The sequence below is a fragment of the Variovorax sp. 01N429 genome (assembly GCF_056399425.1).
Map to the genome: position 1 here is coordinate 56,194 of NZ_JBFTRG010000020.1, position 56,923 is coordinate 113,116.

At 64.2% G+C, this 56,923-nt stretch carries 50 protein-coding genes (1 of these 50 cut by a window edge); 20 read left to right on the top strand and 30 right to left on the bottom strand.

What is annotated here, in order from left to right:
• The 4 genes from gspE to AC1DSF_RS26030 all read left to right on the top strand — a co-directional run.
• On the top strand, positions 1-104 hold the 3' end of the coding sequence (gene gspE, locus AC1DSF_RS26015; protein ID WP_478125342.1) for a type II secretion system ATPase GspE. It extends 1,312 nt beyond the left edge of the window; only the last 104 of its 1,416 coding nucleotides appear in the window; the start codon falls outside the window, past its left edge; its stop codon occupies positions 102-104.
• A 125-nt stretch (positions 105-229) separates the two neighbouring features.
• Positions 230-1,465: a type II secretion system inner membrane protein GspF gene (gene gspF, locus AC1DSF_RS26020; RefSeq protein WP_478125341.1), complete on the top strand. Its 1,236-nt coding sequence runs from the start codon at positions 230-232 to the stop codon at positions 1,463-1,465.
• A 3-nt stretch (positions 1,466-1,468) separates the two neighbouring features.
• Complete coding sequence (locus AC1DSF_RS26025; RefSeq protein ID WP_478125340.1) at positions 1,469-2,368, top strand: 5'-nucleotidase; 900 nt, start codon at positions 1,469-1,471, stop codon at positions 2,366-2,368.
• 31 nt (positions 2,369-2,399) lie between these two features.
• Complete coding sequence (locus tag AC1DSF_RS26030; protein ID WP_478183692.1) at positions 2,400-3,818, top strand: 8-oxoguanine deaminase; 1,419 nt, start codon at positions 2,400-2,402, stop codon at positions 3,816-3,818.
• A gap of 11 nt (positions 3,819-3,829) precedes the next feature.
• On the opposite strand, the gene AC1DSF_RS26035 is transcribed toward AC1DSF_RS26030, so the two are convergent.
• The 4 genes from AC1DSF_RS26035 to AC1DSF_RS26050 form a co-directional block, all read right to left on the bottom strand.
• The gene (locus tag AC1DSF_RS26035) at positions 3,830-4,957 is read right to left on the bottom strand and encodes a TIGR03364 family FAD-dependent oxidoreductase (RefSeq protein ID WP_478145252.1); all 1,128 of its coding nucleotides are present in this window, start codon (positions 4,955-4,957) and stop codon (positions 3,830-3,832) included.
• Positions 4,954-6,561, bottom strand: coding sequence for a putative 2-aminoethylphosphonate ABC transporter permease subunit (locus AC1DSF_RS26040; protein WP_478183704.1), 1,608 nt, complete (start codon positions 6,559-6,561; stop codon positions 4,954-4,956). The genes AC1DSF_RS26035 and AC1DSF_RS26040 overlap by 4 nt, the downstream gene beginning before the upstream one ends.
• Positions 6,562-6,653: 92 nt before the next feature.
• The gene (locus AC1DSF_RS26045; protein WP_478183693.1) at positions 6,654-7,718 is read right to left on the bottom strand and encodes an ABC transporter ATP-binding protein; all 1,065 of its coding nucleotides are present in this window, start codon (positions 7,716-7,718) and stop codon (positions 6,654-6,656) included.
• Positions 7,715-8,749 (bottom strand): putative 2-aminoethylphosphonate ABC transporter substrate-binding protein, encoded by a 1,035-nt coding sequence (locus AC1DSF_RS26050; protein WP_478183694.1) that lies wholly within the window; start codon positions 8,747-8,749, stop codon positions 7,715-7,717. Before AC1DSF_RS26050 ends, AC1DSF_RS26045 begins: the two co-directional genes overlap by 4 nt.
• A 239-nt stretch (positions 8,750-8,988) precedes the next feature.
• Between AC1DSF_RS26050 and AC1DSF_RS26055 the strand changes: the two genes are divergently transcribed.
• On the top strand, positions 8,989-10,761 hold the full coding sequence (locus AC1DSF_RS26055) for an ABC transporter ATP-binding protein/permease (protein WP_478145396.1): 1,773 nt from the start codon (positions 8,989-8,991) through the stop codon (positions 10,759-10,761).
• Here the strand turns inward: AC1DSF_RS26055 and queC are convergent.
• Genes queC through AC1DSF_RS26070 form a run of 3 tightly spaced genes read right to left on the bottom strand, consistent with a single transcriptional unit; the run spans position 10,740 to position 14,192 of the window.
• A complete protein-coding gene (queC, locus tag AC1DSF_RS26060) occupies positions 10,740-11,441 on the bottom strand; it encodes a 7-cyano-7-deazaguanine synthase QueC (RefSeq protein WP_478125334.1) in 702 nt (233 codons plus the stop codon). The two genes, AC1DSF_RS26055 and queC, sit on opposite strands and share 22 nt — an antisense overlap.
• A gap of 10 nt (positions 11,442-11,451) precedes the next feature.
• On the bottom strand, positions 11,452-11,919 hold the full coding sequence (locus AC1DSF_RS26065; protein WP_478125333.1) for a cyanophycin metabolism-associated DUF1854 family protein: 468 nt from the start codon (positions 11,917-11,919) through the stop codon (positions 11,452-11,454).
• The gene (locus AC1DSF_RS26070; RefSeq protein WP_478183695.1) at positions 11,916-14,192 is read right to left on the bottom strand and encodes a cyanophycin metabolism-associated ABC transporter; all 2,277 of its coding nucleotides are present in this window, start codon (positions 14,190-14,192) and stop codon (positions 11,916-11,918) included. Before AC1DSF_RS26070 ends, AC1DSF_RS26065 begins: the two co-directional genes overlap by 4 nt.
• A 127-nt stretch (positions 14,193-14,319) precedes the next feature.
• On the opposite strand from AC1DSF_RS26070, the gene AC1DSF_RS26075 reads away from it, so the two are divergent.
• The 5 genes from AC1DSF_RS26075 to AC1DSF_RS26095 all read left to right on the top strand — a co-directional run bounded on the left by AC1DSF_RS26075 (position 14,320) and on the right by AC1DSF_RS26095 (position 21,648).
• The gene (locus AC1DSF_RS26075; RefSeq protein ID WP_478183696.1) at positions 14,320-16,560 is read left to right on the top strand and encodes a cyanophycin synthetase; all 2,241 of its coding nucleotides are present in this window, start codon (positions 14,320-14,322) and stop codon (positions 16,558-16,560) included.
• Between the two features lie 96 nt (positions 16,561-16,656).
• Positions 16,657-19,224 carry a cyanophycin synthetase gene (gene cphA, locus AC1DSF_RS26080; protein ID WP_478183697.1) on the top strand — a complete coding sequence of 856 codons (2,568 nt, stop codon included), beginning with the start codon at positions 16,657-16,659 and terminating at the stop codon, positions 19,222-19,224.
• Positions 19,225-19,352: 128 nt separating this feature from the next.
• On the top strand, positions 19,353-19,730 hold the full coding sequence (locus tag AC1DSF_RS26085) for a hypothetical protein (RefSeq protein ID WP_478125329.1): 378 nt from the start codon (positions 19,353-19,355) through the stop codon (positions 19,728-19,730).
• Positions 19,731-19,842: 112 nt separating this feature from the next.
• Positions 19,843-20,094, top strand: a complete 252-nt coding sequence (locus AC1DSF_RS26090) for a hypothetical protein (protein WP_478125328.1) — start codon at positions 19,843-19,845, stop codon at positions 20,092-20,094.
• A 30-nt stretch (positions 20,095-20,124) separates the two neighbouring features.
• Complete coding sequence (locus AC1DSF_RS26095; protein ID WP_478125327.1) at positions 20,125-21,648, top strand: CYTH and CHAD domain-containing protein; 1,524 nt, start codon at positions 20,125-20,127, stop codon at positions 21,646-21,648.
• 10 nt (positions 21,649-21,658) lie between these two features.
• Here AC1DSF_RS26095 and AC1DSF_RS26100 read toward each other — a convergent pair whose 3' ends face one another.
• The 9 genes from AC1DSF_RS26100 to AC1DSF_RS26140 form a co-directional block, all read right to left on the bottom strand.
• Entirely contained in the window at positions 21,659-23,395 is a 1,737-nt protein-coding gene (locus AC1DSF_RS26100; protein ID WP_478183698.1) for an IlvD/Edd family dehydratase, read from the bottom strand.
• 32 nt (positions 23,396-23,427) lie between these two features.
• Positions 23,428-24,462: a galactofuranose ABC transporter, permease protein YjfF gene (yjfF, locus tag AC1DSF_RS26105; protein ID WP_478145243.1), complete on the bottom strand. Its 1,035-nt coding sequence runs from the start codon at positions 24,460-24,462 to the stop codon at positions 23,428-23,430.
• Positions 24,459-25,520: an ABC transporter permease gene (locus tag AC1DSF_RS26110; RefSeq protein WP_478183705.1), complete on the bottom strand. Its 1,062-nt coding sequence runs from the start codon at positions 25,518-25,520 to the stop codon at positions 24,459-24,461. Before AC1DSF_RS26110 ends, yjfF begins: the two co-directional genes overlap by 4 nt.
• Before the next feature lie 130 nt (positions 25,521-25,650).
• Positions 25,651-27,177 (bottom strand): sugar ABC transporter ATP-binding protein, encoded by a 1,527-nt coding sequence (locus AC1DSF_RS26115; RefSeq protein ID WP_478183699.1) that lies wholly within the window; start codon positions 27,175-27,177, stop codon positions 25,651-25,653.
• The gene (gene mmsB / locus AC1DSF_RS26120; RefSeq protein ID WP_478183700.1) at positions 27,174-28,397 is read right to left on the bottom strand and encodes a multiple monosaccharide ABC transporter permease; all 1,224 of its coding nucleotides are present in this window, start codon (positions 28,395-28,397) and stop codon (positions 27,174-27,176) included. The genes AC1DSF_RS26115 and mmsB overlap by 4 nt, the downstream gene beginning before the upstream one ends.
• Positions 28,387-29,910, bottom strand: coding sequence for a multiple monosaccharide ABC transporter ATP-binding protein (mmsA, locus tag AC1DSF_RS26125; protein ID WP_478183706.1), 1,524 nt, complete (start codon positions 29,908-29,910; stop codon positions 28,387-28,389). Before mmsA ends, mmsB begins: the two co-directional genes overlap by 11 nt.
• A gap of 73 nt (positions 29,911-29,983) precedes the next feature.
• Positions 29,984-31,057, bottom strand: a complete 1,074-nt coding sequence (chvE, locus tag AC1DSF_RS26130) for a multiple monosaccharide ABC transporter substrate-binding protein (protein WP_478125321.1) — start codon at positions 31,055-31,057, stop codon at positions 29,984-29,986.
• Between the two features lie 174 nt (positions 31,058-31,231).
• Positions 31,232-32,197: an ABC transporter substrate-binding protein gene (locus AC1DSF_RS26135; protein ID WP_478125320.1), complete on the bottom strand. Its 966-nt coding sequence runs from the start codon at positions 32,195-32,197 to the stop codon at positions 31,232-31,234.
• Positions 32,198-32,248: 51 nt separating this feature from the next.
• Entirely contained in the window at positions 32,249-33,700 is a 1,452-nt protein-coding gene (locus tag AC1DSF_RS26140) for an aldehyde dehydrogenase family protein (protein ID WP_478125319.1), read from the bottom strand.
• Between the two features lie 88 nt (positions 33,701-33,788).
• Here AC1DSF_RS26140 and AC1DSF_RS26145 point away from each other — a divergent pair, with 88 nt between their 5' ends.
• Positions 33,789-34,748, top strand: a complete 960-nt coding sequence (locus AC1DSF_RS26145) for a LysR family transcriptional regulator (protein WP_478125318.1) — start codon at positions 33,789-33,791, stop codon at positions 34,746-34,748.
• Positions 34,749-34,766: 18 nt separating this feature from the next.
• Here AC1DSF_RS26145 and AC1DSF_RS26150 read toward each other — a convergent pair whose 3' ends face one another.
• On the bottom strand, positions 34,767-35,531 hold the full coding sequence (locus AC1DSF_RS26150) for an SDR family oxidoreductase (RefSeq protein WP_478125317.1): 765 nt from the start codon (positions 35,529-35,531) through the stop codon (positions 34,767-34,769).
• A gap of 190 nt (positions 35,532-35,721) precedes the next feature.
• Here AC1DSF_RS26150 and AC1DSF_RS26155 point away from each other — a divergent pair, with 190 nt between their 5' ends.
• The 4 genes from AC1DSF_RS26155 (at position 35,722) to AC1DSF_RS26170 (ending at position 41,637) form a co-directional block, all read left to right on the top strand.
• Positions 35,722-38,508, top strand: a complete 2,787-nt coding sequence (locus tag AC1DSF_RS26155) for an ATP-binding protein (protein ID WP_478125316.1) — start codon at positions 35,722-35,724, stop codon at positions 38,506-38,508.
• Positions 38,509-38,685: 177 nt separating this feature from the next.
• Positions 38,686-39,423, top strand: coding sequence for a response regulator transcription factor (locus AC1DSF_RS26160; RefSeq protein ID WP_478125315.1), 738 nt, complete (start codon positions 38,686-38,688; stop codon positions 39,421-39,423).
• 45 nt (positions 39,424-39,468) lie between these two features.
• Complete coding sequence (locus AC1DSF_RS26165) at positions 39,469-40,827, top strand: alpha/beta fold hydrolase (RefSeq protein ID WP_478125314.1); 1,359 nt, start codon at positions 39,469-39,471, stop codon at positions 40,825-40,827.
• An 18-nt stretch (positions 40,828-40,845) separates the two neighbouring features.
• The gene (locus AC1DSF_RS26170; protein ID WP_478125313.1) at positions 40,846-41,637 is read left to right on the top strand and encodes an SDR family NAD(P)-dependent oxidoreductase; all 792 of its coding nucleotides are present in this window, start codon (positions 40,846-40,848) and stop codon (positions 41,635-41,637) included.
• Between the two features lie 3 nt (positions 41,638-41,640).
• Here AC1DSF_RS26170 and AC1DSF_RS26175 read toward each other — a convergent pair whose 3' ends face one another.
• A complete protein-coding gene (locus AC1DSF_RS26175) occupies positions 41,641-42,072 on the bottom strand; it encodes a glycine zipper 2TM domain-containing protein (RefSeq protein ID WP_478125312.1) in 432 nt (143 codons plus the stop codon).
• 98 nt (positions 42,073-42,170) lie between these two features.
• Positions 42,171-43,046 (bottom strand): RNA polymerase sigma-70 factor, encoded by an 876-nt coding sequence (locus AC1DSF_RS26180; protein ID WP_478125311.1) that lies wholly within the window; start codon positions 43,044-43,046, stop codon positions 42,171-42,173.
• A gap of 128 nt (positions 43,047-43,174) precedes the next feature.
• Between AC1DSF_RS26180 and AC1DSF_RS26185 the strand changes: the two genes are divergently transcribed.
• A complete protein-coding gene (locus tag AC1DSF_RS26185; RefSeq protein WP_478125310.1) occupies positions 43,175-44,068 on the top strand; it encodes an SDR family oxidoreductase in 894 nt (297 codons plus the stop codon).
• The gene (locus tag AC1DSF_RS26190; RefSeq protein ID WP_478125309.1) at positions 44,065-44,457 is read left to right on the top strand and encodes a nuclear transport factor 2 family protein; all 393 of its coding nucleotides are present in this window, start codon (positions 44,065-44,067) and stop codon (positions 44,455-44,457) included. Before AC1DSF_RS26185 ends, AC1DSF_RS26190 begins: the two co-directional genes overlap by 4 nt.
• A 17-nt stretch (positions 44,458-44,474) precedes the next feature.
• Here the strand turns inward: AC1DSF_RS26190 and AC1DSF_RS26195 are convergent, their stop codons facing one another.
• Positions 44,475-45,425 (bottom strand): LysR family transcriptional regulator, encoded by a 951-nt coding sequence (locus AC1DSF_RS26195; RefSeq protein ID WP_478125308.1) that lies wholly within the window; start codon positions 45,423-45,425, stop codon positions 44,475-44,477.
• 54 nt (positions 45,426-45,479) lie between these two features.
• On the opposite strand from AC1DSF_RS26195, the gene AC1DSF_RS26200 reads away from it, so the two are divergent.
• Positions 45,480-45,917 carry a GlcG/HbpS family heme-binding protein gene (locus AC1DSF_RS26200; protein WP_478125307.1) on the top strand — a complete coding sequence of 146 codons (438 nt, stop codon included), beginning with the start codon at positions 45,480-45,482 and terminating at the stop codon, positions 45,915-45,917.
• A 46-nt stretch (positions 45,918-45,963) separates the two neighbouring features.
• Here the strand turns inward: AC1DSF_RS26200 and AC1DSF_RS26205 are convergent, their stop codons facing one another.
• The 6 genes from AC1DSF_RS26205 to AC1DSF_RS26230 are packed head-to-tail and all read right to left on the bottom strand — an operon-like array spanning position 45,964 to position 52,059.
• A complete protein-coding gene (locus tag AC1DSF_RS26205) occupies positions 45,964-47,040 on the bottom strand; it encodes a tartrate dehydrogenase (RefSeq protein WP_478125306.1) in 1,077 nt (358 codons plus the stop codon).
• 24 nt (positions 47,041-47,064) lie between these two features.
• Positions 47,065-48,027 (bottom strand): PDR/VanB family oxidoreductase, encoded by a 963-nt coding sequence (locus AC1DSF_RS26210; protein WP_478125305.1) that lies wholly within the window; start codon positions 48,025-48,027, stop codon positions 47,065-47,067.
• Positions 48,024-48,872, bottom strand: coding sequence for a fumarylacetoacetate hydrolase family protein (locus tag AC1DSF_RS26215; RefSeq protein WP_478183701.1), 849 nt, complete (start codon positions 48,870-48,872; stop codon positions 48,024-48,026). The genes AC1DSF_RS26210 and AC1DSF_RS26215 overlap by 4 nt, the downstream gene beginning before the upstream one ends.
• 28 nt (positions 48,873-48,900) lie before the next feature.
• Positions 48,901-49,884, bottom strand: a complete 984-nt coding sequence (locus AC1DSF_RS26220) for a Bug family tripartite tricarboxylate transporter substrate binding protein (RefSeq protein ID WP_478125303.1) — start codon at positions 49,882-49,884, stop codon at positions 48,901-48,903.
• A gap of 24 nt (positions 49,885-49,908) precedes the next feature.
• Positions 49,909-51,243: a Rieske 2Fe-2S domain-containing protein gene (locus AC1DSF_RS26225; RefSeq protein WP_478183702.1), complete on the bottom strand. Its 1,335-nt coding sequence runs from the start codon at positions 51,241-51,243 to the stop codon at positions 49,909-49,911.
• Positions 51,244-51,252: 9 nt separating this feature from the next.
• Positions 51,253-52,059, bottom strand: a complete 807-nt coding sequence (locus AC1DSF_RS26230; RefSeq protein WP_478183703.1) for a hydroxypyruvate isomerase family protein — start codon at positions 52,057-52,059, stop codon at positions 51,253-51,255.
• Between the two features lie 87 nt (positions 52,060-52,146).
• Here AC1DSF_RS26230 and AC1DSF_RS26235 point away from each other — a divergent pair, with 87 nt between their 5' ends.
• Positions 52,147-53,052 (top strand): LysR substrate-binding domain-containing protein, encoded by a 906-nt coding sequence (locus AC1DSF_RS26235; protein ID WP_478125300.1) that lies wholly within the window; start codon positions 52,147-52,149, stop codon positions 53,050-53,052.
• Between the two features lie 85 nt (positions 53,053-53,137).
• Here AC1DSF_RS26235 and AC1DSF_RS26240 read toward each other — a convergent pair whose 3' ends face one another.
• The gene (locus AC1DSF_RS26240; protein ID WP_478125299.1) at positions 53,138-53,524 is read right to left on the bottom strand and encodes a carboxymuconolactone decarboxylase family protein; all 387 of its coding nucleotides are present in this window, start codon (positions 53,522-53,524) and stop codon (positions 53,138-53,140) included.
• 162 nt (positions 53,525-53,686) lie between these two features.
• Between AC1DSF_RS26240 and AC1DSF_RS26245 the strand changes: the two genes are divergently transcribed.
• Positions 53,687-54,556, top strand: coding sequence for a LysR family transcriptional regulator (locus AC1DSF_RS26245; RefSeq protein WP_478125298.1), 870 nt, complete (start codon positions 53,687-53,689; stop codon positions 54,554-54,556).
• Between the two features lie 54 nt (positions 54,557-54,610).
• On the opposite strand, the gene AC1DSF_RS26250 is transcribed toward AC1DSF_RS26245, so the two are convergent.
• The 3 genes from AC1DSF_RS26250 to AC1DSF_RS26260 form a co-directional block, all read right to left on the bottom strand.
• Complete coding sequence (locus tag AC1DSF_RS26250; protein WP_478145222.1) at positions 54,611-55,048, bottom strand: VOC family protein; 438 nt, start codon at positions 55,046-55,048, stop codon at positions 54,611-54,613.
• 63 nt (positions 55,049-55,111) lie between these two features.
• Positions 55,112-55,699: a hypothetical protein gene (locus AC1DSF_RS26255; protein ID WP_478125296.1), complete on the bottom strand. Its 588-nt coding sequence runs from the start codon at positions 55,697-55,699 to the stop codon at positions 55,112-55,114.
• 81 nt (positions 55,700-55,780) lie between these two features.
• The gene (locus AC1DSF_RS26260) at positions 55,781-56,131 is read right to left on the bottom strand and encodes a hypothetical protein (RefSeq protein WP_478125295.1); all 351 of its coding nucleotides are present in this window, start codon (positions 56,129-56,131) and stop codon (positions 55,781-55,783) included.
• Positions 56,132-56,923: the final 792 nt, after the last annotated feature.

Sequence of the window (56,923 nt, forward strand, 5' to 3'; positions counted from 1 at the left end):
CAGCCGAACGCGGCGGCCTGCGCTCCATGCGCGAAGACGGCGAACGCCTGGTGAAGACCGGCGTCACGTCGCGCGCAGAATTGCTCCGCGTCACTCGCGAATAGCTCGGCAAGCCGTTTGGGGCGTGCGTTCTGGCGATCTGCCGTTCTGATGTTCTGAAAGCCGCACGGCGAATCGGATTGCCGAGCGTTGACAATGCGGTCCATGCTGCACTCCATGCCTGCACTCCATGCCTGCCTATTCGTTTGAAGCCATAGACCAACAGGGGCAACCCCGCAAGGGCGTGCTCGAAGCCGATACCGCTCGCAGTGCGCGCGGCATGTTGCGAGCCCAGGCGCTGATTCCGCTGACGGTGACGTCGGTCGGCAGTGTCGAAAGCGGTGGAGCGCCCGCTTCGGGCGGTTGGCGCCGGATGTTCGGCGGCGGCCGCATCTTCAATTCCACGACGCTCGCCGTCTGGACGCGCCAGATCGCCGGCCTGGTGTCCTCCGGGCTGCCGCTCGAAAGAGCGCTCACGGCGCTGACCGACGAAGCCGAATCCGAAGCGCAGCGCAACCTCGTGGCGTCGCTGCGCGCGGAAGTCAACGCGGGCTCCCCCTTCGGCCGCGCGCTGGCGCAACATCCACGCGAGTTCTCGCCCATCTACACCGCGGTGATCGGCGCTGGCGAGCAAAGCGGCAATCTCGGCCTGGTGCTGGAGCGGCTGGCCGACGACCTCGAACAGCGACAGGCGCTGCAACAGAAGCTGGTCGGTGCCGCGCTCTACCCGGCTATCGTGACCCTGGTCGCGATCGTGATCGTGATCTTCCTCGTGAGCTATGTGGTGCCGCAGGTCGCCAACGTGTTCGCCGGCACCAAGCGCGCGTTGCCGATCCTCACCGTCGCCATGCTGGCGCTGAGTGACTTCGTACGCAACTACGGCTGGGTGATGCTGGGGATCGTTGTCGTCGGGGTCATCGTCAGCCGGATGGCGCTGGCGCGGTCGGCGTTCCGCGAAAGATTCGATGCCGCCTGGCTCAACCTGCCGCTGGTGGGCAAGCTTTCGCGCGGCTACAACGCTGCACGCTTTGCCAGCACCTTGGCGATGCTCGCCACGGCCGGCGTTCCCATCCTGCGTGCGCTCCAGGCCGCGTCCGAAACACTGGGCAACCGCGCCATGCGAGCCGATGCGCTCGATGCGCTGGTGCTGGTGCGTGAAGGCGCACCGCTGGCCTCCGCACTGGCGCAGAAGAAGCGATTTCCAGGCATCGTCTCGATGTTCGCGCGGCTGGGCGAGCAGACCGGCACGCTGCCGCTGATGCTTCAACGCGCCGCGAATCAACTCGGTGCCGAGGTCCAGCGGCGCGCGATGCATCTCGCCACCATTCTCGAACCGCTGCTGATCGTGGCAATGGGCGGCGTCGTCATGCTGATCGTGCTGGCGGTGCTGATGCCGATCATCCAGCTCAATCAATTCGTGAAGTAGCGTATGGCTGTCTCCCTCGAAGACAAGCTGGTCGTTGCGATCTCGTCGCGCGCGCTCTTCAATCTCGAAGAAGAAAACCGCATCTTCGAATCGGGCGACGACGCCGGCTACATGAAGCTTCAGCTCGAAAGACTGGACGTGCCGGCGAAACCCGGCATCGCCTATTCGCTCGTGCGCAAACTGCTGCGCTTCAACGACGACGGCAAACAGCGCGTCGAAGTCGTGATCCTGTCGCGCAACGACCCGGTCTCCGGCATGCGCGTGTTCCGATCAGGCGTGGCCAACGGCATCACGCTGCAGCGGGGTGTTTTCACGCAAGGCCGTCCGCCTTTCGGCTATCTGCGGCCCTTGCGGGCGCACCTGTTTCTCTCGGTCAACGCCGAAGACGTGCGCGAGGCGCTCGGCGCGGGCTTTCCGGCCGCACGGGTGCTGGTCGAATCGGTCCACGCGAGCGATGCCTATCCGAACGAAGTCCGCATTGCATTCGACGGCGACGCGGTGCTCTTCAGCGACGAAGCCGAACGCGTTTTCCAGGCCCAAGGGCTGGACGCCTTTCAGCAGCACGAATCCAGCAAAGCCGAACTTCCGCTGCCAGAAGGGCCTTTCAAGCCTTTGCTCGCAGCGCTGCACCGGCTGCAGCGTGCGAGCAATCCGGCCATGCGGATTCGCACCGCGCTCGTCACAGCGCGCAGTGCGCCGGCACATGAGCGCGCCATTCGCACGCTGATGAACTGGAACATCAAAGTCGACGAGGCCATGTTCCTGGGCGGGCTCGCCAAGGGCGAATTCCTGCGCGAGTTCGAACCCGATTTTTTCTTCGACGATCAGACAGGCCACGTCGATGCGGCGGCGCGGCACGTGCCCGCCGGCCATGTCTCCAGCGGCATCAGCAACGAGCGCTGAGAACGCGACTCATCAGAGGGAACCGATCGACATGTCCTCTCCGCCGACAACTCATCGCCCGCTGATCATCCGCCACGCCGACGTGCTGGTCACCATGGACGCTGCTCGCCGCGAGATCGCCGACGGGGCGGTCGTCGCAGAAGGGCCGGCGGTCGCATGGGCCGGACCGACTTCCGAACTGCCGGCGACCTACGCCGAGGCGTTGCGCAGTGGCGAGGCCGATGCAATCGACATGCAAGGCCACGTGGTGATGCCGGGATTGGTCAATACGCACCATCACATGTACCAGAGCCTCACGCGCTCGGTGCCCGAAGCGCAGGACGCGGAGCTCTTTGGATGGCTCAGCAATCTGTACCTGCTGTGGGCGCGCATCACACCCGAGATGATCCGCGTGTCGACACAGACTGCAATGGCCGAACTCATGCTGTCGGGCTGCACGACGACCAGCGACCATCTGTATCTCTTTCCGAACGGCTCGCGGCTGGACGATTCCATCGAGGCGGCCGATGCGATGGGCATGCGCTTTCATGCGTCGCGCGGGAGCATGAGCGTGGGCCAGAGCCTCGGCGGCCTGCCGCCGGACGAAGTCGTCGAGGCCGAAGACGCCATCCTGCGCGACAGCGAACGGCTCATCGACCGCTGGCACGACGCTTCGCGCCACGCGATGCGTCGCATCGTGCTGGCACCTTGCTCGCCCTTTTCTGTTTCGCGCGATCTGATGCGGCTTTCCGCCGAACTGGCGCGTGAACGGGGCGTGTCGCTGCATACGCACCTCGCGGAGAACGACAACGACATCGCCTATTCGCGCGAGAAGTTCGGCATGACGCCCGCCGAATATGCCGAAGACCTCGGCTGGGTCGGCCGCGACGTCTGGCACGCGCACTGCGTGAAGCTGGACGAGGCCGGCATCGCGCTCTTCGGCCGCACCGGAACCGGCGTGGCGCATTGCCCTTGCTCGAACATGCGCCTGGCCTCGGGCATCGCTCCCATCGGTGCAATGCGCCGTGCAGGCGTTCCGGTGGGCCTGGGCGTGGACGGCAGCGCGTCAAACGATGGCGCTCACATGCTGGGCGAAGCGCGGCAGGCGCTGCTGCTTCAGCGCGTCGGCTACGGACCGGCGGCAATGACCGCACGCCAAGCGCTGGAGATCGCCACGCTCGGCGGCGCGCGCGTGCTGGGCCGCGACGACATCGGCGCGCTGGCGCCAGGCATGTCCGCGGACATCGTGGCCTTCGATTTGCGTGGTGTCGGGCATGCAGGCGCCGGGCACGACCCGGTGGCCGCACTCGTCTTCTGTCAGCCGGCCCACGCGGCGTTGAGCGTCGTCAACGGGCGCGTGCGGATTCGCGAAGGTCGAATGGTCGACGTCGAGCTTGCCCCGCTGCTGGCGAGGCACCGCGAACTTGCCCGCACGCTGTATGAGCGCGCAAGGCACCCGCACACTGCCTGAACAGTGTCTTTTCACCATGCATCGAAGACATCGCGCGCGATGCCGAAGCCGGTGCTCGCACCCGTGCCGCTGGTGACCAGCACCACGCGCGTGGCATCGTCCGGTGTGTCGATCACGCAGGGCAATTCGGGCGACGAGGGATAGACGCCGGTCCAGCGCTCCGTGATTTGCGCCTGCTCCAGATCGAGCGTGGAGCGCAGATGTCGCAGGATCAACCGGTCCACCTCTTCCATCGCGAAAGGTTCTGGCGCGGCGCTGTAGTGATGCGAGTCACCGACCACCAGCGAGCCATCTGCGCTCTGCACGACGATCAGGTGAATGCCGTGCGCCAGCGAATCCGCTTCCTCTTGCTCCAGGCGCGTGCGCAACGCTGCCGCCTCAGGAAGGGTGCTGTAGCCCTCGTAGCGGACGAGGCTCAGATCCATCATCACCGAGCCCGGCAGGCGGAAACCGGCTTCCGGCCGGACGCGCAGCATCTGCAACCGACAGAGGCTCAGTGCATGGGGGGCGATGCGGTCCGCAAAGAGACCGTGCAATTCCGCGTTGGTGCAGACGACGACGCGCTCCGCGTGCAAACTGCCTAGTGACGTGCGCACGCGCGGTGTTTCGACTTCGAGCACGGCTTCGGAAAAGCGGAACTCCACGCCGTGTACTTCGGCCAGCCAGCGCGTCAGCAGGCCGATGGCCGTGCGTGACTCCACCCGCAGTTCATGCGGACTGAACAGCACGGCGCGCGCTTCTTCCAGGCGCAGCGCCGGCGCCTTGGCCTGGGCCTCGGCAACCTCCAGCAGTTGGCACGCCTCGCCCATCGGCGTGCGCAAGAACGCTTCGAGCACCGCATGAGCCTCCGGTCGATAGGCGGCCAGCCACAGGTGCCGATGAACAATGTCGATGCCGGCTTGCGGCGCGACGGCCGCCCACACGTTGCGCGAGTGCATCGCGCGGCGCCAGGTGTCGCCAGGAGCCTGTCCCGTGACAGTCACGAAGCCGAAGTTGCGGATCGATGCGCCGACGCATGCGGCGTCGCGCTCCACTACGCAGACCTTCAGGCCGCTCGTGGCAGCGGTATATGCATGCGCAAGGCCGACGATGCCGGCGCCCACCACGATCACATCAAAAGAGGGGCCTGCTGCACTCATCGATTTCTCCAGGCTTGGGTCTTGGCGAGCGCCGAACGTGCGGCCCATGCAAAAAGGCCGCGGCCGATCGCGGCCGTGAGCATGATCAGTGACGCCATGGCGGCGGCCGGCGCGACGTCGCCGGCATCGTCCATGTTCAGCACGGCGATCGCCGCCAGTGTCGTTTGGGGCGAGTAGAGAAAGACCACCGCCGACACCGTGGTCATCGCGTTGACGAAGAAGTAGCCCGCGACGTCGAGCACGGCGGGCAGTGTGACCGGCAAGTGCACGCGCCATAGCGTCCGCCAGAAGGGAATGCCCATCGATTCGGAGACGAGTTCGTATTCGCGGTCGAGCTGGCGCAGCGCGGTCAGCGACGTGAGGTGCGCGACCGAGAAGAAATGCGCCACCGTGCACGCCACCAGGAGGGTCATGCCGCCATAGAGCCCGTGCAGCGGATTCGATGGCAAATTGAAAAAGAAGATGTAGCCCACGCCAAGCACCAGTCCAGGCACTGCGAGAGGCAGGTTTGCCAGGAGGTTGAGCAACTCGCGCAGCAACCCGAAGTGGCGCGGCTTTTCGACGAGATAAGCCGAAAGAAAGGTCGCGACAGCCMCTGCCACTGCCGCGCCGACCGCAAGGCGCAGCGAATTGACATAGCTGCCCCAGCCGCCGCCATCCATGTTGCCGAAGTCGTAGTTCTTGAGCGATGGCGCAAGCTGGTAGGGCCAATAGGTCGCCAGCGACGCGAAGACCGCCATGCCGATCATCACGAGGATGCAGGCGGCGATCAGGACGCAGGCCAGCAACAGCGCACGGTCGCGAGCGGGCACCGGCTCGGGCACGTGCGGCGTGGCACGTACCGACAAGGCCGCGGCTTGCCGCCGGCGAACGCGGCGCTCCACGATGAAAGACAGCACGGCCGGCACAAGCAGCACGAACCCCACGACCGCGCCCATCTGGAAATTCTGCTGCCCGACCACCTGCTTGTAGATGTCGGTGGCGAGCACACCGGTCTGGCCGCCCACCACCTTGGGGACGCCGAAGTCGGTGATGACGAGCACGAACACCACCATGCTTGCGACGATCAGCCCATAGCGCGACGCCGGCAAGGTTACCGTGCGGAAGATGCGCCAGCGTGACGCGCCGAGCGTCTCCGCGGCCTCGTAGAGCCGGCCGTCGGACGTCGACATGGCCGTGGTGAGGATGAGCAGCGCATGCGGCAAGGTCCAGAACACTGAGCCGAGGACGATGCCCAGAGGCCCATAGATCGACACGTCTCCGAGCCACGCCTTGAATATGCCCTGGTTGCCGAAGAGATAGACGAGGCTGATGGCCGGCAGCAGCGACGGCGCCAGCAGCGGCAAGAGCGCAACCGCACGCAGCAGCGCCTTGCCGCGCATGCACGACAGCGTGAGCCCGTACGCATAGACGTAGGCGATGCCCGTACACAGCAGCGCACTCACCGCCGCAAGCCAGACACTGTTGAAGGCCGAGCGCACCAGCGCAGGGTTGTCGAGATACCGCGCGAAGTTCGCCAGGCCGACGAAGGCCCCGGCTCTGTCGAAAAAGCTCTGCCCAACGAGGGCGCCGACCGGGAGGGCCACGATGATGACCAGCACCATCAAGGCTATCGAAGCGGCAACGCCGACCAGCCAGCGGTCCCGATCGAAGACGCCACGCCGCCGCGACGGCTCCAGGCGATAGAGGAGCGTGCTCAACGCGCCAGCACCGACAACGCGTGCTGCGGCAACTGGATGTGCACCATGCTGCTGGGCACCAGCGGATCAGCGGCGCGATGGTCCATAGGCATATCCGCCTCGATCTCGATACCCAGCGGTTCGCAGGCCAGACGCGCCGCAGTGCGATGGCCGAAGAATTCGGTGCCGAGCAGCCGGGCCGCAAAGCTGTTGGGGCCAGCATCGTCGCCAAAGCGGCGGACCACCACATCCTCGGGACGGATGCCGACCGTCGCTTGCGCGCCCACGTCGACCTCGCCCGAAGCGCAAAGCAGCTCGCTGTCGCGCACGCGCACCTTGCCTTCGGGCAGCACAGTCGCAGCCAGCATGTTCATGCGCCCGACGAAGCTCGCGACGAAGCGCGTGCGCGGCCGGCGATAGAGCTCGCCGGGTGTGCCCGCCTGCTCGATGCGGCCGTCGTGCATCAACACGACACGGTCGGCCATCGAGAGCGCTTCCTCCTGGTCGTGCGTGACCATGATCGTCACCACGCCAAGCCGCTTCTGCAGTGCGCGGATCTCGCCGCGAAGGCTCGCGCGCACTTGCGCGTCGAGCGCGGAAAGCGGCTCGTCCAAGAGTAGCAATCGCGGATTCGGCGCGAGCGCACGCGCCAGAGCCACACGCTGCTGCTGGCCGCCCGAAAGTTGCACGGGGTACTTGTCGGCGTGCCCCGCAAGGCCGACGAGATCGAGCATCTCGCGCGAGCGCTTGGCGATCTCTCGCGCGAGCGCGCCGGTGGGCTGCAGGCCATAGGCGATGTTCTGCGCCGCCGTGAGGTTGGGGAACAAGGCATACGACTGGAACACCACGCCGAAGCCGCGCGCCGCCGGCGCCAGGTTGCCAATGTCCTGCCCATTCAAATGCAGCTTGCCTGCGTCCGCGTGCTCGATGCCGGAAACGATGCGCAGCAGCGTCGTCTTGCCGCAGCCCGAGGGCCCGAGCAGACACACGAACTCACCGGGCTCGACGTCCAGGTCGATACCGTCCAGCACCCGCGTGGCGCCGAACGACTTGCCAATGCCGCGCAGCGAAAGAAAGGTCACTGCGGCGCCTTCTTCTCCGATTTGGATTCATAGCGGCTGGACCATTCGGCGAGGATGCGCTCGCGATTCGCCGCCGCCCAGTCGAAGTCGTTTTTGGCCAGCAGCTTCTCGACGTCGCCCGGCACGAATTCCAGCTTTTCCTGAATGCCTGGCAGCGCGAGCACTGCAAAGTTCTTCGCGTAGAGCTCGTTGGCCTGTTTCGTCACGGCCCAGTCCGCCAGCGCCTTTGCGGCTTCGGGCTTTTTGGTGGTCTTCATGACGCCGGTAGCCTCCATGTCCCAGCCGAGGCCCTCCTTCGGCAACACGATATCGATAGGAGCGCCGTCGCGCTTGGTCTTGTTGGCGCGGTATTCGAAGGACATGCCCAACGCGAACTCGCCCGCACCCGCTTGGCGGCAGGGCTTGCTGCCGGACTGGCTGTAGATGCCGATGTTCTGGTGCAGGGCGTCCATGAACTGCCAGGCCTTCTGCTCGCCCATCATCTGGATCCAGCCCGAGACCATCAGGTAGCCGGTTCCTGACGCGGCCGGGTTCGGCATCGTGATCTGGCCCTTGTAGACAGGGTTCGTGAGGTCGGCCCAGCTCGTGGGCTTCGGCAAGTTCTTCTTCTGCGCTTCGACCGTGTTGAAGCAGATCGCGGACGACCACACGTCCATGCCGACCCACTTGGGCGGATTGGCGCTGTCACGCATGGTCGGTTTGACGGCACTCAGGCCCTTCGGGGCATAGGGCTGGAGCATGCCTTCCTTGTCCAGCAGCATCAGCGATGTCGCGGCGAGTCCCCAGACGACGTCAGCCTGCGGATTGGCCTTTTCCGCCAGCAGCTTGGCAGTGACGATGCCCGTCGAGTCGCGGACGAATTTCAATTCGATGCTCGGGTTATCCTTCTCGAAGGCCGCCTTGTAAGCCTGCACCTGGTCCGCTTCGAGCGCCGTGTAGACCAGCAGCTCGGCACGGCCTTGCGCGGCCGCGCCGACGGCGATGGTCAGCAAGATGGCCGGCAGGGCCCATTGAAATGTGCGACGAAGCATGAGGTTCCTCTTCGGGTGGTGAATGGATGGAGGCAAGCTGCCCATCGGCGCGCATTCGGCGCAAAGGCCGGCCGATCATCGGAGGCGGATATGACAGAGGTTTGTCAAATCCTTCATGAAGGTGACGGTCCGCCAACCGGCCGTCACGCCGCCGACATGTTTCAGCGCCAATTAAGACTGCAGGTCGTGCCGGCGCTACGATGAAAGGCAACGCGCCGTTCGGGCGTGCTTTCAAGCTCATGCCAATGACCTCCCAAGACGGCTCCAAGAACATCATCTCCACCTTGCGGCGCATCGGCGCACTGGCGGCGCCCTACTTCCGATCCGAAGAGAAATGGGTCGCGCGCGGCCTGCTTGCCGCCATCGTTGCGCTCAATCTCGGCGTGGTCTACATGCTGGTGCTCAACAACCAGTGGTATGCCCGCTTCTACGACGCATTGCAGAACAAGGACCAGGCGGTTTTCTGGCGAGAGATCGTCTTCTTTTGCTGGATCGCAGCGGCGTACATCGTCATCGCGATCCTCAAGTTCTACCTGACGCAGTTGCTGCAACTTCGCTGGCGCGCCTGGATGACGCGCAGCTATCTGGCGCGCTGGATGGCCGACCACACGTTCTACCACCTCGAACTCGCGCGCTATGGCCAGCAGGACGGCCAGTCCCCGGACAACCCCGACCAGCGCATCCAGGAAGACATGCAGATCTTCACCGACTACACGATGACGCTGTCGATGGGCCTGCTCAACGCCGTGGTCACGCTGGTGAGCTTCATCGGCATCCTGTGGGGTCTGAGCGGTGTCACCAGCTTGTCCCTGTTCGGGACCAGCGTCACCATTCCGGGCTCGATGGTCTGGATTGCGCTGCTCTACTGCGCCGCCGGCACTGTCATCACCCACTACATCGGCCGTCCGTTGATCGGCCTCAACTTCCAGCAGCAGCGCTTCGAGGCCGACTTCCGGCATCACCTGGTGCGCGTGCGCGAATACAGCGAAGCCATCGCGCTGGACCGCGGCGAACAGGTCGAGCACGGCCAACTCAAGCTGCGCTTCGGCGCCGTGCTGAAGAACTACCTGCAGTTGATCAACAAGCAGAAGAACCTCGTGGCATTCACGGCTTCATTCAGCCAGGCGTCGGTGATCTTCGCCTTCATCGTGCAGGCGCCGCGCTTCTTCAGCGGCGCAATCCAGTTGGGCCAATTGATGCAGGTGAATTCGGCATTTGGACGCGTACAGGATTCACTCAGCTGGTTTGTCGACAACTACGACCGCGTCGCCGTCTGGCGCGCCACGGCGGACCGCCTGACTTCGTTCGAAGCCGCCATGCGCGCCCATGCCGACAGCAAGAGCGCGCTCGAACGCACGCCTTCGAAGACCGGCCAAGGCCTGCGCACCGCCGGCATCAACGTCGCATTGCCCGACGGCGCACCGCTGATCCGCAATGCCGCTCTTTCGGTGCAGCCCGGCGAAAGCGTTCTGCTGCAGGGCCCTTCGGGCAGCGGCAAGTCGACGCTGTTCCGGGCCTTTGCCGGGATCTGGCCTTTCGCGAACGGACAGGTCTCGATGCCGCCAAATGCAATGTTCATCCCGCAACGCCCCTACGTTCCGAATGGCAGGCTGCGCGATGCGCTCGCCTATCCGCACGCAGCCAGCGAATACACCGACGCGCAACTCGTGCAAGCGTTGAACGACGCCTTGCTGCCCGACCTCGCCGGCCGTCTCGACGACAGCGATGCATGGAGCCAGAAGCTATCGGGCGGCGAGCAGCAGCGCCTTGCGATTGCGCGCGTGCTGCTGCGCAAGCCGGCATGGCTCTTCGCGGACGAGGCCACCAGCGCGCTCGACGCCGAAGCCGAGGAAACGCTCTACAAGCGGCTCGCAGCAGGGGTGCGGGCTGCCGGCGGCGCGATGGTGTCGATCGCGCATCGCGCGTCAGTCGGCAGCTTCCATGACAAGCGCTGGACGCTGGTGCCCGAAGCCGACGGCGCCGCCTCTCGCTACAGGGTCGAAGCGACGTAGCGCTCCCAGCCCCTCGCGCGAAGTTCGCACGCGGGGCAGGTGCCGCAGCCATAGCCCCATGCGTGGCGGTGTGTGCGGTCGCCGAGATAGCAGGTATGCGTCTCCTCGACGATCAGTTCGACCAGCGCCTCACCGCCCAGGCGATGGGCCATGGACCAGGTCTCGGCCTTGTCGATCCACATGAGCGGCGTCTCGATCACGAAGCGGCGGTCCATGCCGAGCGACAGCGCAAGCTGCATTGCCTTCATCGTGTCGTCGCGGCAGTCCGGGTAGCCTGAGAAGTCGGTCTCGCACACACCGGTGACGATCACCTGCAGGCCTCGCCGGTAAGCCAGCGCACCGGCGAGCGTGAGAAACAGCAGGTTGCGGCCGGGAACGAAGGTGTTCGGCAGGCCATTGGCCTGCATCTCGAAAGCGATGTCCTGCGTGAGCGACGAAGCGCTCACCTGCCCCAGCACGTCGACCGAGAGCATGTGGTCGTCGCCGAGGCGCGGCTTCCAGTTGGGAAAGGTCTCGCAGAGCCGTTCGAGCACTTTGGTGCGTACGTCCAGTTCGATGCGGTGACGCTGCCCGTAGTCGAAGCCGATGGTTTCCACGCGCTCATATTTGTCGAGCGCATCGGCCAGGCAGGTCGTCGAATCCTGGCCACCGGAGAAGAGCACGAGTGCGGTCGTGTGCATGACGATCCAATCAGAGAAAGCGTTCGAGCAGCTTGCGCGAGTGGCGGTCCAGCGCCTTCACGTCTGCAATCCGGAACTGCACGCCATGCGCGCTGGCGATCAACAGTGCGCCACCTTCCAGACGTCGAATGTCCTCTTCGGCCTTCAGCACGAAGCTGGTTTCGCCGCGGTCCGTGTTCACGTGCCACGTGCTCGGCACGCCGAAGCTCGACACGCGATGCAGCTTCAGCAGCGTCGGCGCGAAGTCGCGAGCAGCAAGTTCCTCATGCAGCATCGTGCGCAAATGCGCAGGCAGATCGGCAATGCGATCGACCCAGACGATTTCGCGTCCATCGCTCCCGACCAGCGAAATACCGTCGTCCGACGCGGTGAGCGGAAAGGCACGCACCGGCACCACGCCGACATGCCGGACGCCATCGGCGTCGATCAGCACGAGGCGCCCGAAGCGATCGCGTTCGAGTTCAAAACCGTTGTTCATGCGTCCCCCGCCGGATGGGCTGCATGACCGCCCAGGGTCATCGCCACGGCCGTGCGCTCGGCAACCGCGCCGGCGCTCTCATCGTCGGCCTGACGCAGTTGCGCCTGATAGAGCCGCCAATAGGCGCCCTGCTTTTCCATGAGTGCGTCGTGCGGTCCGACCTCGACGATCTCGCCGCGGTCCATTACCACCAGCCGATCGGCCTTGCGCAGCGTGGAAAGCCGGTGCGCGATCGCAATGGTGGTGCGGCCCTTCACGAGGTTGTCCAGTGCCTTCTGGATTTCCTTCTCGGTCTCGGTGTCGACCGCCGACGTGGCTTCGTCGAGGATGAGGATGCGGGGGTCGATCAGCAGCGCACGCGCAATGCTGATGCGCTGCCGCTCGCCGCCCGACAAACCCTGGCCGCGTTCGCCGACCAGCGAGTCGTAGCCGTGCGCAAGACGAAGGATGAAATCGTGCGCATGTGCCGCGCGCGCGGCGGCCACGATCTCCTCGCGCGTCGCATCGGGTTTGCCATAGGCGATGTTCTGCGCGATGGTGCCGAAGAACAGAAAAGGCTCCTGCAGCACCAGCCCGACATGGCGCCGATAGTCGGCCACGGCAAAGCGGCGGATGTCCGTGCCGTCGACCTTGATGGCTCCGTCCGTCACGTCGTAGAAGCGGCAGATCAGGTTGACCAGCGTGCTCTTGCCCGATCCGCTGTGGCCGACGAGGCCGATCATCTCGCCCGGTTCGATCACCAGGTTCAGGTCGCGGATCACCGCGCGACTGCCGTAGCGAAAGCCCAGGTCCGCCATCTCGATGCGGCCCTGAATGCGTTCGATCTTCACAGGGTTGGCCGGCTCCGGAACGTTGCTCACGTGGTCGAGGATGTCGAAGATGCGCTTGGCGCCGGCGGCGGCCTTTTGCGTGACCGACACAATGCGGCTCATCGAATCCAGGCGCGTATAGAACCGGCCGATGTAGGCGATGAAAGCCGTGAGCACACCGACCGTGATGCTGCCCCGCGCCACCTGCCAGATGCCGAAGCCCCAGACCACCAGCAGCCCGATCTCGGTCAGGAGCGACACGCTCGGCGTGAAAAGCGACCAGGTCTTGTTGAGCTTGTCGTTGACCTGCAGGTTGTAGATGTTGGCCGACCGAAAGCGGTCGGCTTCGCGCTTTTCCTGCGCAAAAGCCTTCACCACGCGGATTCCCGGAATGGTGTCGGCCAGCACGTTGGTGACCTCGCTCCAGACGCGGTCGATCTTTTCGAAGCCGGTGCGGAGCCGGTCGCGCACGACGTGGATCATCCAGGCGATGAAAGGCAGCGGGACCAGCGTGACCACCGCGAGCAGCGGATTGATCGAGAACAGGATGACCGCGGTCATCGCGATCATCAGCACGTCGGTGAGGAAATCCAGCGCATGCAGCGACAGGAAAACGTTGATGCGATCGGTCTCGGAGCCGATCCGGGCCATCAGGTCGCCGGTACGCTTGCCGCCGAAGTAATCGAGCGGCAAGGTCAGCAAGTGCTCGTAGGTGGTCGTGCGCAGGTCGGCGCCGATCCGTTCGGAGACGAGGGCCAACAGGTAAGTGCGTGCCCACCCGAGTGCCCATCCGACCAATGCGGCGGCCAGGAGCGCGGCGAGGAACATCACCACCTTGACCACGGCAATCTTCTGCCCGTTCTGGAACGGGATCAGGATGTCGTCCATGAGCGGGATCGTCAGGTACGGCGGGACCAGGGTCGCGGCGGTCGAGGCCAGCGTCAGCAGGAAACCGGTGATCAATTGCTTGCGATAGGGCTTGGCAAATCGGCCGAGCCGCAACAGCACCCAGGTCGACGGCGGCGTCTGCAACTCGGGTTCGACCAGCGCCGCTTCGTCCGCCTCGGCGGCAGGCCCTGTCGCCTGCGCGACTCCCGAAACCTGCTGATCGAAAAGCTTCTGCAGCCGCAGCGCCGCCGGCTGCTGGGCCAAGGTATAGCGCCAGCGAGCCAGCCGGCCATTGCCGTCTTGCAGGTCCAGGGTCCCGATTCCGGCGTGATCGGCCAGGTGCAGATCCAGCCCCTCTGCCTGCAGCGGCCATTCGGACCAGGCGCCGCCCGCGTCGCGCATCAGCAGGCGGCGGTCCGTCAGCGCCAGAAGGCCGGATGTAAACCGAAGTTCCCCGTCGAGGTCAACCGGAAGAGTTGCCAGAACGTTTTCCGCGTCTGAGAGCCGGTTTTTCAGCGCGTCTGTAGCCCCCTCTGATTCGCCCTCCGGGGTGCCGACTGGATCGTGATGTTGCATTGTGTTTCTGTATTTCCGGCCCGCTGCGGGACCCTTCTTGGCGCTCACCGGGCGCCGATTCTGACCGATCGCCATGGGCGCGCTTGAAGGCGCCGCAGTGCTCGGTCAAAGCACATCGAACGTTTTCATGACCCGTTTCGACGACATCCGCCTGCTGCGCATCAACTATTTGCGCGGCCCGAACATCTGGACCTACCGCCCCGTGCTGGAAGTCTGGCTCGACCTGGGCGCGCTCGAAGAGCATCCGTCCAACACCATCGCCGGCTTCACGGAGCGTCTCACCAAGCTGCTGCCGGCGCTGATCGAGCACCACTGCGGCGTCGGCGAGCGCGGCGGGTTCATCCAGCGCCTGACCGAAGGCACCTGGGCCGGCCACGTGCTGGAACACGTGGTGATCGAGCTGCTCAACCTCGCCGGCATGCCGACAGGCTTCGGCCAGACGCGCAGCACCTCGCAGCATGGCGTCTACCGAATGGTGTTTCGCGCACGCGATGAGCAAGTCGCCCGCGTCGCCCTGGCCGAGGGCCACCGCTTGCTGATGGCAGCGATCAACCACGATCCCTTCGACGCGGCGGACGTGCAACGCGCCGTCGATGCGGTCAAGGCCAAGGTCGAGGACTGCTATCTGGGCCCCAGCACCGCCTGCATCGTGGGCGCTGCGACCGATCGCGGCATTCCGCACATGCGGCTCAACAGCGGCAATCTGGTCCAGCTCGGCTACGGCGCGAACCAGCAGCGCATCTGGACGGCCGAGACCGACTACACCAGCGCCATCGGCGAATCAATCGCCAGCGACAAGGAACTGACCAAATCGCTGCTCGCAAGCTGCGGCGTGCCGGTGCCTGAAGGGCAGGTCGTCGCCAACGCCGGGGAAGCCTGGGAAGCGGCCGAAGACATCGGATTGCCAGTGGCCGTGAAGCCGTCCGACGCCAATCATGGCCGCGGCGTTTCGCTCGAACTCAACACGCGCGAAGAAGTCATCGCCGCTTTCGCGGTCGCCGAGCCCGAAGGCAGCGACGTGATGGTGGAGCGCTTCATCCGCGGGTCGGAGCACCGTCTGCTAGTGGTCGGCGGCCAGGTGGTCGCCGCCGCGCGTGGCGAAATCATCACAGTCACGGGCGACGGCGAATCGACCGTGGCCCAGCTCATCGAAAGCCAGCTCAACAGCGATCCTCGCCGTGGCGCGGAAGAGGAATACCCGCTGGATGTGATCGTGCTGGACACGGATGCCAAGCTGCAGCTCGAACTCAAGCGCCAGGAGCTCGATGGCAATTCGGTGCCTGCATCGGGGCGGGTCGTCACGATCCAGCGCAACGGGAACATGTCGATCGACTGCACCGACCAGGTACATCCTGAAGTCGCGCACGCCGCAGTGCTCGCTGCCCGCGTGGTGGGGCTCGACATCGCCGGCATCGATCTCGTGGCGCAGGACATCTCCCGGCCGCTCGCGGCGCAGGGCGGCGCGATCGTCGAAGTCAACGCCGGGCCCGGATTGCTGATGCACCTGAAGCCGGCCGTCGGATCGCCCCGCCCCGTGGGCCGCGCGATCTGCGATCACCTCTTTCCGGACGACGCTCCGGGCCGCATCCCTGTGGTCGGCGTGGCCGGCTCGCGCGATACCGCGGTGTTGTCCCGGCTGGTCGCCTGGCTGATCAGCCTCGGCGGCCGTCATACGGGCCTGGCCTGCCGCGACGGCCTCTTCCTCGATCGGCGCAGGGTCGACGCGCGCACGAGCGCCAACTGGCAAGCCGGCCATCGTCTACTGGTCAACCGTGCCGTGCAGGCCGTGGTGATCGAAAACGGCGCCGAAACCATCCTGCGCGATGGCCTTTCCTATGACCGCTGCGAAGTCGGCATCGTGACTGACCTGGACGGCTCGGACGCGCTCGGCGAATTCGACATCACCGAGAGTGACCAGATGGTCAAGGTGCTGCGCACGCAGGTCGACGTCGTGCTGCCCGAAGGCACCGCCGTGCTGAACGCGGCCGACCCACGCGTGGCCGGGCTGGCCCCGCTGTGCGATGGCGCGGTGATTCTTTATGCCGCGGACCCGCAGGCCGAAGCGCTGGCGAAACACCGTGCCGATGGCGGCAGGGCCGTCGTCATTCGGCAGGACCGCGTGGTTCTCGCCAACGGCACCAGCGAATCTTTCCTGCCCGGGCTCGGCCGGCTCACCATCTGGCGCGCCACGCATGCGGGCGTCAGCCTCGAAAGCCTGCTCGCCGCAGTCGCCGCCGCGTGGGCCATGGGCATTCCGCTCAACCTGATCGGCGCCGGCGCGGAAGCCTTCGAAGCAGACCTGCAGGCGGCGCTCGCATCGTTGCAGCTGTCGCAAACGCTGGTTTCACCCGAACTTCAATTTGCCTAAATGAACACCCCCGGGCCTGGCGCCCGCGCAAGCGCCGCGCGGCAGCGGCGGAACCGGCTTCGCCGGGAGCGAGCAAGCAACGGGGGGGAGATAGTTATGGAAATCACACGCACCCGCGCACTGCGCGGCCCCAATCTCTGGAGCCGCCACACCTGCATCGAAGCGATCGTCAACTGCAAGGATGACGAAAACGCCATCGAGCGCCTCACCGGGTTCGAGCCGCGCCTGCGCGCGCTCTTTCCAACCATCGGCGAACTGCATCCGATCGTGCTCGGCCAGCCGCTCGCACTGGCGCACGTGCTGGAAAACGCCGCAGTCGCACTGCAAGCGCAGGCCGGCTGCGCGGTGAATTTCGGCCACACCTCGCGCACCATCGATGAAGGCGTCTACCAGGTCACCTTCCAGTACAGCGAAGAAGCCGTCGGCCGCCGCGCACTGGAGTTGGCCAAAGAGCTCATCGATGCCGCGCAAGGCAATGCCGCCTTCGACGCCACGGCCGCCATCACCGAACTGCGCGACCTCGACGAATCCGAGCGCCTCGGACCGAGCACCGGCTCCATCGTCGACGCGGCGGTGGCCCGGGGCATCCCGTACCGGCGCCTCACCAGCGGCAGCCTCGTGCAGTTCGGCTGGGGTTCCAAGCAGCGCCGCATCCAGGCCGCTGAAGTCGACAGCACGAGCGGTGTCGCCGAAGCCATCGCACAGGACAAGGAACTCACCAAGCAACTGCTCAACGCAGCAGGCGTCCCTGTTCCGCTCGGCCGTCCGGTGACCGACGCCGAAGACGGCTGGGCTGCGGCGCAGGAGATCGGGCTGCCGGTGGTCGTCAAACCGCAGGACGGTAATCAGGGCAAGGGCGTCACGGTCAACATCACGACGCGCGAGCAGCTCGGTGCGGCTTATGCATCGGCGGCAGTTCATGGCGAGGTGATGGTCGAGAAATTCCTGCCCGGCTTCGACTTCCGTTTGCTCGTGGTCGGCGATCGGCTCGTGGCCGCGGCCCGCCGTGATCCGCCGCAGGTGATCGGCGACGGCGCAAAGACTGTTCGCGAACTCGTCGATGCGGTCAACCAGGACCCGCGGCGCGGCGAAGGGCACGCGACATCGCTCACGAAGATCCGGCTGGACGACATTGCGATCGGCCGCCTCGAAGCACAGGGCTTGAAGCCCGACAGCGTGCCCACGCTGGGCCAGCGGGTCGTCCTGCGCAACAACGCCAATCTTTCGACCGGCGGCACCGCGACCGACGTGACCGACACGGTGCACCCCGAAGTCGCCGCGCGTGCGGTCGATGCGGCGCAGATGGTCGGCCTGCACATCTGCGGCGTCGACATGGTTTGCGAGAATGTCCTGCGTCCGCTCGAAGAACAGCACGGCGGCGTGGTCGAAGTCAATGCCGCGCCCGGGCTTCGCATGCACATCTCGCCCTCGTTCGGCCGCGGCCGCGCCGTGGGCGAAGCGGTGATGGACACGCTCTTCGCCCATGGCGACGACGGCCGCATCCCGGTGGTGGCCGTGACCGGCACCAATGGCAAGACGACGACCGCAAGGCTGATCAACCACCTGCTCGCCGCCAGCGGCCTGCGCACCGGCATGACCAACACCGACGGTGTCTACGTCGACGGGCGCCAGACCGACAGCGGCGATTGCAGCGGCCCGAAGAGCGCGCGCAACGTGCTGCTTCATCCGGATGTCGACGCGGCCGTCTTCGAGGTGGCGCGTGGCGGCATCCTGCGCGAAGGCCTCGGATTCGATCGCTGCCAGGTGGCGGTGGTGACCAACATCGGCAGCGGCGATCACCTCGGCCTCAACTACATCACGACCGTGGAAGACCTCGCCGTGCTCAAGCGCGTGATCGTGCGCAACGTGGCGCCCACGGGCTATGGCGTGCTCAACGCCGCGGACCCGAACGTCGCCGCGATGGCCGCGAGTTGCCCCGGCAGCGTGATCTTCTTTACCGCCGACCGGCAGCATCCGGTGATGGCCACGCACCGCGCGCAAGGCAAGCGCACGGTTTATGTGGACCAGGACGCCGTGATCGCGGCAGAGGGCTCGTGGCGCGAACGCATTCCGCTGCGCGACGTGCAGATCACGCGCAACGGCACCATCGGCTTCCAGGTCGACAACGTGATGGCGGCCATTGCCGCAGCCTGGGCCGTGGGCCTGGACTGGGATGCGATCCGCAGCGGGCTCGCCAGCTTCAAGAACGACGCCGCCGGTGTGCCGGGCCGCTTCAACGTGATGGACTATCGCGGCGCGACCGTCATTGCCGACTACGGCCACAACACCGACGCCATGCGCGCACTGGTCTCCGCCGTCGACACCATGCCGGCGAAGAAGCGCTCGGTCGTGATCAGCGGCGCGGGTGATCGCCGCGATTGCGACATTCGCGACCAGACCGCCATCCTTGGCGAAGCCTTCGACGACGTCATCCTCTATCAGGACGCGGCGCAGCGTGGGCGCGCCGACGGTGAAGTCATGGCGCTGCTCCGGCAGGGGCTCGAAGGCGCGCGGCGCACGCGGTTCATCGACGAGATCCGCGGCGAATTCGTCGCTATCGATTCAGCGTTGGAACGCCTGCAGCCGGGCGACCTCTCGCTGATCCTCGTGGACCAGGTCGAAGAAGCCCTCGCCCACCTCGCAAAGCGTATCGCCGAAGCTTGAGCCGGCGCCCGCCTTGAGAGCAGGTTGCCCGAGTGCTTGCCGGATTGGTCCGACACGAACGCGCGGCGAGGGGGGGTGGTTCGGGAACGGTTCGCCCCGCATACTCCAAGTTCCCATAAGGAGTACCCATGAAGAACGCCTTTCGAACGTGTCTCGCAGTCCTCGTGGCAACCGGTGGCCTTGCTGCTGGCTCGTCCGTCCTTGCCCAGTCGTCTTCCATGTCTTCGTCGCCCTCGTCACTCCCTTGCGATGGCGTGCACCAGAACAAACAGGCTTGCCTGCGCGAAAGGGGTGCAGCGGCCGAGACAGCGCGCAGAGGCGGCTTCCCGAAGGTCGATGACGCAACCCTGCGGCAGAACGCCCTGGCCCGCTGCAGCCGGCAGCCCCCTTCGGACCGCGCCGCCTGCGAGGCGCGGGTCACGGGCAGCGGTTCGACCACCATCACCGGCAGCGTGCTGGGTGGCGGCGTGATCCGGTCGACCGAAACACTCGTCCCGGCGCAATGAAGCGGCGGTCGTAGGACTCAAACCAAAGACCTACGCCGTCACTCGACTGTCACATTGGGCGCGACTGCGCTGGATATAGTCATGGGCTAGTTTTTAAGAGGAAAACTTCCCCATGAACGCCATCAAGGTCGCCCGTCGATTCATCGAGACCGACCCGACCAATGAGTCGGCAAAGATCCTGGCCCGTCTGGTACTGGCACTCGAATCGGAGCACAGCTTCGAACTCGTCACGCTGTATGAACTCGACTACAAGAGCTTTCAGATCGCGATGGACATCCTCAAGGAATGGCGGCTGGACCGCTATTACGCGAGCAAGTCCAAGCTGTTCGATCTGTCCCTCCAGGTCAGCGAGTTGCCGGGCTGACAGCGGCGTGCCGGCGGCAGCGAACGACCCGTGACCGAGTTCGAACTCAAGTTCCAGGTCGACACGCAGCACCGGGCGGCGGTCGAAGCGGCGGTGGCCCGCGGCCGCTCGCACGTCGAGCGGCTGCGCGCCCGCTATTTCGACACCGCCGATGGCGCCCTGGCTGCGCAGCGGCTGGTGCTGCGCCTCCGCAAGGAAGGCCAGGCGTGGCGCCAGACTGCCAAGGCCCCTACCGACAGCCTGCTGGAGCGCCATGAAGACAACGTGGATCTTCCTCCGGGCGGCGCACGCGACGTCCCTCTGCCCCGCATCGATCGGCATGACGGCACGCCCGTCGGCGACCTGATTCGCCAAGCCTGCCGCGAGGCCGGCCATGACCCGGCGACGGTCGAACTCGTTCCCCTGTACGGCACGGATGTCCGCCGCACGCTGCGCGAAATGCGGACCGGAGACGCGCTGGTCGAACTCGCCTTCGACAGCGGCGAAGTGCGTTCGGGCGAGCATGCGCACGCGCTGTGCGAACTCGAATTCGAGCTCAAGGGCGGCAGTCCAAGATCCATGCTCGAACTCGCCCAGCGCTGGCGCAACCGCTACGCGCTCTGGCTCGACACCGTGTCCAAATCCGAGCGCGGCCAGCGGCTGGCGCAAGGCAGGCCCTTCGGCGATGCGGTCAAGGCGCGCCCCCCTGAACTGCACAAGGATCAGGACGGGCCCGAAGTCTTCCGGACGGTGCTCAAGGCTTGCCTGGCGCAAATCCTCCCCAATGCGAGCGAAGTCGCCGCCGGCAGCACTGACGCCGAGCACGTGCATCAGTTGCGAGTCGGCATTCGCCGATTGCGCACTGCGCTGCGCGAAATGGCGGCACTGGCGCCTGCCATCAGCCCCGAATGGGACCCCGCGCTGACAGATGCCTTTCAGGCGCTCGGACGGCGCCGTGATCACGATCACCTTGTTCACATCGTGCAGCCGAAGCTCGAAGGCGTCGGTGCGCCGCCAGTCGATGGCTCAGTCAGCGCCGCCGATCTTCCCGATCCTTCCGAAGTGGTCCGGGCGGCGGCATTTCAGTCCGTGCTGATGGAACTGATTGCGGCATCGCTGCCGGTCGAACCCACGGACGAGGTCGAGAGCGAGCACCCCGCGCGCGACGAAACCGGCCCACCGCGCAAGGTGCTGCGCAAGCGGCTCTCCAAACTGCACCGGCAGGTGACGCGCGACGGCCGCCGCTTCGAAGAGCTGGAGCCTGCCGCCCAGCATCGTGTGCGCAAGCGGCTCAAGCGGCTGCGCTACCTGGGTGAGTTCGTGGCGCCGCTGTTCGGCGCGCGCCGCGCGAAGCGCTATCTCGAGCAGCTCGAGCCCGCACAAGACGCGCTGGGCGAACACAACGACAACGCCGTCGCCATTGCCGCCTACCGCGACAACGCCAGTCACGACGGGCAGGCGTGGTTCGCGGTCGGTTGGCTCAGCGCGCAACAGCCTGCCAGTGCCTCCGAGTGCCGCAAGGCGCTCGACAAGTTGGCCGATGCACGGCCATTCTGGAAGGCGTCGAAGCGCTGACGCTGCAACGTCAATGCGAGTGCCTGGGCACCGCGGCGCCGCGACAGCCCACCAGGAAATCGAAATCGCAGCCCTCGTCCGCTTGCAGCACGTGATCTACATAAAGCCGCTGATAGCCGCCGCCCTTGGCGACGACTGGCGTACGCGCGATGGTCGCGAGACGATCGGCCAGTTCGGCATCGCTGATGTCCAGGTGCAAGCGGCCCTGTTCGCAGTCGAGCTCGATCCAGTCGCCATCGCGCACGGCAGCCAGCGGGCCGCCGTCGGCCGCTTCAGGTGCGACGTGCAGCACCACCGTGCCGTACGCGGTGCCGCTCATGCGCGCATCCGAAATCCGCACCATGTCCTTGATGCCCGCGCGCAACAGCTTCGGCGGCAAGCCCATGTTGCCGACCTCGGCCATGCCCGGATAGCCCTTGGGACCGCAGTTCTTCATGACCAGCACCGAGCTCGCATCCACGTCGAGCGATTCGTCGGCGATGCGCGTCTTGTAGTGATCGAAGTCCTCGAACACCACCGCTCTGCCGCGATGCTTGAGCAGTTCGGGCGAAGCAGCGGAAGGCTTCAGCACCGCACCGCGCGGTGACAGGTTGCCGCGCAGGATGCAGATGCCGCCGTCTTCGATGAGCGGCTTGTCCAGCGGGCGGATCACCTCGTCGTTGTAGCTCGGCGCGTCGCGCACGTTGTCCCACAGCGACCGGCCATTGACCGTGAGCGCATCGGGATGCGGCAGCAAGCCGTTTTCACCGAGCCTGCGCAACACAGCCGGAAGACCGCCCGCGTAATAGAACTCTTCCATCAGGAAGCGCCCGGAGGGCATCAGATCCACGAGCGTGGGCGTGCCGCGGCCGATGCGCGTCCAGTCTTCGAGTTCGAGCGCAACACCGATGCGCCCGGCGATCGCTTTCAGGTGAATCACGGCATTGGTCGAACCGCCGATGGCGGCATTGGTGCGAATCGCGTTCTCGAAAGCTTCGCGCGTGAGTATCTTCGACAGCGTCAGCCCTTCGCGTGCCATTTCGACAGCCCGCATACCCGACATCTGCGCGAGCACATAGCGGCGCGCATCCACTGCCGGGATGGCAGCGTTGTGCGGCAGCGAGACGCCCAGCGACTCGGCCATGCAGGCCATCGTCGAAGCCGTGCCCATCGTGTTGCAGGTGCCTGCCGAACGCGACATGCCCGCTTCGGCCGAGAGAAACTGATGCACGTCGATTTCGCCAGCCTTCATCGCCTCGTGCAATTGCCACACGGCGGTTCCAGAGCCGATGTCGCGACCTTCGAGCTTGCCGTTGAGCATCGGCCCGCCGGTGACGACGATCGCGGGAATGTCGCAACTCGCTGCACCCATCAGCAGCGCCGGCGTGGTTTTGTCGCAGCCCGTGAGCAGCACGACGGCGTCGATCGGATTGCCGCGGATGGCTTCCTCGACGTCCATACTCGCGAGGTTGCGCGTCAGCATGGCGGTCGGGCGCAGATTGGACTCGCCATTGGAGAACACTGGGAACTCCACCGGAAATCCGCCCGCCTCCGAAATGCCACGCTTCACGTGGTCGGCGATCTTGCGGAAGTGCGCGTTGCAGGGCGTGAGCTCAGACCACGTATTGCAGATGCCGATGATCGGGCGACCGTCAAATTCGTGATCGGGGATGCCCTGGTTCTTCATCCAGCTTCGGTACATGAAGCCATTCTTGTCGGCCGACCCGAACCATTCGGTCGATCGCAGTTTCTTGGGTGTGTCGGACATGCGGGGATTTCGGTGATGACTGGCGGTGAGGACTAGGGGCGCTCTGCCGCACGCGCCGAGAACAGGCGCTGCAGCAGGCAGAAGACAAAGAGCAATACGCCGACCACGATGCGAGTCCACCAGGAACTCAGCGTGCCGTCGAAGGAAATGAGCGTCTGGATGACGCCCAGCATCAGCACGCCGAAGAGCGTGCCAATCACATAGCCGACACCGCCGGTGAGAAGCGTGCCGCCGATCACCACCGCCGCGATGGCATCCAGTTCGAGCCCGACCGCGTGCAGCCCATAGCCCGAGAGCATGTAGAACGTGAACACAACGCCGCCCAACGCAGAGCAGAAACCGGAGAACGTGTAGACGCCGATCACCGTCGAGCGAACGGGCAGGCCCATCAGCACCGCCGATTGTTCGTTGCCGCCAATCGCATACACCGTGCGGCCGAACGGCGTGTAGTGCGCGATGAAGACCGCGATCGCAACCATCGCGAGTGCAATCAACCCGCTGAGCGAGATCGACGCCGTGCCCCACACCGGCAGGCGCCACTGCGAGATTTCGGAGTAGACCTCGTTCGTGATGCTGATCGAATCGATGCTGATCAGATAGCAAAGCCCGCGTGCGAGAAACATTCCGGCCAGCGTCACGATAAAAGGCTGCAGCCGGAAGCGCTCGATCAGCACCCCCATGAAAGCGCCGAACAGCGTGCCCATGGCGAGCACCAGCGGAATGACCACTGCAGGGCTCCAGCCGTGCTTTTCGACCAGCGAAGCGGAGACCATCGTCGTCAATGCGATCACCGAGCCTACCGAAAGGTCGATGCCCCCTGACAAGATCACGAAGGTCATTCCCACCGCGACGATGCACAAGAACGCGTTGTCGATCAGCAGGTTCAGGAAAACCTGGGCCGAGAAGAAGCCGTTGTAGAAGATCGAACCCAGCGTCGCGACCAGCACGAACAGCGAGATGGTCGCGGCCAGCGGCAGGTACTTCGGGTTGAGTCCCCTGCGCGGACGCGAAGCCGGCGCAGGCACTCCAGGCGCGTGCGCGCTCGATTCAGGCACCACCGCGCTCATGCTTGACCCCTCACACGTGGTGGCCGCTGCACCAGCTGGCGAATGCTCGCGCGGAACTCAGCCGACTGCACCAGCATCACCACGAAAACCACCGCCGCCTTCACCACCAGGTTGATCTCAGGCGGAACGCCGAGCGAATAGATGCCGTAGGTCAGCGTCTGGATGATCAACGCGCCAATCACGCTGCCCACCAAACTGAAGCGCCCGCCCGTCAGTGCCGTGCCGCCAAGCGTCACAGCCAGGATCGCATCGAGCTCCAGCAACTGTCCCGCGTTGTTGCCATCCGCGCTCTTGACGTTCGAGCTAATCAGCAAGCCCGCCACGCCCGCGCAAAACGCGCAGAACATGTAGGCACCCACGATGATCCGGCGCGCCCGCACGCCCGCCACACGCGCCGCGTTCGGGTTGATGYCCACCGACTGAACGAAGAGCCCCAGCGCGCTCTGCGTGATCGCGAAGTACACCAGCGCGAACACCGCCGCCGCAACATAGACAGAAAACGGCAACCCGAACAGATAGCCGCTGCCGATAAAGAAAAACGGCGCGTAGTAGATCGTGATGATCTGCCCACCCGTGATCAGCTGCGCGATGCCGCGCCCCGCCACCATCAGGATCAGCGTGGCAATGATCGGCTGCATGCCAACCCGCGCGACCAGCAGCCCGTTCCACAGACCGCACACCAGGGCCGCCCCAAGCGCCGCCACGATCGCCAGCCACATCGGAAACCGGCTCACCTCCGCCGCCGCCCCGTTGTTGACCACCAGCGACCCGCCGATCATCCACGCCGCCAGCGCCGCCGCGATAGCCACCACCGCGCCCACCGAAATATCGATCCCCCGTGTCGCGATCACCAGCGTCATACCCAGCGCAACCAGCACCAGCGGCGCCGCCCGATTGAGAATGTCGATCAAGCTCCCATAAAGATGCCCGCCCCGCACCTCCAGATGCAAGAAGCTCGGATTGAAGACAGCATTGATCCCCAGCAATATCAGCAGCGTGACCAACGGCCAAGCCAACCGATGCCGAAACGCCCGCGAAACCATAGAAGCCGACCCCATATCACTCATATCAGATCCACCATCGATCCCTTCTCAGAAACACCGCGGAACCGGCTCCGCTGGGCCGCCGGTGTTGCCCCCGGTAGGGGGTTGGCGAAGCGACACGAAGTGCGCGAAGCCTGGGGGCGAGTCATGACTCAGCGATCAGGTCGTAGACGGCGTCCTCGGTCGCTCCGCCGGGCAGTTCGCCCACCTTGTGCCGCTCGCGCAGCACCACGATGCGATGCGCCACGCGCACCACTTCGTTCATTTCCGACGAAATGAACAACACCGCCATCCCGCCCCGCGCCAGGCGCAGGATCTCGTCCATGATTTCCTGCTTGGCCGCGACGTCGATTCCGCGCGTCGGCTCGTCGAGGATCAACAGGCGCGGCTCCGTTGCCAGCCAGCGCGCCAGCACCGCCTTCTGCTGATTGCCGCCCGAGAGCAAGCCGATCGGCGTCTCGATGCTGGCCGTCTTGATGCCCAGCGCCTTGACGAAGCGCTCCGCCAGCGCCGCCTGCTCGGCGCGCGACAGCGTGTTGCGCACACCGCGGCGAGCCTGCAAGGCGAGCGCGATGTTCTCGCGCAGCGACAAGTCGGCGATGATGCCGTCGGTCTTTCGTTCTTCGGGACACAACGCAAGGCCGTGCTTCACCGCATCCGCCGGACTCCCAAGATCGACCGCGACACCGTCGATCTTCAGTTTGCCTTGATCCGGCTTCGCGAGCCCGAACAGCAATCGCGCCAACTCGGTGCGCCCCGAGCCGAGCAGCCCGGCCAGCCCCACGATCTCACCGGGACGCACCTGCAGGTCCACTGGCTGCAACTGCCCGCGCTGGGCCAAGCCTTCCGTCGCCAGCACCGCGGCAGCACCAACGTCAATGGGAGGCAGGTCCGCATGACCGGTCGCCTGTGCTGCGAACTCGCGCCCGACCATCGCCGAGATCAGCGCCTGGGGCCCGAGCTCGCTGGGCTTCCATTCTCCGACCCAGCCGCCATTGCGCAGCACGGTGATCCGGTCCGACACCGCATAGACCTGGTTCAGGAAATGCGTGACGAACAAGATCGCCAGCCCCTCGCCCCGCAACCGGCGCAGCACAGTGAAGAGGCTCTTCACTTCCTCGTCGTCCAGGCTCGATGTGGGCTCGTCCAGAATCAACACCTTCGACGACAGGCCCAGCGCACGCGCGATCGCCACCATCTGCTGCACGGCCACCGAATAGCTCGACAACAGCCGGCTGACGTCGATATGCACGTCCAGCCGCGCCAGCAGCGCACGCGCCTCACGGTTCACGGCCGCCCAGTCGATGCGAAAGCCCTGCGCCAACCCGCGCCGTGGATAGCGCCCAGAGAAGATGTTCTCCGCGACCGACAGATTCGGGCAGAGATTGACCTCCTGGTACACGGTGCTGATGCCCATGCGCTGCGCATCGATCGGCGAAGAAGGCCTGATGGGCGTACCCGAGAGCGTCATCTCGCCGGCATCCGCCGCATAGACGCCGGTCAGCACCTTGATCAACGTGGACTTGCCCGCGCCGTTCTGTCCCAGAAGCGAATGGATTTCGCCGGCCCGCAGCCGCAGCGCAACCCCGCGCAAGGCCGGCACGCCGTTGAACTGCTTGTCGATGCCCGTGAGTTCCAGCACCGGCGCGTCGATGGAAGCGGGCGTGCTCATTTGTTCTTGTTGTAGACGTCGATGAACACCGCCGCCAGCAACACCAATCCCTTGATCACCTGCTGGTAGTCGATCCCGATGCCCAGGATCGACATGCCGTTGTTCATCACGCCCATGATGAAGGCCCCGATCACCGCGCCCATCACCTTGCCGACGCCGCCCGAAGCCGACGCGCCGCCGATGAAGCAGGCCGCGATCACGTCCAGCTCGAAGCCCAGCCCCGCCTTGGGCGTCGCCGTGTTGAGCCGCGCGGCGAACACAAGGCCCGCCAGCGCCGCCAGCACGCCCATGTTCACGAAAGTCAGAAAGGCCAGCCGCTGCGTCTTGATGCCGGACAACCTCGCCGCCTTCTCGTTGCCGCCCAGCGCATAAATGCGCCGGCCAATGGTCGTGCGGTTGGTGACGAAGTCGTAGGCGACGATCAGCACCGCCATCACGATCAGCACGTTGGGTAGCCCCTTGTAGGTCGCGAGCAGATAGCTCAGAAGCAGGATCGCCGCTGCAAAGAACAGGTTCTTGACGAGGAAGAAAGCGTAGGGCTCCTGCGCCATGCCATGCGCCGCGAGCTTCGTGCGGCCGCGCAACCTGAAGAACACCAGCGCCGCGGCGGCCAGCGCGCCGAGCACGAGTGAAGTGGTGCGCAAGCTTTCGCCGCCCATCACGTCAGGCACGAAGCCCGAACTCAGCTTCTGGAAAGCCTCGGGAAACGGCCCCACCGACTGCCCGGCGAGCAATGCCAGCGTGAGGCCCTTGAACACCAGCATGCCCGCCAGCGTGACGATGAACGAAGGAATCCGGAAGAAGGCTACGAACCAGCCCTGCGCCGCGCCGATCAACCCGCCGGCGATCAGGCACACGATGAAGGTCGGCACGAAATGCCAGTCGTATTCCACCATCAGCACCGCAGCCAGCGCGCCGACGAAGCCGCACACCGAGCCTACCGAGAGGTCGATGTGGCCCGCGACGATCACCAGCAGCATGCCCAGCGCCATGATCACGATGTAGCTGTTCTGCAGCAGCAGATTGGTGAGGTTCAGCGGCCGCATCAGCGTGCCGTCCGTCAGCACCTGGAACAGCGCCATGATCGCGACCAGCGAGATCAGCATGCCGTATTCGCGCAGGTTGTTCTTGATGAATCCTGCGTGTTCGGCGGCCGCCGTACTGGATGCCGGCGGCGTGATGGGTGTTGCCGGTTTCACGGCTTCTGCTTCAGGCTGCATTGATGCTGCTCCCGGAGGCCACGATCACTCGCATGATTCTTTCCTGCGAGGCCTCGGCGGCAGGAAATTCGGCGACGAAGCGCCCTTCGTTCATCACATAAATGCGGTCGCACATGCCGAGCAACTCCGGCAGTTCGGAAGAAATCATGAGAATGCCTTTGCCCTCGCTCGCGAGCTGGTCGATGATGGTGTAAATCTCGTACTTGGCGCCCACGTCGATACCGCGGGTCGGCTCGTCAAGAATCAGCAGCTCGGGCCTGGCGAAGAGCCATTTGCTCAACACCACCTTCTGCTGGTTGCCTCCGGACAGGTTGACCACGCGCTGGTCCACGCCGGCGCAGCGGATGTTCAGCGCGCGCCGGTACTCGTTCGCCACCTTGAACTCGCGCCCTTCGTCGATCACGCCGCCCTCTGAGATGGCGGCCAGGTTGGCCATGCTCACGTTCTTGCGGATGTCTTCCTCCAGCACCAGCCCCGCACTCTTGCGGTCCTCGGTGACATACGCGATGCCATGGTCGATCGCCTTTCGGATCGTGCTCACGTCGACTTCCTTGCCGTGCATGTGCACCGAACCGCTGATGCGCTGCCCGTAAGAGCGCCCGAACACGCTCATGGCGAATTCAGTGCGCCCGGCACCCATCAGCCCCGCGATGCCGACGATCTCGCCGCGCCGCACATGCAGGTTCACGCCCTTGATCTGCTCGCGGTCGGCATGCAATGCATGGTGAACGCGCCAGTCGCGCACCTCGAAGATGGTTTCGCCGATGTGCGGCGTCCGCTGCGGGTAGCGGTGCGCCATGTCGCGCCCGACCATGCCGCGAATGATGCGGTCTTCGCTGATCGGCGTGCTGCGGCAGTCCATGGTTTCGACCGTCGCGCCATCGCGCAACACGGTGATCGAATCGGCCACCTTCGCGATCTCGTTCAGCTTGTGCGAGATGAGAATCGACGCAATGCCCTGCGCCTTGAGCTCCAGCAGAAGGCGCAGCAAGGCATCGCTGTCGCTTTCGTTCAGGCTCGCGGTCGGCTCGTCCAGGATCAGCAGCTTGACCTCTTTCGAGAGCGCCTTCGCGATCTCGACCATCTGCTGCTTGCCCACGCCGAGATTGGTGATGAGCGCTGTCGGCAGCTCCTTGAGCCCGACCTTGGCCAGCAGCTCACGCGTGCGGGCGTAAGCCTCGAACCAGTCGATCACGCCGCCGTGCGCGGTCTCGTTGCCAAGAAAGATGTTCTCCGCAATCGACAGCAGCGGCACCAGCGCGAGTTCCTGGTGAATGATGATGATGCCGAGCTTCTCGCTGTCCGCGATGCTCCTGAAGCGGCGCACTTCGCCTTCGAAGTGGATCTCCCCTTCGTAGGAGTCGCAGGAATACACGCCGCTGAGCACCTTCATCAGCGTGGACTTGCCTGCGCCGTTCTCGCCGACCACCGCGTGGATCTCTCCCGCGCGTACTGCGAGGTTGACATTGTCCAGCGCGTTCACCCCCGGAAAGCTCTTGGTGATGCCGCGCATCTCCAGAATCACATCTTTCACCCTGTCTCCCTTCGAACCTGCGGGGCCACCGGCCCCGCATCGCACGTCCCGGCTACTTGATCTGGCTTTCCTTGTAGTAGCCCGAGTCAACCAATGCCTGCTTCCAGTTCGACCCGTCCACGCTCACAGGCTTGAGCAGATAAGACGGCACCACCTTGACCCCGTTGTTGTAGGTCTTGGTGTCGTTCACCTCCGGCTGCTTGCCGGCCATCATCGCGTCGACCATGTTGACGGTGACCTTCGCCAACTCGCGCGTGTCCTTGAAGACCGTGGAAGTCTGCTCTTTCTTGAGGATCGACTTGACGGAGGGGATTTCGGCGTCCTGACCGGTCACCACCGGCATCGGCTGCTGCGCAGAGCCATAGCCCACGCCCTTGAGCGAGGAGATGATGCCGATCGAAAGCCCGTCGTAAGGCGACAGCACCGCATCCACGCGGTCCTTGGTGTAGTAGGCCGACAGCAGGTTGTCCATGCGCGCCTGCGCCACGGCACCGTCCCAGCGCAGCGTCGAGACCTTGTCCATGCCCATCTGCTTGCTGCGCACCACCAGCTTGCCGCTGTCGATGTAGGGCTTGAGCACTGACATCGCGCCGTTGTAGAAGAAGAAAGCGTTGTTGTCGTCCGGCGAACCGCCGAAGAGCTCGATGTTGTACGGCCCCTTGCCTTCCTTGAGCTTCAGCGCGTTCTCGATGTACTGCGCCTGCAGCACGCCGACTTGGTAGTTGTCGAAGGTCGCGTAGTAGTCGACGTTCTTCGAGTTCTTGATGAGCCGGTCATACGCGATCACCTTCACGCCCTTGTCGGCCGCCTTCTGCAGCACGTCCGACAGCGTCGTGCCATCAATCGCCGCAATCACCAGCACCTTCGGCCCCTTGGTGACCATGTTCTCGATCTGCGCAAGCTGGTTCGGAATGTCGTCGTCGGCGTACTGCAGGTCCGTCTTGTACCCCTTCTCATTGAAGTACTTGACCATGTTCGACCCATCGGCAATCCACCGCGCCGACGATTTCGTAGGCATCGAAATCGCAACGAGCCCCTTGTCCTGCGCATGCACAAGCGGCACCACGCCACCCATCATCACAGCCGCAGCCCCAGCAAGCAGCGACTTAAGAAATACACGTTTCATGAGCGTCTCCAGTTTCAAAAAAATTCATCCCCAAAAATGACTGCAACCGCGGCCGCGAAGCGCGCCGCAATTCGTGGGCTGCCGCGGAACCGGCTTTGCCGGGCCGCAGGCAGCGCCCCCTGGAAGGGGGGAGGCGGCCACACGAAGTGGGCAAGCAACGGGGGTCAGTACTTGCTAGTACTTCCTATTCGGGAATTCGGACTTGGCAACCTCCATCGGGAAGATCCCTTCCTGCGTCAGGATGCGCTTGGGCAGCGGCTTGCCGGCCTTGATGTCCTTGACCGCACTCATCAGCTGCGGTCCAAGCAGCGGGCTGCATTCGACCGACACATTCAGTTTGCCGGCCATCATGGCCTCGAAGGCTCCCTTCACGCCGTCCACCGAGATGATGATGATGTCCTGCGCCGGCTTCATGCCCGCTTCCTCGATCGCCTGGATCGCGCCGATCGCCATGTCGTCGTTGTGCGCATACAGCACGTTGATCTTCTTGCCCTCGGCCTTCAGGAAGGCTTCCATCACTTCCTTGCCCTTGGCGCGGGTGAAGTCGCCCGTCTGCGAACGGATGATCTTGAACTTCGGATCGGCCTTGATGATTTCCTCGAAGCCCTTCTTGCGGTCGATCGCGGGTGCCGAGCCGACGGTGCCCTGCAGTTCGACGATGTTGACGGGGCCCGCRTTGCCCTTTTCCTTCTCGACCAGCCAGCGGCCTGCCTTGCGGCCTTCCTCGACGAAGTCAGAGCCCATGAAGGTCACGTAGAGCGAGGTGTCCTTGCTGTCGACAGAGCGGTCGGTCAGCACCACCGGAATGCCAGCGGCCTTGGCTTCGCGCAGCACCGGATCCCAGCCGGATTCGACCACCGGCGAGAAGGCGATCACGTCGACCTTCTGGGCGATATAGGAACGAATCGCCTTGATCTGGTTTTCCTGCTTCTGCTGTGCGTCGGAGAACTTGAGATCGATGCCGGCCTCCTTGGCGGCCGACTTGATCGACTCTGTGTTGGCCGTGCGCCATTCGCTTTCGGCGCCGACTTGGGCAAAGCCCAGGACGATCTTCTGCTGGGCCAGTGCCTTGATCGGCAGCAGCGACGAGAGCGACGCGGTAGCAAGGGCGATGTTGAGTGTGCGACGGTTCAGTTTCATGTTGTCTCCTGTTTGAACGTGGTGAAAGAAACCCTGGTTTTGTCGACCCACTCAGGCCAGCACGTAGCCGGTCTTGACGGTGGTGTAGAACTCTGCGGCATACCGGCCCTGCTCTCGCGGACCGTAGCTGGAAGCCTTTCGGCCACCGAAGGGTACGTGATAGTCCACCCCCGCGGTCGGCAAGTTGACCATGGTCATGCCCACTTTGGCATGTCGCTTGAAGTGCATTGCGCGCGAAAGCGATGTGGTGCAGATGCCGGCGCAAAGTCCAAAGGGCGTGTCGTTCGCAAGTGCGAGCGCATGCGCGTAGTCGTCGGCGCGCAGCACGCAGGCCACAGGCCCGAAGATCTCGTCGCGCGCCACGCGGTGACCGGGCCGCGCGAGGAACAACGCCGGGCTCATGTAGTGGCCCGCTGTCGCGCGCTTGAGCCTTTCCCCACCCCAGACATGCTCGGCGCCCTCTTCGGTCGCGCTGGCGACAGCTGCCAGATTCTTTTCGAGCTGTTCGGCGTCGACCACCGGCCCGATATCGGTGCCGCGCTCCAGTGCATGGCCGACCTTGAGCGCGGCAAGCCGATGGCGAAGCCGCACCACGAAAGCATCGTGGACCGCGGCCTCGACGATCAGCCGGCTCGACGCCGTGCATCGCTGCCCGGTAGAGAAGTAGGCGCCCTGCACAGCGCAATCGACCGCGCGGTCGAGGTCGGCGTCCGCCAGTACCACCAGCGGGTTCTTGCCGCCCATCTCCAGCTGAATCCTGGCGTGGCGCTGGGTCGCGGCCCGCAGGATGTGCTCGCCGGTCGCGACCGAGCCCGTGAAGCTGATCGCATCCACCAACGGGCTGTCGACGATCGTCTGCCCCACTTCGCGGCCGCTGCCCATCACGAGGTTGAAAGTGCCCGCGGGCAACGCCGCGCGGCTGATGATTTCAGCCAGCGCCCATCCGCACGCCGGCACCAGTTCAGCCGGCTTGAAGACGACGCTGTTGCCATAGGCCAGCGCCGGTGCGATCTTCCAGGCAGGAATGGCAAGCGGAAAGTTCCATGGCGCGATCAATCCGACCACGCCGACTGGCTCGCGCGTGACGTCGACCAGTACGTCCGGCTGCACGGACGCCATGGCCTCTCCGCCGCCCCTGAGAGCCTCGCCCGCAAAGAACTTGAAGATGTGGCCGGCACGCGCCGCTTCGCCCACGGCCTCGGGCAAGGTCTTGCCTTCTTCGCGCGCCAGCAGCATGCCGAGTTCGTCGCGCCGCGCGAGGATCTCGCTGCCGATCTGGTCGAGCACGTCGGCTCGGCGCTGCGGCGTGGTGAGGCTCCAGTGAGGAAACGCATCGGCGGCGGCGCGGATGGCGCGCTCCGTCTGGCTGCGGTCGGCACGCGCATACTCCGCGACCACCTCGCGGGTGTCGGAAGGGTTGCGGCTGGCGCCCGTGGTCACGCCAGTCTCCCAGCGCCCGTTGATGAGCTGCCGTGCATTCTGCTGGAGGTCGCTTCGCTTCAAAGTGGGGCGAGTGTAGGAATCGCACCAATATCTTTCCAATCAATATTTGGATCGAATCGATACCAGAAGAAGCATTCAGGTAAACCCCATGACCAACTACACGCACTGGTTCATCCGTGCGCGCCTCAAGACCCGCCAACTGCTGCTCATCGTGGCGCTGGCCGAAGAGGGCAATATCCATCGCGCCGCACAGGTGTTGAACATGACCCAGCCCGCGGCCTCGAAGCTGCTCAAGGACCTGGAGGACGTCCTGGAAGTGCCCCTGTTCGATCGCCTGCCGCGCGGCATGCGGCCGACCTGGTACGGGGAAACCATGATCCGCCACGCGCGCGTCGCGCTCGCGAGCCTGAACCAGGCGCACGACGAACTCACCGCATTGAAGGCCGGCGGTGCCGGGCAAGTGAACATCGGCGCCATCACGGCCCCCGGCCTCGTGCTGCTGCCGCCAGCTGTCGCCGCAGTCAAGCGCGAGCATCCCAACCTGCGCGTGTCGCTGGAGATAGAGACCAGCCCGGTGCTGCTGGAGCGGCTCGAACAGGGCAAGCTCGACCTGCTCGTCGCGCGCCTCTTCGCGGAACACGACAAGACCAACATACGCTATGAGGCGCTCACCGAAGAGCCGGTGTGCGCCCTGGTTCGGCCCGGCCATCCGCTGCTGGGCATGAGCGGATTGGGCTTGCGCGACCTGGTGTCGGCGGGTTGGATCGTGCCGCCGGCCGGGAGCGTGTTGCGGCATCGGTTCGAACTGATGTTCCAGGAGGAAGGACTCGCGCCGCCGCTGAACGTCATCGAAACAGCGGCGCTGCTCTTCATCACGCGCATGCTGCAGCAGAGCGACATGGTGGCCGTGCTGGCGACCGATGTGGCCCGGTACTACGCGGCGCATGGCATCGTTGCGCTGCTGCCCGTGGAAATGCCCTGCCACATGGATGCATTCGGCATCATTACCCGCACCGATCGTCTCTTGTCGCCGGCTGCGAAGGTGATGATGAAGGCGCTGAAGGCGGAAAGCTTTGCCGCCTACGGGCGTCGGCTCGAGGCTGATTGAAGGGGATCAGGTGCGGGATCAAGTGCGAGTAATCGACGCACCACCATCCACCAGCGAGGCCGTGCCGGTGACGAACGAGGAGTCGTCGGACGCCAGGTAGAGCACCGTGCGCGCAATCTCCTGGGGACTCGCAATGCGTTTGAGCGCGTGCAGGTTCGTGATGAAAGCCGTCTTCTCCAGGGTGTCGTTCATCTCGCGATACATGTCGGTGTCGACCGCGCCCGGAAGAATGGCGTTCACTCGCACAGACTTCGGTCCGAACTCCGCCGCCAGGGTTTGGGTCAGGCCGATGAGCCCCGCCTTGCTCGCCGCGTAGGCAGCGACCCCCGGAAATGCAAAGGTGTGGCCGACGAAAGTCGAGGTGAAGATGACGGAGCCTCCGCCATTTCGGAGCATCTGCGCGATCTGGTGCTTCGCGCCCAGGAACGAACCCGTCAGGTTGACGGCCAGCGTGTGGGTCCAGCCTGCCTCGGAAACTTCCGTGCTCGGACCAGACTCGCCGAGCGTCCCGGCATTGTTGAACGCAGCGTCGAGGCGGCCGTACCGCGAGACCGCGAGCTCCACCAGGCCCTTGGCATAGCTTTCGTCCCGCACATCGCCTGCCAAAGTGACCGCGGAGCCTCCGGCCGCCGCGATCTCCGATGCGAGCGCGATCAGCTCAGTCTCGCGTCGAGCACCCAGCACCAGTTTGGCGCCTTCACGCGCGAAGAGCAGCGCCGTTGCCCAGCCAATGCCGGCGCTCGCCCCCGTGATGACCACGACCTTCCCGTCCATTCGCTTCATGGCCTACTCCCCAGCAAGTTTCCGCACTGCCGCATGAACATGATTTGCTCCTTGGGTATGGGTGCGGAAAGTTTCGCCGAAGCACAGCCGGCCGCCATCTTCCGATCGGAAGAGGGGCCTGTGTACCCGGCTGGCGGCCCCAGTTCGCGGGCTTTACACTGCCGACGCACGACAACCCTGAAGCGCGCTCATGACGTTGCCATCCCAGCCGGCTCCCTGTGATTTCGCTTTCGGCCGATACCGCGTGCTGAAGGACAAGCGCAGCCTGCTCGACGGCGACACTCCGGTGCGAATCGGCAGCAGGGCCTTCGATCTCCTGACGACGCTCATCGAGCGAGCCGGCGAGGTCGTCAGCCGCCGCGACCTGGAAGCGGGCGCCTGGCCAGGTTCGGTGGTCGAGGAAACGAGCCTGCGCGTTCACATGTCTGCGCTGCGCCGCGCAATTGGCGACGGACTGGACGGCGTCCGCTACATCGAGAACATTCCTGGCCGGGGCTACTGCTTTGTCGGAACCCTGGTGCGCGGGGAGCCGGTGCAAGCGGCTGCGCCGGTCGGCACCCGAGCGCAAGCGCCCTTGCCTCGCACCAAGCGAATGATCGGAAGATCAGACGCGCTCGCCACTCTCAAGGAGGCGCTCGATGCGCACCGCCTGCTGACCATCGCCGGCCCAGGGGGCATCGGGAAGACGACGCTGGCACTTGCCCTGGCCGACGCGTGCGCATCCGATTTTCGGGAGGGCGTGGTATTCGTCGACCTCACGCCCGTGGCGGATGGCAGCCTCGTGGCCGCCACGCTGGCGAGCGCGCTGGAGCTTCCGGCGACGCCCCAGGAACCGCTCGCCTCGTTGCTGCAATCGCTCGCTTCGATGGATGTCCTGGTCGTGCTGGACAACTGCGAACACGTCATCGAGGCTGCGGCGAGTCTTGCGGACGGCCTGCTCGCAGGCACCGGGATCACCATCCTTGCCACGAGCCGCGAACCGCTGGACGTGGAAGGAGAACGGACCTACCGGCTCGCGCCGCTCGGACTGCCTCCGGTCGACAATCCGCTCGACCGGGATGGGGCGATGCGGTTCCCAGCCGTCGAGTTGTTCGTTGAACGAGCTTCCATCGGGGGATTGCCTTTCGTGCTGACCGATGACAACGTCCGCGACGTCTGCTCGCTCACGCATCAGCTGGACGGCCTGCCGCTGGCGGTCGAGCTTGTCGCCGCACGGGTCGCGAGTCTGGGCGTGGTGGAACTCAAGTCGCGTGTCGGCGACCACCTCTCGCTTCTGTTTCGAGGCCGTCGCACGGCAGCCCCGCGGCATCAGACGCTCGCGGCCATGCTGGACTGGAGCTATCAGTTGCTCTCCACGCCTGAGCAGATCGTGCTGCGTCGCTTGTCGGTCTTTCGGAGCGCGTTCGACCTGAAAGCAGCGGCCGGCGTCGCGAGCGGCGACCGCATCACGGCCGAGGACGTGCTGCAGGCACTCGTGAGCCTGACCAGCAAATCGCTGATCAGCGTCGACGTGCAAAGCGGGCTCGCGAGCTACCGGCTGCTCGACACGACCCGATCGTTTGCGATGCAGAAAATGCGCGAAGCAGAGCCCGTGGACCCCGTATTCAGGCGCCATGCGCTGGAGATGCACGGCAAGCTGGTCGCTGCGGACGCGGGCCGCGACGGGATGCTTCGCGCGACGTCACTGGTCGCGCACGGTGGTCACATCGAGGATGTCCGCGCCGCGCTGGACTGGTGCTTTTCGGAGGGAGGCGAGCTGCAGATCGGCATCGAGATCATGGCAATCGCCATGCCGCTGCATGAACTCGGGGTGCTTGCCGAACAGGTCGATCGCATCGAGCGGGCGCTCAATCACCTTCGCCTCCTGAACCCGCCGCGACCCGATCTCGAACTGCGCCTGAACCTCGTGCTGGCGTGGCCCAGCGTCGAGCCCGGCTGGCGCGGACAGCGGACGCTCGCCATCCTTTCGCGCGCCTCCCAGCTTGCCCAAGGAATGGCGGATTCGACATCGCGAATCCTCGCGCTGTACAGCACGTGGCTGGGCAGCTTCGTCACGGGTGACTACGTCTCCGCCACAGCGGCTGCCGAGTCCGCTCTGGATGTGGCGAGCAAGTCCGAAGACGAGGCGGGCGTCGTGCTGTCGGAGCGGCTTCTCGCGCAGTGCCGCCACTTCATGGGGGACCATCAGGCATCTCGCCAGTACGCCGAACGGACGCTCGCCCGCGACGAACACAGCATGCGGCCGGAGTATCCGAGCATCGTGCCGCGCCAGGTCTCGATGCGGATCCTGCTGACACGAATGCTTTGGCTCGAGGGCCGCCCCGATAGCGCGATGCGCACCGTCGAGGAATGCCTCGCGGTGGCCGGTGACGCCCATCACCATGCGCTTTTGCAGACGCTGGCGATGGCTGCGATTCCGCTGGCGTTCTGGCGTGGCGAATTCGACCGTGCCGAGCATCTTGTCGTCCGTTTGGCCACGACCTCGCGCAAGAGCAATTCGCCGTACTGGGAGTCGTGGGCACATTCGTTCGAAGCGGTACTGGAGGCCGAGAACGACCGCCAGAGCGAGGCGATGCGCATGCCCTTCGTACAGACCCTCAACGCGAAAGAGCTGGACTGCATCGCCAGCGTGGCGAGCCGGTGGCATCACTCCGTCAGCCTGGAGCGCGCGAGCTCGGGCTTGTGCGGCTGGTGCGCTCCCGAGGTGATGCGCAAGCGGGGCGAGTACATGCTGCAACGCGGGGAACCCGGCGCGGTCGAGGCAGCGGAACGCGAATTCAGGCGCTCCATGGACCTCGCCCGTCGCCAAGGCGCACTGGCGTGGGAACTCAGGGGTGCCATGAGCCTTGCCCGCTCCTGGATCCGACAGGGCAGATTCCTGGAAGCGCGCGAGATGGTTGCGCCTTTGTACGGTCGCTTCGAGGAAGGGCTCGACACACCCGACCTGCGCGCGGCCCGGGATATCGTGTCAGCCTAGAGCCCGTGCGCGCGAGCGCGGCTCGCTTCGCGGAAATTCGCGGCAATTCACGCCGCTACGTTTTTCTTGCAGAGACTTCTCACGACTTCACTGGTCACCGCCGGCTCTTGCGACCATTCTTCGGACTCAGCAGAGCGCGCCAATGCATGGAGCGGCTTGATCAAAGGAGTCATGCGGATGAACAGAAAAATCTTCGTCGATGTTTCGCACGTCGATCCCGTCGTCGCGGTCGGCTTGAGCGGTGCGTTGCACTTGCAGGCTGACTTCAGCGTTTCGGAACGCAGTCCAGACGAGCCTCGCCGAACGGAATCGGCGCACGTGGTGGTCACGGACTATGACGCCGGCCTCGAGCTCGTCACGGGCCTGCATCAGAGGTCCACCGGAGCCGCCCCGCTTCCAGCCGTGCTCGTGGTGACACAGCGGCAAAAGGAATGGGAAATACGCCGCGCATTGCAGGCGGGGGTGCGGGGATACCTGTTGATCGGATGCGCCATCGATGAGCTGAACACCGCGGTGCGATCGCTCAGCACCGGCGTGCGCCATATCGGCGCCGTCGCAGCACGCCGCCTCGCCGACAGCGTTGCGCGGGAAGCCATGACCTCCCGTGAGGAAGAGGTGCTTCGGCTCCTTGTCGAGGGACTTGGCAACAAGGTCATCGCACGGGAAATGGGCATCGGGGTCGGCACGGTGAAGTCTCACCTGCGCTCGATCTACGGAAAGCTCGACGCGACCAGCCGAACCGAAGCAGTGACGGTGGCAGAACGCCGGGGACTGCTCGATCGCGCGGCGCAGCCGGCGCCGGCGACGCAGGCCATCGGGCGCGTGATCAGGCCGCTGGCAACCGTTCCTCGCCATCTGCCTGGCACGGGCACGAGCCCCCGGGTTTTCGCCGGATGGGCGGCGGCGGGCTCATAGGCGGCGAGGCACCGATCAACCAACCACACAACCTGGAGAAATAGCATGCGACTCAAACCCAAAGAGCATCTGTCACCTTTCCATTGGATTCGTTGGGGCCTTTTGCTTCTGCTCACGCTCACGGGCTATGCCCTCCCCGTCTCGGCGGCAGTCCAACCTTACCCAAAGACCTTCCGGATGCAGCAGATGGCCGTCAGTGGCGGCACGCAGTACGTGCGGGTCGGTGGCACCGGCCCCGCCGTCGTGCTCCTGCATGGCTTCGGGGACACTGGCGACATGTGGCAGCCGCTTGCGGTCGCACTCGCCAAGACGCATACGGTCGTCGTGCCCGATCTTCGTGGCATGGGGCTGTCATCGCACCCCGAGGACGGTTACACGAAGGCATCCCAGGCTCGCGACCTGATCGGGATGCTCGATCGTCTTCAGATCGGCGACTTCACGCTCGTGACTCATGACATCGGCAACATGGTGGGCTACGCCGTCGCTGCGCAGAATCCCGCGCGCGTGAATGCGTGGGCCATCATGGACGCGCCGCTGCCAGGCATGGGAAGCTGGGACAAGCAACTGACCAATCCCAAGGTCTGGCACTTCAACTTCCGCGGGCCAGACGTCGAACGCCTCGTCGCGGGCCGCGAACGCATCCTGCTGGACAGGTTCTACAACGAGCTTTCAGCGAATCCCGCGGGCATCGACGAACAGACACGCCGCCACTACGCAAACCTCTATGCGAGACCGGGGGCCATCCACAACGCATTCGGCGGCCAGTTCGCCGCATTCGCGACTGACGCAACGGACAACCAGGCACAGTTCGCCAAGACGGGAAAGTTGACGATGCCTGTCCTGGCGATTGGCGGCGATCACTCTTACGGCGCATCGATGGCGCCAGAGCTGGAAAGCGTGGCAACGAATGTGCGAGGCGCCGTCATCGCCAACTCCGGCCACTGGATCATGGAAGAGCAGCCGGAGCAGGCGCTCGCAATCCTCATCCCCTTCATTGAATCGGCACCCGTGCGGACAGCGCAGGTGCGGCTCACGTCGAAGGACATCGATGGATTGCCCGCCTCCACCGCGGGAACCGGGACATCGGGTGTCGCCGGCGTCTCCACACGGCTCTTGTATGGCGATCCGGCCAAGCCCGGCCTGTACAGTGTCGAACTGTCGGTGGCCCCCAACACGGTGATCGAGGCTCACCGCCACCGGGACGCACGTACCGCCACCGTCGTCTCAGGACTTTGGCATTTCGGCTATGGCGCTGCCAACGACGCGGCTTCCGAAGTGTCCTTGCCCGCGGGCAGCTTCTATACGGAGCCCGGGGGCGTCGCGCATTTCGCCACCACGGGTCCGGAGGGCGCGGTGGTCGTGATCACTGGATATGGGCCCTCCGACACCACCTACGAAAAGTAGGCTCAAAGGATGTAAATCATGGACATGCAACTCACAGGCAAGCTCGCACTGGTGTCCGGCAGCACCGCGGGCATCGGCCACGCCATCGCCGCCGGCCTCGCTGCGGAAGGCGCGCGCGTCATCGTGAACGGGCGAACGCAGGCGGCCGTCGATGAAGCTGTCGGCCGCATCGTCGCGGGAGATGGAGGCTCGGTTCAGGGCTTCGCCGGCGATCTGAGCAAGCGAGCCATCGCCGAAGACCTCGTGGGCAAGTTCCCCGGCATCGAGATCCTGGTGAACAACCTGGGCATCTTCGAACCCAAGCCCTTCGAGGACATTCCGGACGAAGACTGGATCCGCTTTTTCGACGTCAACGTGCTCAGCGGCGTTCGTCTGGCTCGCCTTTGCCTGCCGGCCATGCGAAAGGCCGACTGGGGCCGGATCATCTTCATCTCCAGCGAAAGCGCCGTGCAGATTCCGGCCGAGATGATTCACTACGGCATGACGAAGACCGCCCAGCTCGCGGTTGCCCGAGGCTTGGCCGAATCCCTCGCCGGCACCCGGATCACGGTGAACAGCGTTCTGCCCGGCCCCACCAAGTCCCGAGGCGTCGACGACTTCGTGGGCGCACTCGCCAAAGCCGGCAACCAGACCTTCGAAGAATTCGAGAAGGACTTCTTCGAGAAGGCGCGGCCCACCTCGTTGATCAAGCGCTTCGAGACGACGGCCGAGATCGCGTCCATGGTCACTTACATCGCGAGCCCGCTTTCATCCGGGACGACGGGCGCTGCGCTCAGGGTGGATGGGGGCTGCACGAAGAGCGTGGTGTGAGCGTCAGTTCCTCAGGATCGTGTTTCCCTTGACCGTCACCGGCTGGCCGACGGCAAACGAAATGCCGGAGTCAATCGTGCGCAGCGACCCGTCCTGCATCCGAACGTTGACCCTGAAGACAGTGTGCGTGTTGCGGTTTCTTTCGACCGCGTTGCCGGCCATGGCACCACCGGCGGCGCCTGCAACGGTGGCGAGCGTCCGCCCCCTGCCGCTGCCGACCTGATTGCCGACCACGCCGCCCACCACGCCACCGGCCACCGCGCCGAGCCCGGAGGCGGATGCGGAGGCCTGCACAGGGCTTACCGATTCGACGGTGCCACAGACGGAGCAGGTGCCTGCAGTGGTCTGGCCATGCGCCAAGCTCGCCATGCTGGCCATTGCCGCGAGCAGGCAGGCGGCTGCCCATCGCCCTTGGAAACTGAAACTCGATGCCATGAATCCTCCGTTCATCTTCAATGTCAATGCGTTGCCGTCCGGAATCCTGCACCAGGGTCGCCACGCACGCAAGCGCATCGAAGAGGAGCGAAGTGGACTCACGTCAACTCGGCCGCCTCACGCATCTTTGCGGGATTCGCCACGATGCTGATTGACGCGATCCGGTCATCGTTCGTCTCGAACGCCAGCACCGAATGCAGTGTGCCGTTGAAGAACCGAAGCAGCCCCAGTTCGCCATTGACGCGCACCGGACGATAGTCGAGGCGCGCGTCATGGGCGGAAGCTTGACGGGCAATCACGTGGAAGAGCCGGGCGATGCGTTCTGCGCCTTGCAAGGGCTTCAGCACGACGCGTGCCTTGCCGCCACCGTCTGCCACAACCTGGGCGTCGCTGGAGAGCAGCGCAACGATGCGCCCGACGTCGCCGCTCGTCGTCGCCGACACGAACTGCTCCACCAGCCAGCGATGCTGCGCGGGCGATGCTCCAAAGCGTCCGCGCGGTTCGCCCAAGCGTTGCCTCGCCCGATACATCAACTGGCGGCATGCGCCCTCGCTGCGTTGAAGGGCCTCGGCGATCTCGGTGTAGTTGAAGTCGAACACCTCGTGAAGCAGGAATGAAGCGCGTTCATCCGGGCTCAACCGCTCGAGGGTCAACAGAAAGGCGATGGACAAGTGCTGTGCCTTCTCCAGTTCGGTCTCTGGCGAGGCGAGGTCCGCCACGATCGGCTCCGTCAGCCACGGCCCGACGTAGGACTCGCGTTCCACTTTCAAGGTCCGCAGGCGATCGATGCACCAGCGCGTCGCCACGCTCACCAGCCACGCTTCCGGCGAGCGCACGCTGCTGGTTTCGGCTTCGAGCCACTTGAGGTAGACCTCCTGCACGGCGTCTTCCGCCTCCTGCCGTGTTCCCAACATCCGATAAGCGATACCGAACAGGCGCGGCCGCAGGTTCAAGAAAGCTTGGGTATCCGCCATCGCGTGACAAGTGAGAAGCGAGAAGTGAGAACAGTCGTGGGAGGCGAACCGGCACACGGTGGTGACGAAACCGGACCCTCAAACGTCTTGTATAGCGAGTCGATCAACCATTGACGTTGGAAGGAAATATGCTTGAACACACCAGCACAGATGAACAACGCGTTCTCGTCACAGGCGGTACCGGGCATCTCGGTCGCGACATCGTGGGCCAACTGCTGGCCCGGGGCAAACGGGTGCGAGTCCTGGCCAGGCTGCCGGGCCGCGACGCGCGCGTCGAATGGGCCCGCGGCGACCTCGCCACCGGGGCCGGCCTGAGCGAAGCGCTTGAAGGCGTGACCACGGTCATCAACGCTGCAACCTTCTCCCCGATCGCCCAGCGCGGCCGGATCCGGCTGGTGGACCTCTTCGCCACGCCTTCAGCGGTGGACGTGGACGGAACGGGCCGGCTGCTGCGCGAATGCCGCAACGCCAGGGTGCAGCATTTTCTGCACGTGTCCATCGTCGGGCTCAGCGAGGCTGCTTCGCTGCCTTACAGCAAGGTAAAACTGCAAGGCGAAACGCTGGTCCGAGAATCGGATGTTTCCTGGTCCGTGGTGCGCGCCGGACCGTTCTACTACCTGCTTGCACGTCTCTTCGCCAGCATGCGGTGGATGCCTTGGTGGATCCTCCCAAACGTTGTCGTCGATGCGGTGGACACCGCCGATGTCGCGTCGTATCTCGTCGATTGCGTCGGCGACGGCAGGCGCGGTATGCGTGACGAGATCGGCGGGCCCGCAGCACTGCCGCTCCCGGTTCTTGCCCGCCAGTATCTGCAAGCGCGCCGCCTGAAGAAGCGCGTGATCGGCTTCGATGTCGCTCCACAGACGGCGGTCCGGCTGGGCTTTGCCGAAGCGCACGGCCGCAAGGGGACCACCGCCTGGCATGAATGGCTCGCCGCCAACATCGACGAACCCAAAGGCACCGTCAGGCGTGTGGCAAAGCCTGCAACCGCATTCACTCACGATGAAAGGGGCGCAAATTGACTGCTACCAACCCACTCGACGCGTGGCATCGCATGGTCGTTACGCAAGACCCGAGCGGTCTGCGAGATCTGCTCGCCGATGACGTGGTGTTCCACTCTCCCATCGTTCACTCGCCGCAACGCGGCAGGGAACTTGCAGCGCGTTACCTGGAGGCCGCGCTGCACGCTTTCTTCAATCCGACCTTCCACGTCGTTCGCAAGCTCTTCGGCGACAGGGATGCGATGCTTGAGTTCGAGAGCGGCATCGACGGCGTGACCGTCAACGCGGTGGACATCGTCAGATGGAATGACGCCGGCCAGATCGTCGACTTCAAGGTGATGGTCAGGCCACTGAAGGCCATCGGCGTGGTGCAGCAGAAGATGACCGCGAGGCTCGAGGCAGGCAAGTGAGACTTGCCGCGCATGCTTCAAACCAGCGCCGCGGAACTCTCCTGGATCAGTTGCCCAAGCAGGTCCACCATCAACCTGACACGCGGCGAACGACGAACGTCGGGGTGCACGACGCACCATATCTCTCGCAGCAAGGGGCGCTCCAGGCCTGGTGGGCCTGGTGGGCGTGGCACTTCGATCAGGCCGTTGTCCGGCCTTGCGATGAAAGTGGGGAGCATCGCAAGCCCCATGCCGGCTCGGCACGCCTGGTGGACCGCCGCAAGATCGTTGCTTCGCAGGACGAAGGGTCGGTCCCCGGCAATGCGCGCAAGCAACTGCTGGTGAGGCACTTCGCTCATCGGCTCGCCATAGCCAATGAAGGTCCATTCCGACTCGGCCCGGGCGAGCCACGCCGGCGTCGCATAGAGCCGAAAGCTCAATTCTCCCAACTTGCGTGCGGCCAAGCCGGGTTCGTCAGGCCGCATGAAGCGAAGCGAAACGTCGGCTTCGCGCCGGTGGAGATTGGCCGTTCGAGCCTCGCCGACGAGATCCAGCTCGATCCCCTTCCAGCGGTCGGCGCAGCGTGACAGGTGAGGCACGAGGAACTGGCTCGCGAACACCGGCGGGGCGGATATCCGGACTGTTCCTTCAAGGCTCGTGGCCGCCGCGGCTGCCCGGGTGAACGCCAAGGCTTCGTGCTCCAGACGCTCCGCCGGAGCGATGAGCGCTTCGCCTTCGCTCGTCAACGTCCAGCTCCTCTGAAGCCGGTCGAACAAGCGCACGCCGAGACTCGCCTCCAGTGCACCGACACGCCGCGCGACCGTGGAGTGCTCGACATTCAATGTTCGCGCGGCGCCGGACAAGCTCCCTTCGCGAGCCACCGCCAGGAAGAAGCGAACGTCGTCCAATGCAGACGCCGTCTGCGCCGAGGAAATGCGTTGATCGGGTGATTTGTGCACAGCAGATGCGAAGGAATAGGGAATAGGCATGAGGTCGTCCCGTCCCTAGCATCGCGCGCTTCATTCACTTGCACGGATCTCGACATGACCTCGGTTTCACACATCATTCCATACGGCCCGCCCCTGTCGCTCGACACTGCGCGGATGATCGCCGCCGCCGCAGAGGCCGAAGCGAAGGCCAACGGCTGGCCCATGGTCATTGCGGTCATGGACAGCGGCGCCAATCTCGTCGTCTTGCACAAGATGGATCAAGCCCAGACCGGCAGCGTCACCATTGCGCAGGCAAAGGCGGAAAGCGCCGTGCGCTTCAAGCGCCCGACCAAGGTGTTCGAGGAAGCATTGACCGCCGGCGGCATCAATCTCAGGCTATTGGCTACGCAGGGTGCATGCCCGCTCGAAGGCGGACTGCCGCTGATGTCGGGAGGCCAGTTGGTGGGAGCGATCGGTGTTTCCGGCATGCAGTCGACGCAAGACGCGCAGGTTGCCGACGCAGGGGCCAAGGCGATGGCGGACGCTGGTTGATTCGCCAGGCGCTGGAGCAGCCGGTCGCCTTCTGCACCGCCTGTTCTTAGATCAACGCCGCAATCGCTTGTCCGAGTTCCTTGGTGCTCGCGTTGCCTCCAAGATCTGCCGTGCGTGGTCCTTCACGAAGTACATGCTCGATAGCACTCAGGATCGCGTCGTGTGCTTCACGCTCGCCGAGGAAATCCAGCATCAAAGCGGCCGACCAGATCATCGCGATCGGATTGGCTACGCCCTTTCCGTAAATGTCCGGAGCGGAGCCGTGCACAGGTTCGAAAAGAGAGGGAAAGCTTCGCTCGGGATTCAGGTTGGCTGACGGTGCCAGGCCGATGGTGCCAGTGCACGCGGGCCCCAGGTCCGAAAGGATGTCGCCGAACAAGTTGCTTGCCACAACCACATCGAATCGCTGCGGCTGCAGCACGAAGCGCGCAGTGAGGATGTCGATGTGCTGTTTGTCGACCTGAACCTCCGGGTAGTCCGCCCCGACTGCATCGGCGCGGCCGTCCCACCACGGCATGCTGATTGCGATCCCGTTGCTCTTGGTAGCCACGGTCAGCCGCTTGCGAGGCCGTGACTGGGCCAGTTCGTAGGCATACCTGAGCACACGGTCGGCTCCAAAGCGGCTCATCACGGTCTCCTGAACCACGATTTCGCGCTCGGTGCCGGCATACATCACACCGCCGAGGTTGGTGTACTCGCCCTCCGTGTTCTCGCGCACGATGTAGATGTCGATATCGCCTACCTTGCGGCCGGCCAGAGGGCACGGCACACCATCGAACAATCGTGCCGGTCGGAGATTGATGTATTGATCGAACTCACGTCGGAACTTCAGAAGAGACCCCCACAACGAGACGTGGTCCGGAACCGTATCGGGCCAGCCGACAGCACCGAACAGGATGGCATCCTGCGTTTCGAGCTGGGCTTTCCAGTCGGGCGGCATCATGTCGCCATGGCGCTGGTAGTAGTCGCAGCTGGCCCATTCGATGTGCGTGAACTGCAGATCGAGGTCGAACCGGCTCGCAATCTTTTCGAGCACGCGATGACCCTCGGGCATCACTTCCCTGCCGATGCCGTCACCGGGGATGCTGGCGATCTTGAGCGTTCTGCGATGAGTCTTGGTCATGGGCGAGTCTCTCGAATCCGGAAATCAAAGGTCAAGGGTCAAGCTGTCGCTGCACGCACGCGAGCAGCACGGAAGAAACTGGTTGTTCAGGGTTCGCTCCTCGGGAGTGAGAAACATGTCCCGATGATCTGGAACGCCTTCGAGTACGTCCGTCAGGCACGTGCCGCATACGCCCTGCTCGCAGGATGTCGGCACGACGATTCCGATCCGGGCAAGCGCGCTCAAGGCGGTCTCAGTGGCGGCGACTGTCACGCGCTTTCCTGTTCGCGCAGCCAGGATTTCAAATGCCGCTTTCTTGCTGTTGTCCGGTGCAGCGACCGGCTGGAAGTGCTCGAAATGCACCCGGTCCTCGCCCCACCCCAAGTCGCGGGCCGTATCGAGAACATGCTTCATGAAGCCACTCGGTCCGCATACATACAGATGCGCACCGTCAGGCGCCTCGCTCAAGGCTGCACGGCAGTCGAACTTCGTCCCGGCTTCGTCATCGAGGTGCAAGGACACCGAGCTTGAAAACGGTGCGCCTAGAAGCTCTTCGGCAAACGCCATTCTGGCTCGCGATCGCGCGCAATAGTGCAAGGCGAACCGCGACCCCGCAGCCGCAAGCTCGGCCGACATGGCCATGAGCGGCGTGATGCCGATGCCGCCCGCAATCAGAAGAGCAAAGGGCGAAGGCTGCAATTGAAAGTGGTTTCGAGGGGCGCTGATCTTGAAGCATTGGCCCTCGTTCAAACGCTCGTGCACCTTGATCGAACCACCGCGAGAATCGATTGCGCGCAGCACAGCGATCTTGTATTTGAAGCGCTCGGACGGGTGGTTGAGCAGAGAGTACTGCCGCACCAGTCCGTCCAGGTGCACGTCGATATGCGCACCTGGCTCGAACGGCGGAAGCGCGCCACCCGAGGGGCGCTCCAGTTCGAGCGCACAGATGTCCTCGGCAACCAGGTTCCGTCGCGCGACGCGAACATCCAGAAGCGACGAGTTGCTCATTCCGCTTGCACAGGGTTGATCAACGTGCCAACGCCCTCGACCTCGACCTCCACGCGGTCACCCGGCCGCATGAACAGGGGCGGCTGGCGTTTGAAGCCGACGCCTCCGGGTGTGCCCGTGACAATGACGTCACCCGGCACCAGCGCGGTAAAGGTCGAGATGTAGCTGATCAGCCGCGGAATCGGAAAGATCAGTTGTGCGGTTGTCGCGTGCTGCACCACCGTTCCGTTCAGGCGGGTGGTCAGACTGAGCTCCTGACCGTCGCCGATTTCGCCGCGCGTCACGAGCCATGGGCCGAACGCGCCAGTGTCAGGAAAGTTCTTTCCGGGAGTCCATTGCGTCGTGTGCGATTGCCAGTCGCGAATCGAACCGTCGTTGTAGGGCGCGTAGCCCGCCACGTGCTTCCAAGCCGCGCTCTCATCGATCCGTCGGCCGCCCTTGCCGATGACAACGGCGATCTCTCCTTCGTAGTCGAGCGAAGTCGACTCTCTGGGGAGGACGATCGGCTGCTGGTGCCCGAGTTGCGACGAGGTCACGCGCAGGAATACCGTTGGTTGCGTGGTCGTCTCCCGTTTGGCTTCGATTCGGTGCTCGTCGTAGTTCAAACCTATGCAGAAGATTCGAGGCGCATCGGGAACCACAGGCAGGTACTCGATTTGATCGAGAGGGATGGTCGCGGGGCGGGATCTCGCGAGGTCCTCGATCTCACTCAGGCTCATCTTGGCCAGGGCGCTTCGAAGCGTCGGAAAGCGCCCGTTCGCAGCTGCCTGCAGGTCGACGATACGCTGGTCGAAGATGGCACCCCAGCTCGAGGCGCCTCCATGGAAATAGCTCAGAAGCTTCATATGAACTCGGTTGGACTTGCTGATTGCGTCAATCGACGGTGATGCCTGCCGACTTCACGATCTTTCCCCACTTGTCGTATTCGGAGAGAAAGAAGCGCTTGAATTGATCGGGCGTTCCACCCGCCACGGAGGCGCCTTGAGACGAGAGGACGTCGCGAAGGTCTTTCTCCTTCAGCGCCGCTTTCGTCGCGTTGGAAAGGGTGTCGATGATGGGCTGAGGCGTGTTCGCTGGCGCAAGCAATCCGAACCATGTGCCCGCCTCGAACCCTTCGATGCCCGCCTCTTGCATGGTCGGGACCTGTGGGAATTGGGGCGAACGCTCTGTGGACGTGATCGCGACTGCGCGCAGCTTTCCAGCCTTCACCAACGGCGCCGAAGTCGAGAAGACGTCGAACATGACATCGATCTGGCCGGCCACCAAGTCCACCAATGCGGGTCCGCTTCCCTTGTAAGGCACGTGGACCATGTCGACGTGGGCGAGACTCTTGAAGTATTCGCCTGCGAGGTGCGCCGCACTGCCGTTGCCAAACGAGCCGTACGTCACCTTGCCCGGGTGAGCCTTGGCCTCCCGCACCAGGTCGTCGACCTTGGTGATCTTCAGCGCGGGGTTCACGACCAGCAGAAGCGGTTGGGTTGCCACCAGCGTGATCGGCTCGAAACCCTTCACGGGCTCGTACGCGAGTCTGGGGTAGGTATGGGGGGTCACCGTGAGGGGCCCGGCCGCGCTGAACAGCAGCGTGTAGCCGTCCGCCGGAGCCTTTGCCACGTATTCGTGTCCGATGCTTCCTCCTGCACCAGCCCGGTTCTCGACCACGATGGGCTGTCCGAGCCGCTCGGTCAGCGACTTCGCCAGCAGGCGCGCGGTCGCATCGGTCGAGCCGCCGGCGGCGTACGGAACAATCAGCTTGATGGGCTTGGCCGGGTAGTTCTGGGCGAATGCGCCAGTTGCTCCGATCAAGGCGCAGGCGGCAAGCGCCAAGGCACGCCGCCAGCGGAAATAGGTCGAAATCATCGTGGAGTCTCCTGTCGATTCTGTTTACTTCGCGGTCGCGAGATTGCCGGCCGCCTTTTCGGGGGCGATCCGCCCGACTGGGTCGCCAAAGCGCTCCAGCATGACTTGCTCGAAGGACACGCCTTCCGAGGCAAACCAGCTGCCCGAACGCAGCCTGTAGGCCTCATGGTTCATCGGAGCCTTGGGCTCGATCCCGGCTGCAAGCGCCTTGGCCGCAGTCAGGACCGTTCGGCGGAATCGCACCACTGCGGCGTCCGAGGCGGAAAGATGCTCCTGCGTCCGGTCCGCGATCCGTCCTTGACTGTCCTGGATCATGGCGTCCTGTTCAGCAACGCCGCGAACACCCGTGAAGCTGATGTGCTTTTGTTGGTGCCGGTCGATCAGGTATTCGTTCGATCGATTACGGATCGGGATGAAATTCGCATCGACCTCCGCAACAACGCCATGTCCGCTGCCGAACTTGCTGACCTCGTCCTCCGTGAGTGGCCGGTCGGGATTCCAGGCATAGGTGTAGATCCAGCAGTTCTCATCGTCGATCGGCACCCAGGTGTAGCCGAAGTGAGTTTCGCCCGGCAGCGTTGAAGGTGTGGTGCTGTGTGAAGGCACCGCGTACTGCGCGCTGCGCCAGTAGCGAACACCGTCGTCGGCGCGTCGAGCTCCTCCGACCACGAAGCCAACCTCGTGTTCGAGGATGGAAAACTTCGGCAATGGATCCTCGCGTATCCAGCGCAGGCGCTTCTCGTCCGCTGGCGCATCCGGATTTGCGTTGGAGGGAACGCCCGGTGCCGGCATATGCAGAAACGAGAAGTGGGAGGTGTCCAACGCACCTTCGATGGACTGTGCCCAGTTGCACTCCTGGAGCTTCTTCGTCACGAACCGGTGCGACGCCGGCAACGCGCCAAATTCAAGGCGCGGCACTTCCGGCAGCGTTCTCTCCCAAGGATCGGGACCCATGTAGGCCCAGACGATGTCACCGTATTCGCGCGTCGGATAGGCCTTCAGGCGGAGAGACTCGTGATAGCTCGCGTCAGGAGGCACATTCGGAAGCTCCATCGGTCGGCCCTGCACATCAAACTGCCAGCCATGGAACACGCAGCGAATGGCGCAGTTCTCGTTGCGGCCAAAGTACAGGTCGGCGCCCCGGTGCGGGCATTTGGAGGCAACAAGGCCCACCACCCCCTCACTGTTCCGAAAGGCCACCAGCCGCTCACCCATGATGTTGACGCGCATTGGCGCACCATCGCGCTCGGGCAACTCGCGCGAAAGCGCAATGGGCTGCCAGAAGCGACGGAAGAACTGTCCCATCGGCGTGTCTGCGCCAGTGCGGGTCAGCATCTCGTTGTCGGAAGCACTCAGCATGTTTGTCTCCTATGCGGTTGCGATGGAATGCCGGGGGTCTCGAATGCCGTATGGCGCACCCCAGGCGATCGTGTCCAGGGTCTCGCGCGAGGGTGCGTACTCGCAGCCGACCCAGCCCTTCCAACCCAGCTCTTCAATGAGGTCGAAGAGGTAGGGGAAGTGGATTTCGCCGGTACCGGGCTCGTGCCGCCCAGGCACGTTCCCGACCTGGATATGTCCGATGTGGGGCCAGGCCGCGCGCATCCGGTCGGCAATGGACCCCTCCTCCATCTGGATGTGGAAGGTGTCGAAGCAAAGCTTCACGTTGGCACGCCCAAGGGCCTTGACGACTTCGACGCCCTCGTCGATGCGGTGGTACAGGAAATCGGGAAACCGGGCGCGACAGCATGGCTCGAGAATCAGCGTCAAGCCATGCGAGCTCGCTTGGTCCGCCGCCCAGGCGATGTTCTCCAGGAACAGGTCCATGCAGCGCGCCCGATCCAGTTCGGGGCCCATGTTGCCCGGCATGACGTGAATCATCGGGCCGCCCACCTGCGTCGCGTAGTCGATCGCGGCATGAATGCTGGACCTGAAATCCTTCTCTCTTCCAGGCAGCGCGGCAAGCCCGCGTTCTCCGCCGTTCCAGTCGAAAGGCGAGAGGATCTGAACCATCGAAAGCCCGTTGGCGCCAAGGCGCGCAGCGATCTCCTTCGCCGGATATTCGTACGGAAAGGCGACTTCGACGCCCTTGAATCCAGCCTTCGCCGCAGACTCGTACCGTTCGAGCATCGGCACTTCCGTGAACAGCCAGCGCAGATTGGGATCGAATCGCAACATCGTGAGGTCTCCTTGTTGCGGCCAATCGTAGGATTGCCTTATTGTTGAGGCAAGCCAGCAATTTTTAGCGGGCGTTGAGTTTTTCTCATGAATATTGGCAACGTTTCATTGCGCCAGGTCCGCGCATTCGTCGCTGTGGCGGACGCTGGAGGATTTGCTGCCGCCGCACGCAAGCTGCACCTCACGCCTTCGGCGCTGAGTCTCCTCATCAAGGAGCTCGAGTCAAACATCGAAGTGCGCCTCTTTGACCGGAGCACACGCACTACGGAGCTGTCGATCGCGGGCACCGAGTTCTATCCGCTAGCCCGCAAGGTGCTGACTGACCTTGAGCAGGCGCTGGTCAGCACCCAGGACTTGCAGCAAAAGCGGCGAGGGACGGTGCGCGTCGCATGCACTCCGCTCTATGCTGCCGCCACCCTTCCTGAAGTGCTCCGTCGATACCGGGAGAGATTTCCGGCGGTGACGGTTTACGTCCTCGACTCATTGAACCAGCAAGCGCTCGCGCGTGTAGCCAGTGGCGAGGCCGATTTCGGAGTCGCCCCTCAGCGGCAGGCCGCACCCGAGCTCATGCAGCAAAGCCTCATGCAGGATCGGGTGTGGATGGTCTGTCGACCCGACCATCCTCTTGCTGTGCACAAGCGGGTGAATTGGGCGCAGACCCTCAAGTACCCTTTTGTGAGCCTCACACCTGACTTCACCCGGCGCTTGCAAGCGGACTTGTTCCAGCACTCTTCCGCACTGGTGCTCAATCCAGCCCTGGAAGTGTCATTCATCACCACTGCGCTGGGGATGGTTCAAAGCGGATTCGGGATCACGGCTCAGCCTAGTCGCTCCCTTTCGCTGCTGCCCGCATTCGGCCTCGTCGCGCGTCCCCTGATTTCCCCAGTGGTGGATCGCCACTTGTCTCTCTTTTTCCTGAAAGGCAGAGACCTTTCGCCCGCGGCGGACAGCCTTCGTACATTTCTACTGGAGAACCTGGGTGAGCCGGCATGACCAGGCCCGCACGGAGAGGTCGTCGTCCCACAAGTCCGCAGACATGCGGGAGTCCGGCGTGAGCGTCGTTCATGACGGTGTGACTTCAGGTCAGTGGAAGCTCAATTTCAGCTTCTGCGAAAACTTCGCGCACGACAGACAGCCCGTTGAGCGCTGCCGGAAATCCCGCGTAGACCGCCATCTGCATCACAACTTCGACGATTTCTGCAGGCTTGCAGCCAACGTGCAATGCTGCATGCACATGCACACGGAGTTGGGGCTGCACATGACCCAGTGCGCACAGCGCCGCGACCGTCGCCAGCTCACGTTCGCGCAAGCCCAGGCCTTCTCGTGCGTAGATGTCGCCGAACGGAAATTCGAGCACATAGCGCGCGAAATCCGGAAATGACTTTGCGAGCGTCTGAACCGCATCCAGGCCCGCTGGGCCATCCACTGCGGTCAGCATGCGTGAACCGCGTTCGTACCGGTTCATTGCGCACCTCCTCTTTGATGTCGCCGAAAATTGTCAGTTGCTGTGGCATGGCGGAAAAACATCATGAAGTCCTCTGAAAAAATTGATGACGTTCACTCTAGAGGTGACGCCGGGAACGTGGAATGACCAAGTTCGTGATACCTTTTTGATATGTCGAGTCTTTTGGATTCCCGTGCACTGGCGCTATTCCTTGCCGTCGCAGACGCACTGAGCTTTCGCCAGGCAGCTGAGACGCTTCACCTCTCCCAGCCGCCGCTGAGTCGGGCGATTCGCGAGCTCGAGGAACGATTGGGAATTCGGCTTTTCGACCGGACCACGAAGGGCGTCAACCTCACGGACGCCGGGCAGAGACTGCTGCCCTATGCGCGCAAAATCGGGAGGTTGCTCCGCGAGGCAGAAGCGGAGCTCGCGACTCAGAACTTGCCGGCAATCCTGAGGCTTGGCCTTACTAGCGCAGCGGAGCCGACCTGGTTCCGTGGACTGGCAGAACGAATTCAAGCAACTCACCCGGGAACTGTCGTATCAATCCTGTCCGATACCTCACCGCGGCTCGTACGCCGTCTTCATGGTGGGAAACTCGATGCGGCCTTCGTCGCATTGCCTACAGATGTGCAGGGGTTGAATGTCTTGGAATTCGACCGCCTTCCGATGGTGGTAGCGATGCAGTCTTCCAATCGCTTGGCCAAGCGAAAGGCGGTTCGTCTGGCAGACCTGGCGGGTGAATCGGTCTTCTGGTTTGAGCGGGCGCGACAGCCCGCTTTCTACGACCACTGCCAGAAGGTCTTCTCCCGGCATGGCTTCGCCCCCTCAAAGCTCAGGGAGCCTACGGACCATCACGTCTTGTTGGGTGAAGTGGCCAGCGGGCGTGGTGTGGCGCTACTGCCCAAGTCTTTCACTGGATTGAGACGGGCGGGCGTCGTCTACAGGTCTTTGGTCGAGGGCGAAGAACTGGCTGTCGGCATCGGGCTTGTTACGCGCGGGGACCGGCAAGGAATACGCGACATACTGACCGCAGCGGCCCTGGTTTGCTGACCCTCGCCACGGGACCAGGCGCTCGCGCAGGGACCCACTCTCTCGGGAGATCTGCTAGCCGAGTTGCTGCGCGAGCCCAATGAGAATGCCTTCGGGCCCGCGGATATAGCAGAGCCGATAAATGTCCTGATACTGGACGACTTCGCCGACGAGCGTCGCGCCGCGGCCAACGAGCCGGGCCAGCGTATCGTCGATGTCCTCCACGGCGAACATGATGCGGAGGTAGCCGAGAGCGTTCACTGGGGCGCTGCGATGGTCTGCGACCACAGACGGCGCGACGAAGCGGGACAACTCCAGCCGGCTATGGCCATCGGGCGTACGCATCATGGCAATCTCGACGCGCATACCGCGCAATCCAGTCACGCCATCTGCCCAGTCCCCTTCGATCGGGGCGCGCCCCTCAAGTTCGAGACCCAGTTCAATGAAGAACTCAACGGCCGCATCGAGGTCTTCCACGACGATGCCGAGGTTGTCCATGCGCTTGACCGTCATTCATGTCTCCTTGGGATCTAATCAGTTGCGTGCGAGGCTGCGGCCCTCCGAGATCGCCAGCGGCTAACAATTGCTCCTGTCATTCTTGAGTCGCCCTTGAAGGAACTTGCCAAGACCACCCTTAAGCTCGGTTCTTTCAAAGAGCCTGCCTTGGAATTGGAAATCTCGATCAATACGGATGATGAGCAACTGCTCAAAGTTTCCTTGACTCTTGACGAGTACACGATCGCTGCCCTTCTCAGGCGAGATGGTCTTCACCTCGACAAGCTTGCCCGCGATCGTGCCATCAGAGCCCGGCGAGTGCGTTGCGTGGCGGCGAAGCCCAAACTTGATCTCAGCGTAGATTTCTCCCAGTTCGCCCCAGACCTGCAAGTATCTGCCCGTGTTCTCGAAGTGGCGTGCCGCGCAGTCGACTAAGTCTTGGAAGATCTCTGTTTGCTCTAGGACGCTGAACGGAAAACCCTCTCTGCTCTGAAAAGGCTCAATTGAGTAGGCGTCATCTTCTGACTCATTTTCAAGTTGAGCGTCGATCCATTCGGTGCTTACGTACTCCCACTGCCAAGGAGCTACGCCAGAGCCGGCAGCATCGGCAATTTCCTCTGCGCTATAGCCACGCTCGTTCATTTCATAGAGAAAGTCCCAATCGCCCATGATTCCTCCCATGCTCAACCAGTTGTCGATAGCGCTCCGACGCGCCTGAGCCGCCAACGTCCGGAGTTGGCCCAACGTGTGTCACTCGATGTACCGGATGAATCCCGGCCCCGGCGCTCTCTCCGGCACTTCGTCAAGCTTCCGCGCGTTTGCGTAGAAGATGTCGAACCGAGGAGCGTTGCTCCAGATCTCATATGGAGGCGCGCTTTGCGCAACGGCCACGATGTCAGCCTCCCAGGCCATCTCGTAGCTTTCGGACGAGCCGCCTTGCAAGGCCTTGAAAGCAACCACGATTGTGCTGACGGTCTTTTGCCGGTCTTTGGAGAACGGCTGGCAGAACGCTATGCCTGCATTCGTCTCCACCCATTGCCCTTCCCATTCATAACGCTGTGGCAGGTTTTCTGGTTGGCGCGTGAATAGGGCTAGTTTCATAGGTATTCGTGCAATGAGAAGGTCTGAAGATCAAGAGTTCGTCGGCAATTTTTTGATGACTCTGCATTGCGGATTCTGCCGACTAAGTAGTACCGGAGCAAAAGTTCGACCAACGCTCGCGCGCGAAAGCGCAATCCAAGGGGCCCGTCCCTGCGAGCAGCGTCTACGTCTTCGGCAGTTTGGCGCTCGCATCTCAACCGAATCTGTAGCTCGCGCGGCGCGACAACAGACTTCATCCACCACTTTTGAAGATGCCAATGACTCTGCGCTGAAGGCCGCGCAAGTGCCGCCGATATACTCCCCGCGATCACGTGAAGGCGTGATCGGGTTTAGCAGCCCATTGCCATCTTTGCGACGCAACTTCGGAGGCCATTCAATGGCACACCCCACTTGCGCGCTCGCGCGCTCTCCAGACGCACCCTCAACTCATCGCACCGGTCCGCCCACGCAAGCTGCGGCTGCCCTGGACAATTTGCAAGAGGCATATCACGCCGCCTCATGCCTGCGCTGTCTACTCGTGCAAGTGGAGAACGTGCGCGAAAGCCATCGCTGCTTCACCCGCACCGAACTGGCTGCATTGCATGCAGTCGTAGATTCGGAAGTCGAACGCCGGTGGCAGATCGTCCACACGGCGGCCCATTCCACACCAGCCCCATCGTGATCCATGCGCAGCCTCTCACCATCAGCGACGGAGAGACAGCGCCAGAGACGCCCAGACCCGCCGAACACCCAAAGAGCCCGGTATGCTGTGCGGGCTGTGCGACCCTTCTGCGCCGCCGAAGCGCGCAGACT

What these genes read in the sequence shown, in the direction of transcription:
- gspF (WP_478125341.1), top strand. Translation starts at nt 230, where the DNA reads ATGCCTGCCTATTCGTTTGAAGCCATAGACCAACAGGGGCAACCCCGC.
- AC1DSF_RS26025 (WP_478125340.1), top strand. Translation starts at nt 1,469, where the DNA reads ATGGCTGTCTCCCTCGAAGACAAGCTGGTCGTTGCGATCTCGTCGCGC.
- AC1DSF_RS26030 (WP_478183692.1), top strand. Translation starts at nt 2,400, where the DNA reads ATGTCCTCTCCGCCGACAACTCATCGCCCGCTGATCATCCGCCACGCC.
- AC1DSF_RS26035 (WP_478145252.1), bottom strand. Translation starts at nt 4,957, where the DNA reads ATGAGTGCAGCAGGCCCCTCTTTTGATGTGATCGTGGTGGGCGCCGGC.
- AC1DSF_RS26050 (WP_478183694.1), bottom strand. Translation starts at nt 8,749, where the DNA reads ATGCTTCGTCGCACATTTCAATGGGCCCTGCCGGCCATCTTGCTGACC.
- AC1DSF_RS26055 (WP_478145396.1), top strand. Translation starts at nt 8,989, where the DNA reads ATGCCAATGACCTCCCAAGACGGCTCCAAGAACATCATCTCCACCTTG.
- queC (WP_478125334.1), bottom strand. Translation starts at nt 11,441, where the DNA reads ATGCACACGACCGCACTCGTGCTCTTCTCCGGTGGCCAGGATTCGACG.
- AC1DSF_RS26065 (WP_478125333.1), bottom strand. Translation starts at nt 11,919, where the DNA reads ATGAACAACGGTTTTGAACTCGAACGCGATCGCTTCGGGCGCCTCGTG.
- AC1DSF_RS26070 (WP_478183695.1), bottom strand. Translation starts at nt 14,192, where the DNA reads ATGCAACATCACGATCCAGTCGGCACCCCGGAGGGCGAATCAGAGGGG.
- AC1DSF_RS26075 (WP_478183696.1), top strand. Translation starts at nt 14,320, where the DNA reads ATGACCCGTTTCGACGACATCCGCCTGCTGCGCATCAACTATTTGCGC.
- cphA (WP_478183697.1), top strand. Translation starts at nt 16,657, where the DNA reads ATGGAAATCACACGCACCCGCGCACTGCGCGGCCCCAATCTCTGGAGC.
- AC1DSF_RS26085 (WP_478125329.1), top strand. Translation starts at nt 19,353, where the DNA reads ATGAAGAACGCCTTTCGAACGTGTCTCGCAGTCCTCGTGGCAACCGGT.
- AC1DSF_RS26090 (WP_478125328.1), top strand. Translation starts at nt 19,843, where the DNA reads ATGAACGCCATCAAGGTCGCCCGTCGATTCATCGAGACCGACCCGACC.
- AC1DSF_RS26100 (WP_478183698.1), bottom strand. Translation starts at nt 23,395, where the DNA reads ATGTCCGACACACCCAAGAAACTGCGATCGACCGAATGGTTCGGGTCG.
- yjfF (WP_478145243.1), bottom strand. Translation starts at nt 24,462, where the DNA reads ATGAGCGCGGTGGTGCCTGAATCGAGCGCGCACGCGCCTGGAGTGCCT.
- AC1DSF_RS26115 (WP_478183699.1), bottom strand. Translation starts at nt 27,177, where the DNA reads ATGAGCACGCCCGCTTCCATCGACGCGCCGGTGCTGGAACTCACGGGC.
- mmsB (WP_478183700.1), bottom strand. Translation starts at nt 28,397, where the DNA reads ATGCAGCCTGAAGCAGAAGCCGTGAAACCGGCAACACCCATCACGCCG.
- mmsA (WP_478183706.1), bottom strand. Translation starts at nt 29,910, where the DNA reads ATGCGCGGCATCACCAAGAGCTTTCCGGGGGTGAACGCGCTGGACAAT.
- chvE (WP_478125321.1), bottom strand. Translation starts at nt 31,057, where the DNA reads ATGAAACGTGTATTTCTTAAGTCGCTGCTTGCTGGGGCTGCGGCTGTG.
- AC1DSF_RS26145 (WP_478125318.1), top strand. Translation starts at nt 33,789, where the DNA reads ATGACCAACTACACGCACTGGTTCATCCGTGCGCGCCTCAAGACCCGC.
- AC1DSF_RS26150 (WP_478125317.1), bottom strand. Translation starts at nt 35,531, where the DNA reads ATGAAGCGAATGGACGGGAAGGTCGTGGTCATCACGGGGGCGAGCGCC.
- AC1DSF_RS26155 (WP_478125316.1), top strand. Translation starts at nt 35,722, where the DNA reads ATGACGTTGCCATCCCAGCCGGCTCCCTGTGATTTCGCTTTCGGCCGA.
- AC1DSF_RS26160 (WP_478125315.1), top strand. Translation starts at nt 38,686, where the DNA reads ATGAACAGAAAAATCTTCGTCGATGTTTCGCACGTCGATCCCGTCGTC.
- AC1DSF_RS26165 (WP_478125314.1), top strand. Translation starts at nt 39,469, where the DNA reads ATGCGACTCAAACCCAAAGAGCATCTGTCACCTTTCCATTGGATTCGT.
- AC1DSF_RS26170 (WP_478125313.1), top strand. Translation starts at nt 40,846, where the DNA reads ATGGACATGCAACTCACAGGCAAGCTCGCACTGGTGTCCGGCAGCACC.
- AC1DSF_RS26175 (WP_478125312.1), bottom strand. Translation starts at nt 42,072, where the DNA reads ATGGCATCGAGTTTCAGTTTCCAAGGGCGATGGGCAGCCGCCTGCCTG.
- AC1DSF_RS26180 (WP_478125311.1), bottom strand. Translation starts at nt 43,046, where the DNA reads ATGGCGGATACCCAAGCTTTCTTGAACCTGCGGCCGCGCCTGTTCGGT.
- AC1DSF_RS26185 (WP_478125310.1), top strand. Translation starts at nt 43,175, where the DNA reads ATGCTTGAACACACCAGCACAGATGAACAACGCGTTCTCGTCACAGGC.
- AC1DSF_RS26195 (WP_478125308.1), bottom strand. Translation starts at nt 45,425, where the DNA reads ATGCCTATTCCCTATTCCTTCGCATCTGCTGTGCACAAATCACCCGAT.
- AC1DSF_RS26200 (WP_478125307.1), top strand. Translation starts at nt 45,480, where the DNA reads ATGACCTCGGTTTCACACATCATTCCATACGGCCCGCCCCTGTCGCTC.
- AC1DSF_RS26205 (WP_478125306.1), bottom strand. Translation starts at nt 47,040, where the DNA reads ATGACCAAGACTCATCGCAGAACGCTCAAGATCGCCAGCATCCCCGGT.
- AC1DSF_RS26210 (WP_478125305.1), bottom strand. Translation starts at nt 48,027, where the DNA reads ATGAGCAACTCGTCGCTTCTGGATGTTCGCGTCGCGCGACGGAACCTG.
- AC1DSF_RS26215 (WP_478183701.1), bottom strand. Translation starts at nt 48,872, where the DNA reads ATGAAGCTTCTGAGCTATTTCCATGGAGGCGCCTCGAGCTGGGGTGCC.
- AC1DSF_RS26220 (WP_478125303.1), bottom strand. Translation starts at nt 49,884, where the DNA reads ATGATTTCGACCTATTTCCGCTGGCGGCGTGCCTTGGCGCTTGCCGCC.
- AC1DSF_RS26225 (WP_478183702.1), bottom strand. Translation starts at nt 51,243, where the DNA reads ATGCTGAGTGCTTCCGACAACGAGATGCTGACCCGCACTGGCGCAGAC.
- AC1DSF_RS26230 (WP_478183703.1), bottom strand. Translation starts at nt 52,059, where the DNA reads ATGTTGCGATTCGATCCCAATCTGCGCTGGCTGTTCACGGAAGTGCCG.
- AC1DSF_RS26235 (WP_478125300.1), top strand. Translation starts at nt 52,147, where the DNA reads ATGAATATTGGCAACGTTTCATTGCGCCAGGTCCGCGCATTCGTCGCT.
- AC1DSF_RS26240 (WP_478125299.1), bottom strand. Translation starts at nt 53,524, where the DNA reads ATGAACCGGTACGAACGCGGTTCACGCATGCTGACCGCAGTGGATGGC.
- AC1DSF_RS26250 (WP_478145222.1), bottom strand. Translation starts at nt 55,048, where the DNA reads ATGACGGTCAAGCGCATGGACAACCTCGGCATCGTCGTGGAAGACCTC.
- AC1DSF_RS26255 (WP_478125296.1), bottom strand. Translation starts at nt 55,699, where the DNA reads ATGGGCGATTGGGACTTTCTCTATGAAATGAACGAGCGTGGCTATAGC.
- AC1DSF_RS26260 (WP_478125295.1), bottom strand. Translation starts at nt 56,131, where the DNA reads ATGAAACTAGCCCTATTCACGCGCCAACCAGAAAACCTGCCACAGCGT.